The 57671-nt window shown below is 45.4% G+C and carries 60 protein-coding genes and 1 rRNA gene; 47 read left to right on the top strand and 14 right to left on the bottom strand.

Translation table 11 applies throughout. The features are described from left to right. Nucleotides 1-80: 80 nt before the first annotated feature. Nucleotides 81-635, bottom strand: a complete 555-nt coding sequence (locus tag C400_RS0103300) for a MarR family winged helix-turn-helix transcriptional regulator (protein WP_017425968.1) — start codon at nt 633-635, stop codon at nt 81-83. A 359-nt stretch (nt 636-994) separates the two neighbouring features. On the opposite strand from C400_RS0103300, the gene C400_RS0103290 reads away from it, so the two are divergent. From C400_RS0103290 to C400_RS0103275, 4 genes are all read left to right on the top strand, one after another. Further along, a complete protein-coding gene (locus C400_RS0103290; RefSeq protein WP_017425967.1) occupies nt 995-2341 on the top strand; it encodes a cytochrome ubiquinol oxidase subunit I in 1347 nt (448 codons plus the stop codon). Continuing rightward, nucleotides 2338-3369 (top strand): cytochrome d ubiquinol oxidase subunit II, encoded by a 1032-nt coding sequence (locus C400_RS0103285; protein WP_017425966.1) that lies wholly within the window; start codon nt 2338-2340, stop codon nt 3367-3369. Before C400_RS0103290 ends, C400_RS0103285 begins: the two co-directional genes overlap by 4 nt. A gap of 6 nt (nt 3370-3375) precedes the next feature. Continuing rightward, nucleotides 3376-3486 (top strand): cytochrome bd oxidase small subunit CydS, encoded by a 111-nt coding sequence (cydS, locus tag C400_RS28625; protein WP_014278118.1) that lies wholly within the window; start codon nt 3376-3378, stop codon nt 3484-3486. Between the two features lie 210 nt (nt 3487-3696). Beyond that, nucleotides 3697-4707, top strand: coding sequence for an MBL fold metallo-hydrolase (locus tag C400_RS0103275; RefSeq protein WP_017425965.1), 1011 nt, complete (start codon nt 3697-3699; stop codon nt 4705-4707). A gap of 92 nt (nt 4708-4799) precedes the next feature. Here C400_RS0103275 and isdG read toward each other — a convergent pair whose 3' ends face one another. The 4 genes from isdG to C400_RS0103255 are packed head-to-tail and all read right to left on the bottom strand — an operon-like array spanning nt 4800 to nt 7925. Continuing rightward, the gene (gene isdG, locus C400_RS0103270; protein WP_016820299.1) at nt 4800-5150 is read right to left on the bottom strand and encodes a heme oxygenase; all 351 of its coding nucleotides are present in this window, start codon (nt 5148-5150) and stop codon (nt 4800-4802) included. A gap of 1 nt (nt 5151) precedes the next feature. After that, entirely contained in the window at nt 5152-5943 is a 792-nt protein-coding gene (locus C400_RS0103265; protein WP_017425964.1) for an ABC transporter ATP-binding protein, read from the bottom strand. Continuing rightward, nucleotides 5940-6938 (bottom strand): FecCD family ABC transporter permease, encoded by a 999-nt coding sequence (locus C400_RS0103260; RefSeq protein ID WP_017425963.1) that lies wholly within the window; start codon nt 6936-6938, stop codon nt 5940-5942. The genes C400_RS0103265 and C400_RS0103260 overlap by 4 nt, the downstream gene beginning before the upstream one ends. Before the next feature lie 9 nt (nt 6939-6947). Beyond that, a complete protein-coding gene (locus C400_RS0103255) occupies nt 6948-7925 on the bottom strand; it encodes an ABC transporter substrate-binding protein (RefSeq protein ID WP_017425962.1) in 978 nt (325 codons plus the stop codon). Nucleotides 7926-8324: 399 nt separating this feature from the next. Between C400_RS0103255 and isdC the strand changes: the two genes are divergently transcribed. The 8 genes from isdC to C400_RS0103215 all read left to right on the top strand — a co-directional run bounded on the left by isdC (nt 8325) and on the right by C400_RS0103215 (nt 19157). Continuing rightward, the gene (isdC, locus tag C400_RS0103250; protein WP_017425961.1) at nt 8325-8840 is read left to right on the top strand and encodes a heme uptake protein IsdC; all 516 of its coding nucleotides are present in this window, start codon (nt 8325-8327) and stop codon (nt 8838-8840) included. Nucleotides 8841-8912: 72 nt separating this feature from the next. Continuing rightward, the gene (locus C400_RS0103245) at nt 8913-9380 is read left to right on the top strand and encodes an NEAT domain-containing protein (RefSeq protein WP_017425960.1); all 468 of its coding nucleotides are present in this window, start codon (nt 8913-8915) and stop codon (nt 9378-9380) included. A 31-nt stretch (nt 9381-9411) separates the two neighbouring features. Then, nucleotides 9412-9909, top strand: coding sequence for an NEAT domain-containing protein (locus C400_RS0103240; RefSeq protein ID WP_016820293.1), 498 nt, complete (start codon nt 9412-9414; stop codon nt 9907-9909). 99 nt (nt 9910-10008) lie between these two features. Then, the gene (locus tag C400_RS0103235) at nt 10009-14376 is read left to right on the top strand and encodes an NEAT domain-containing protein (protein WP_017425959.1); all 4368 of its coding nucleotides are present in this window, start codon (nt 10009-10011) and stop codon (nt 14374-14376) included. Nucleotides 14377-14533: 157 nt separating this feature from the next. After that, complete coding sequence (gene isdE / locus C400_RS0103230; RefSeq protein WP_017425958.1) at nt 14534-15493, top strand: heme ABC transporter substrate-binding protein IsdE; 960 nt, start codon at nt 14534-14536, stop codon at nt 15491-15493. Between the two features lie 14 nt (nt 15494-15507). After that, nucleotides 15508-16491 (top strand): FecCD family ABC transporter permease, encoded by a 984-nt coding sequence (locus C400_RS0103225; protein WP_017425957.1) that lies wholly within the window; start codon nt 15508-15510, stop codon nt 16489-16491. Continuing rightward, the gene (locus tag C400_RS0103220) at nt 16481-17314 is read left to right on the top strand and encodes an ABC transporter ATP-binding protein (RefSeq protein ID WP_017425956.1); all 834 of its coding nucleotides are present in this window, start codon (nt 16481-16483) and stop codon (nt 17312-17314) included. The genes C400_RS0103225 and C400_RS0103220 overlap by 11 nt, the downstream gene beginning before the upstream one ends. Before the next feature lie 214 nt (nt 17315-17528). Beyond that, nucleotides 17529-19157, top strand: a complete 1629-nt coding sequence (locus C400_RS0103215; protein WP_017425955.1) for an ABC-F family ATP-binding cassette domain-containing protein — start codon at nt 17529-17531, stop codon at nt 19155-19157. A 181-nt stretch (nt 19158-19338) separates the two neighbouring features. Here C400_RS0103215 and C400_RS0103210 read toward each other — a convergent pair whose 3' ends face one another. After that, on the bottom strand, nt 19339-19524 hold the full coding sequence (locus tag C400_RS0103210) for a hypothetical protein (protein WP_016820288.1): 186 nt from the start codon (nt 19522-19524) through the stop codon (nt 19339-19341). A 509-nt stretch (nt 19525-20033) separates the two neighbouring features. Here C400_RS0103210 and C400_RS0103205 point away from each other — a divergent pair. Then, nucleotides 20034-20903 (top strand): cation diffusion facilitator family transporter, encoded by an 870-nt coding sequence (locus C400_RS0103205; RefSeq protein ID WP_017425954.1) that lies wholly within the window; start codon nt 20034-20036, stop codon nt 20901-20903. Nucleotides 20904-21091: 188 nt separating this feature from the next. Next, nucleotides 21092-22282 carry a C40 family peptidase gene (locus C400_RS0103200; RefSeq protein ID WP_017425953.1) on the top strand — a complete coding sequence of 397 codons (1191 nt, stop codon included), beginning with the start codon at nt 21092-21094 and terminating at the stop codon, nt 22280-22282. Nucleotides 22283-22411: 129 nt separating this feature from the next. On the opposite strand, the gene C400_RS26550 is transcribed toward C400_RS0103200, so the two are convergent. Continuing rightward, nucleotides 22412-22579: a DUF1328 domain-containing protein gene (locus C400_RS26550; protein WP_013373051.1), complete on the bottom strand. Its 168-nt coding sequence runs from the start codon at nt 22577-22579 to the stop codon at nt 22412-22414. Between the two features lie 261 nt (nt 22580-22840). Between C400_RS26550 and C400_RS0103190 the strand changes: the two genes are divergently transcribed. The 11 genes from C400_RS0103190 to C400_RS0103140 all read left to right on the top strand — a co-directional run bounded on the left by C400_RS0103190 (nt 22841) and on the right by C400_RS0103140 (nt 34884). After that, nucleotides 22841-23362 (top strand): DUF948 domain-containing protein, encoded by a 522-nt coding sequence (locus C400_RS0103190; protein WP_016820285.1) that lies wholly within the window; start codon nt 22841-22843, stop codon nt 23360-23362. A 50-nt stretch (nt 23363-23412) separates the two neighbouring features. Further along, complete coding sequence (locus C400_RS0103185) at nt 23413-23931, top strand: hypothetical protein (RefSeq protein WP_016820284.1); 519 nt, start codon at nt 23413-23415, stop codon at nt 23929-23931. 97 nt (nt 23932-24028) lie between these two features. Beyond that, nucleotides 24029-24370 carry a general stress protein gene (locus C400_RS0103180; protein ID WP_013373048.1) on the top strand — a complete coding sequence of 114 codons (342 nt, stop codon included), beginning with the start codon at nt 24029-24031 and terminating at the stop codon, nt 24368-24370. Between the two features lie 234 nt (nt 24371-24604). Beyond that, on the top strand, nt 24605-25786 hold the full coding sequence (locus tag C400_RS0103175; protein ID WP_016820282.1) for a PP2C family protein-serine/threonine phosphatase: 1182 nt from the start codon (nt 24605-24607) through the stop codon (nt 25784-25786). Next, nucleotides 25770-29486, top strand: coding sequence for a response regulator (locus C400_RS0103170; RefSeq protein ID WP_017425951.1), 3717 nt, complete (start codon nt 25770-25772; stop codon nt 29484-29486). The genes C400_RS0103175 and C400_RS0103170 overlap by 17 nt, the downstream gene beginning before the upstream one ends. An 80-nt stretch (nt 29487-29566) precedes the next feature. Continuing rightward, nucleotides 29567-30436 carry a CheR family methyltransferase gene (locus C400_RS0103165; protein ID WP_017425950.1) on the top strand — a complete coding sequence of 290 codons (870 nt, stop codon included), beginning with the start codon at nt 29567-29569 and terminating at the stop codon, nt 30434-30436. A 19-nt stretch (nt 30437-30455) separates the two neighbouring features. Further along, nucleotides 30456-32126, top strand: coding sequence for a response regulator (locus C400_RS0103160; protein ID WP_017425949.1), 1671 nt, complete (start codon nt 30456-30458; stop codon nt 32124-32126). A 100-nt stretch (nt 32127-32226) separates the two neighbouring features. Continuing rightward, complete coding sequence (locus tag C400_RS0103155; RefSeq protein ID WP_013373043.1) at nt 32227-32565, top strand: STAS domain-containing protein; 339 nt, start codon at nt 32227-32229, stop codon at nt 32563-32565. A gap of 18 nt (nt 32566-32583) precedes the next feature. After that, on the top strand, nt 32584-33036 hold the full coding sequence (rsbW, locus tag C400_RS0103150; protein ID WP_016820278.1) for an anti-sigma B factor RsbW: 453 nt from the start codon (nt 32584-32586) through the stop codon (nt 33034-33036). Next, on the top strand, nt 33033-33806 hold the full coding sequence (locus tag C400_RS0103145) for a sigma-70 family RNA polymerase sigma factor (RefSeq protein WP_013373041.1): 774 nt from the start codon (nt 33033-33035) through the stop codon (nt 33804-33806). Before rsbW ends, C400_RS0103145 begins: the two co-directional genes overlap by 4 nt. A gap of 118 nt (nt 33807-33924) precedes the next feature. Further along, complete coding sequence (locus C400_RS0103140; protein WP_016820277.1) at nt 33925-34884, top strand: magnesium transporter CorA family protein; 960 nt, start codon at nt 33925-33927, stop codon at nt 34882-34884. 114 nt (nt 34885-34998) lie between these two features. Here C400_RS0103140 and C400_RS0103135 read toward each other — a convergent pair whose 3' ends face one another. From C400_RS0103135 to C400_RS0103120, 4 genes are all read right to left on the bottom strand, one after another. Then, entirely contained in the window at nt 34999-35469 is a 471-nt protein-coding gene (locus C400_RS0103135; RefSeq protein WP_017425948.1) for a DUF5665 domain-containing protein, read from the bottom strand. 95 nt (nt 35470-35564) lie between these two features. Next, on the bottom strand, nt 35565-35966 hold the full coding sequence (locus C400_RS0103130; RefSeq protein WP_016820275.1) for a YtxH domain-containing protein: 402 nt from the start codon (nt 35964-35966) through the stop codon (nt 35565-35567). A 42-nt stretch (nt 35967-36008) separates the two neighbouring features. Then, nucleotides 36009-36266: a GlsB/YeaQ/YmgE family stress response membrane protein gene (locus tag C400_RS0103125; protein ID WP_016820274.1), complete on the bottom strand. Its 258-nt coding sequence runs from the start codon at nt 36264-36266 to the stop codon at nt 36009-36011. Nucleotides 36267-36406: 140 nt separating this feature from the next. Beyond that, the gene (locus tag C400_RS0103120; protein ID WP_017425947.1) at nt 36407-37120 is read right to left on the bottom strand and encodes a phosphatase PAP2 family protein; all 714 of its coding nucleotides are present in this window, start codon (nt 37118-37120) and stop codon (nt 36407-36409) included. 230 nt (nt 37121-37350) lie between these two features. On the opposite strand from C400_RS0103120, the gene C400_RS27315 reads away from it, so the two are divergent. Then, entirely contained in the window at nt 37351-37773 is a 423-nt protein-coding gene (locus C400_RS27315; RefSeq protein WP_232795303.1) for a pirin family protein, read from the top strand. A gap of 17 nt (nt 37774-37790) precedes the next feature. Beyond that, entirely contained in the window at nt 37791-38069 is a 279-nt protein-coding gene (locus C400_RS27310; RefSeq protein WP_232795302.1) for a pirin family protein, read from the top strand. Nucleotides 38070-38227: 158 nt separating this feature from the next. On the opposite strand, the gene C400_RS0103110 is transcribed toward C400_RS27310, so the two are convergent. Next, nucleotides 38228-38455 carry a DUF1128 domain-containing protein gene (locus tag C400_RS0103110; RefSeq protein WP_013373034.1) on the bottom strand — a complete coding sequence of 76 codons (228 nt, stop codon included), beginning with the start codon at nt 38453-38455 and terminating at the stop codon, nt 38228-38230. Between the two features lie 120 nt (nt 38456-38575). On the opposite strand from C400_RS0103110, the gene yyaC reads away from it, so the two are divergent. Together yyaC and C400_RS0103100 are read left to right on the top strand one after the other, a co-directional pair. Next, nucleotides 38576-39166, top strand: coding sequence for a spore protease YyaC (gene yyaC / locus C400_RS0103105; RefSeq protein ID WP_026065353.1), 591 nt, complete (start codon nt 38576-38578; stop codon nt 39164-39166). A gap of 88 nt (nt 39167-39254) precedes the next feature. Then, entirely contained in the window at nt 39255-40049 is a 795-nt protein-coding gene (locus tag C400_RS0103100) for an alpha/beta fold hydrolase (RefSeq protein ID WP_017425945.1), read from the top strand. Nucleotides 40050-40149: 100 nt separating this feature from the next. On the opposite strand, the gene C400_RS0103095 is transcribed toward C400_RS0103100, so the two are convergent. Next, nucleotides 40150-40716 (bottom strand): pyridoxamine 5'-phosphate oxidase family protein, encoded by a 567-nt coding sequence (locus C400_RS0103095; protein ID WP_016820269.1) that lies wholly within the window; start codon nt 40714-40716, stop codon nt 40150-40152. A gap of 396 nt (nt 40717-41112) precedes the next feature. Here C400_RS0103095 and C400_RS0103090 point away from each other — a divergent pair, with 396 nt between their 5' ends. Together C400_RS0103090 and C400_RS0103085 are read left to right on the top strand one after the other, a co-directional pair. Next, the gene (locus C400_RS0103090; protein WP_016820268.1) at nt 41113-41769 is read left to right on the top strand and encodes a DUF6483 family protein; all 657 of its coding nucleotides are present in this window, start codon (nt 41113-41115) and stop codon (nt 41767-41769) included. After that, entirely contained in the window at nt 41756-42970 is a 1215-nt protein-coding gene (locus C400_RS0103085; RefSeq protein WP_017425944.1) for a class I SAM-dependent methyltransferase, read from the top strand. Before C400_RS0103090 ends, C400_RS0103085 begins: the two co-directional genes overlap by 14 nt. Before the next feature lie 80 nt (nt 42971-43050). Here the strand turns inward: C400_RS0103085 and C400_RS0103080 are convergent, their stop codons facing one another. Then, entirely contained in the window at nt 43051-43374 is a 324-nt protein-coding gene (locus C400_RS0103080; protein WP_017425943.1) for a hypothetical protein, read from the bottom strand. Between the two features lie 145 nt (nt 43375-43519). Here C400_RS0103080 and C400_RS0103075 point away from each other — a divergent pair, with 145 nt between their 5' ends. From C400_RS0103075 to C400_RS0103000, 16 genes are all read left to right on the top strand, one after another. Beyond that, a complete protein-coding gene (locus C400_RS0103075) occupies nt 43520-44134 on the top strand; it encodes a DedA family protein (RefSeq protein WP_013373027.1) in 615 nt (204 codons plus the stop codon). 1 nt (nt 44135) lies between these two features. Further along, nucleotides 44136-44705 carry a thioredoxin family protein gene (locus tag C400_RS0103070; protein WP_017425942.1) on the top strand — a complete coding sequence of 190 codons (570 nt, stop codon included), beginning with the start codon at nt 44136-44138 and terminating at the stop codon, nt 44703-44705. A 3-nt stretch (nt 44706-44708) separates the two neighbouring features. Then, nucleotides 44709-45338 carry an MBL fold metallo-hydrolase gene (locus C400_RS0103065; RefSeq protein WP_016820263.1) on the top strand — a complete coding sequence of 210 codons (630 nt, stop codon included), beginning with the start codon at nt 44709-44711 and terminating at the stop codon, nt 45336-45338. Between the two features lie 244 nt (nt 45339-45582). Next, on the top strand, nt 45583-45792 hold the full coding sequence (locus C400_RS0103060; RefSeq protein WP_016820262.1) for a hypothetical protein: 210 nt from the start codon (nt 45583-45585) through the stop codon (nt 45790-45792). 81 nt (nt 45793-45873) lie between these two features. Then, nucleotides 45874-46260: a hypothetical protein gene (locus C400_RS0103055; protein ID WP_016324719.1), complete on the top strand. Its 387-nt coding sequence runs from the start codon at nt 45874-45876 to the stop codon at nt 46258-46260. 294 nt (nt 46261-46554) lie between these two features. After that, complete coding sequence (gene gatC, locus C400_RS0103050; protein ID WP_016820261.1) at nt 46555-46842, top strand: Asp-tRNA(Asn)/Glu-tRNA(Gln) amidotransferase subunit GatC; 288 nt, start codon at nt 46555-46557, stop codon at nt 46840-46842. Nucleotides 46843-46869: 27 nt separating this feature from the next. After that, entirely contained in the window at nt 46870-48327 is a 1458-nt protein-coding gene (gene gatA / locus C400_RS0103045; protein WP_017425941.1) for an Asp-tRNA(Asn)/Glu-tRNA(Gln) amidotransferase subunit GatA, read from the top strand. A 26-nt stretch (nt 48328-48353) separates the two neighbouring features. Next, entirely contained in the window at nt 48354-49799 is a 1446-nt protein-coding gene (gene gatB, locus C400_RS0103040) for an Asp-tRNA(Asn)/Glu-tRNA(Gln) amidotransferase subunit GatB (RefSeq protein ID WP_016820259.1), read from the top strand. Nucleotides 49800-49933: 134 nt separating this feature from the next. Next, nucleotides 49934-50395 carry a GNAT family N-acetyltransferase gene (locus tag C400_RS0103035; protein WP_017425940.1) on the top strand — a complete coding sequence of 154 codons (462 nt, stop codon included), beginning with the start codon at nt 49934-49936 and terminating at the stop codon, nt 50393-50395. Nucleotides 50396-50454: 59 nt separating this feature from the next. Next, complete coding sequence (locus tag C400_RS0103030) at nt 50455-51168, top strand: MgtC/SapB family protein (RefSeq protein ID WP_016820257.1); 714 nt, start codon at nt 50455-50457, stop codon at nt 51166-51168. An 83-nt stretch (nt 51169-51251) separates the two neighbouring features. Further along, nucleotides 51252-51896, top strand: a complete 645-nt coding sequence (locus C400_RS0103025; protein WP_026065352.1) for a hypothetical protein — start codon at nt 51252-51254, stop codon at nt 51894-51896. Nucleotides 51897-51903: 7 nt separating this feature from the next. Next, nucleotides 51904-53307: a DUF4097 family beta strand repeat-containing protein gene (locus C400_RS0103020; protein ID WP_017425938.1), complete on the top strand. Its 1404-nt coding sequence runs from the start codon at nt 51904-51906 to the stop codon at nt 53305-53307. A 108-nt stretch (nt 53308-53415) separates the two neighbouring features. Then, nucleotides 53416-53847: a peroxide-responsive transcriptional repressor PerR gene (gene perR / locus C400_RS0103015; RefSeq protein WP_017425937.1), complete on the top strand. Its 432-nt coding sequence runs from the start codon at nt 53416-53418 to the stop codon at nt 53845-53847. A gap of 187 nt (nt 53848-54034) precedes the next feature. Beyond that, nucleotides 54035-55753, top strand: coding sequence for a glycosyl hydrolase family 18 protein (locus tag C400_RS0103010; protein ID WP_017425936.1), 1719 nt, complete (start codon nt 54035-54037; stop codon nt 55751-55753). A gap of 56 nt (nt 55754-55809) precedes the next feature. Continuing rightward, nucleotides 55810-56745, top strand: coding sequence for a nucleotidyltransferase-like protein (locus C400_RS0103005; protein ID WP_017425935.1), 936 nt, complete (start codon nt 55810-55812; stop codon nt 56743-56745). Nucleotides 56746-57243: 498 nt separating this feature from the next. Beyond that, nucleotides 57244-57671: ribosomal RNA gene (locus tag C400_RS0103000) — 16S ribosomal RNA — on the top strand; the annotation flags it as partial.

The following is a 57671-nucleotide window of genomic DNA, read 5'->3' as shown; positions in this document are numbered from 1 at the left end:
ACTCCTTCATCATCAAATAAGTAATTTGAAATACAAACAATTAAATATATTAGATAACCTAATTATATGTTCAAAAAAAATTACCTGCCCACCCCCAGTTTGTCTTCCATATGATGATGGATTTTTTCTATAATCCGTGAAAAAACGATCTGTTCCTCGGGCTCCAAAATACTCGCTAGGGAAGCACAGGAAGACCAAAATACAGGGAGCACTTGCTGTACAAGGTGAGAACCCGCTTCTGTAATGCGTACATGAATTTTGCGCCGGTCTGTAGAACTATGTTCTCTGATAATCCAGCCTCGTTGCTCTGTCCAATCCAGGAGGGATGTTACAGATGCACGTCGGATGCCTAGACGGTCAGCAATCATAGAGGGGCTCATCTGAGCCTGGGATTGGTGCAATGTCAATAGCAACAATAAATCTAGCTTACTCTCTGTCAGGCCGTAAGCAGCTAGATCCAAATCTACCGCGTCGAGCACATTATCACCTGTCCATAGCAAGAAGAGACCAATACGGGCAAGTCGCCGGTCTGTTTCTGCAAGGGCAGTTTGATCCATTAACTTTAGATAAGGTTCTGGGCCCAGACGAGGAAGAGATTGCTGGATGAAGTCCCGCTTACTTTGTTTTGGCGGCATAAGTTCACTCTTTTCATATAATTAGGTTATCTAACTATTTATCAATATAACGTATTGTCATGAATAAAACAATATCTAGAAAGAAATACTGCTACATTCAATACAGAAGCAGGGTTAAAAATCAGCTGAATGAACCAAACTGTAAATAGGTTACCAAAATGCGCCAAAAGATAAGTGAAGGAGGCGTTCCTATGTTCCGCAAGCAGGAAAGAACGCTCATTATTGTATGTATAGTAATTGCGGCCATTATGCTATATGCCGTAATTAAAAGCATAGCTCGCTTGACTCCCTAGTTGGTAATCATGAGTGAATTCGAAGTTTTCCCTATTAAAAATGTGAAATGAAGGAGTGAAACCCATTTGTCTTCACTGGACCCTGTATTGCTAAGCCGGATGCTGACCGGAATTACCCTGTTTGTTCATATCGTATTTGCATCCATCGGCGTTGGCGTACCCTTAATGATTGCACTTGCAGAATGGCGCGGGCTGCGAACTGGTGATCCGCATTATACACTGCTGGCACGGCGGTGGGCTCGGGGATTTGTCATTACTGTCGCCGTGGGCGTCGTGACAGGCACCTCCATTGGTCTACAGCTCAGTTTGCTGTGGCCTACCTTTATGCGGGTGGCCGGACAAGCGATTGCGCTGCCCCTGTTTTTAGAGACGTTTGCTTTCTTTATCGAAGCAATATTCCTAGGCATCTATTTGTATACCTGGGATCGGTTTAAAAGTAAATATTTTCACTTGATGCTGCTCATCCCGGTAGCGATTGCCTCGTCTGCCTCAGCGGTTTTTATTACGACTGTGAACTCGTTCATGAACCAACCTCAAGGCTTTACACTCAAAAATGGAGTCATGACCAATATTCATCCCATCGAGGCTATGCTAAACCCGGCCACGCCGACCAAAGTGTCCCATGTACTGGCTTCCTCGTATACATTGAGCGCAGGGGTGCTGATGGGGCTGGCTGCTTACAGCATGCTGCGGGGGCGTAATCACCCTTATTTTAAAAAGGCGCTGAAGCTGACGGCCACCTGTACCATTGTATTTGCCATCAGCACAGTGCTGATTGGAGACGCATCTGGCAAATTTCTGGCCAAATATCAGCCGGAGAAGCTGGCTGCCGCCGAATGGCATTTTGATACAATGACGCACGCCCCCTTTGTATATGGCGGCTTTATGGACGAAAACGGTGAAATCAAATATGCCCTGAAAGTGCCTTATGCACTTAGTATCCTGGCAGGTAATTTGCCTAGTACGGAGGTTAAGGGGTTAAATGACTATCCGGTGGAGGAGCGTCCGCCGCTGTCTATTCATTATATGTTTGACCTCAAGATCACCACAGGAGTGCTGATTCTCGTCATCCCACTGCTGTATCTGATCCGTATGCGTTTGCCAGGTCGCAAACCCTACCCCAAATGGCTGCTGCTAGCGCTCATTCTGGTCGGACCGATGGCGATGGTAGCTATTGAGCTGGGCTGGATGTTTGCAGAGGTCGGCAGACAGCCGTGGATTTTACGCGGATATATGAAGGTGTCCGAAGCAGCAACCACTTCTACAAGTGTTGGGTGGATGCTAGTGTTGTTTGTTATTTTGTATCTGGTGTTGTGCTTCTCGGCCATCAAGGTACTCAGCAAGCTATTCCGTAATAAGGATGCCGTGGAAGAGATAAGACAGCTGGGCCTGGAAGGGGCTGAAGGCAAGTGAGCTATGAAATTGTAGGTATCGCTATATTGTGGACCTTCCTGTTTGGATATTTGCTTGTGGCGTCCATTGATTTTGGTGCAGGCTTTTTCAGCTTTTACAGCGTGCTGACAGGCCACCAGAATAAAATCCACAATATCATTCAACGATATCTGTCTCCGGTATGGGAGGTAACGAACGTATTTCTCATCTTTTTTGTGGTGGGATTAAACGGGTTCTTCCCGGATGCGGCTTATTACTATGGTACGGCGTTACTCGTTCCCGGCAGTATTGCGATTGTGCTGCTCGCGATCCGGGGAGTATATTATGCTTACAATACGTATGGGCATTCGGGTAAAAATAATATCGTCTACATGGCATTGTACGGTGCGACTGGGCTGCTGATTCCCGCGGCACTGTCGACGGTCCTCGCTATTTCAGAAGGCGGCATTATTATAGAGAACAGCACAGGTGTTCATCTGCAATGGGGCCAGCTATTAAGCAACCCTTACACGTGGGCAGTTATTATTCTGGCGCTGGTGAGTGTATTGTATATATCGGCGATGTTTTTGTCCTTTTATGCCAAAAGGGCAGGGGACAAGGTCGCTTTTGAAATCGTACGAGGGTACGCGTTACTCTGGAGTGCTCCTACGATTTTGGCGAGTTTGTTCGCATTTTTCCAGATTAACAAACAAAATCCAGACCATTTTGCCAATATGCTTAGTATGGCCTGGATGTTTGTCGCATCCTTCATATGCTTTGTGGGAGCAGTGTATCTGGTCTGGCAGCGGCGGCATTTGGGTATCTCCTTCATCCTGGTGATGCTGCAATTTGCATTTGCCTGGTATGGCTATGGCCGCTCACATCTTCCGTATGTTCTGTATCCCTACATTAATGTATATAACAGCTTTACGAATTCTACGATGGCGTATGCATTGATTACGGCGTTTGTTGCGGGTCTGCTGGTGCTGATTCCTTCGCTGATCCTGATATTGAGATTGTTTCTGTTCGATGCAAAGTATGTACGAGGACAAGCGGGAAAGAAGGGGTGAGTTAGAGTGGTTGCTTTCGAGCATTTTACGATCATGTATGAGTCGCCGATCATTATCGTGGTGGCGATTGTGTTTTTGTTTATTTATTCGGCACGCTTTAAAAATCCACAGGACTGACAATAACATGTGGAGCAGGCCTTCTGATAGATCCGGGAGGTCTGTTTTTGCTGTATTATCGCAGAATTTCCTTTACAGATGTGATTGAATTATACTTTACATAGTTCAGGATGTTGCATCATTTCATGATCACATTTGAGTGACAATATATAGTTAAATTGAACCGTTGTGTTTTTTGGAGAACGGGTCTGTCAGGGAGGGGGCTGCATCATGCCTAAAGTGCGTTTTAACAATATGGATCATGTAAATACCGATAAAACCATCAAGCAATTCAGACAATGGCGGCAGGAGCGACGCAGCAAAATAAAGGATTACACGTTCGTTGTGCCCAACCATCTCCCGGAGCTGGAGTTTTTGCATCATAATCGGGAAATGGCGACGGCGACCTGGGTGGGCCATTCAACCTTTTTCATTCAGTACCTTGGGCTGAATATGGTCACCGATCCGGTGTGGGCAGAGCGTATGGCTTTTGATAAAAGATTGGCTCCGCCCGGCATTCGCATTCAGGATGTGCCACCGCTGGATATCATTCTGCTGTCACATTCGCATTATGATCATTTACATTTGGCATCGTTGCGGAAGTTATATCGTGCAGATACATTGATACTCGTCCCCTCGGGGTTAAAGTCGAAAATGATCCGCAAAGGCTTTCGCAACTGCCATGAGCTGCAATGGTGGGAGCATTTTACGGTAGGTGGAGTGCGGATTACATTTGTTCCGGCACAGCACTGGACACGGCGTACGCCGTTTGATACCAATACTTCACATTGGGGTGGATACGTTCTGCAAAGTGAGCAGCAGGTGATCGGTTCTGCCACGTCTGTTGCAGGGTCAGATGCTCACGCAGAATCAGACTCAGCGGAGGCACCTACGTTGTATTTTGTGGGAGACACCGGATATTTCCGTGGGTTTAAGGAGATTGGCGAGCGCTTTGCTATTGATCTGACCTTTATGCCGATTGGTGCGTATGAACCGGAATGGTTCATGACCTCACAGCATGTGACACCGGAGGAGGCGTTGCAGGGCTTTGTGGATTGCGGCGCAGATCAGATGATCCCGATGCACTATGGAGCCTTTAAGCTGGCGGACGATACGCCGAGAGAGGCGCTGGATCGTCTTGAAGTGGAGCGAGAGCGCTTGGGGATTGCAAAGGAACGCATCCATGTACTGGGGCACGGAGAGACGCTGAAAATTGGGCGCCGTTGCTCAACTAGAATCTGAAGGGTTCAGTAACGTATATAAAATAAGCGACTCGGTGGACAATGAATTTGCCTGCCGAGCCGCTTTTTCTAGTTTTAGGCTACCGTCCAGAATTAAACGGCTTCGATATCACTCGCCAAAGAGGAATCATTGTTCGAGATGGGATGACGAACGATTTTAACCTCATAAAATGTAATTTTGTTTTCAATAATATAGTCTGGAATTTGACGGTGGTTGTGGGATTCGCGGAACGCTTCACTTTTCGTCCAGCCTTGGAAGTTCTCTTTTTCCTGCCAGCGTGTGCTAATCGTTACTTCCTCATAATCCTTCGTGTTTTCCGTCAGCAGCACTTCCAGACCGAGGAAGCCTTCCATTTTTTCAACCTGTCCTTCTTTGTTAAATCTTTCGATGAGCAGGTGGGCATTGCCCGGTGTAATTTTAGATGTATTTGTAACGATAACCATATTAAATTCCTCCTGAATGATGTGGTATGGTCGGTATAATAACCGGATAGCCATCCTCAAATTTGATGGTAGCGTTCATTTCATAAATGTCGCGAAGAAAAGCAGACGTCAAAATCTGACGGGGTTCGCCAGCGACGGCGATTCGTCCCTTTTTAAGCGCAATCATATGATGACAATAGGCCGCAGCTTGCTGCAAATCATGCAGTACCATAACAATCGTCAAGCCGGACTCGTGATTGATACGCCGCAGCATATCCATAACTTCAAATTGATGGGCGATATCCAGAAAAGTGGTTGGTTCATCGAGTAAAAGAATACCCGTTTGTTGGGCCAAGGCCATTGCAATTCGCGCTTTTTGTTGTTCACCTCCCGATAGAGTATGGAACATCCGATCTGCATAGGGCTTGATGCCTGTGATTCCCATGACATGGTCGATAATATGCTGGTCTTGCCTGGTAGGACTTGTCCTCAAACCCTTGGTATGAGGGGATCTTCCGTAAGCGACCAGCTCACGGACTGTTAATAACGGCAGCATGTCCTTCATTTGCGGCAGCATGGTAATCGTCTGGGCAAAATCACGCCGTTTATATTCCTCTACGGGCCTGCCCAGTACGGAAACCTTGCCCTGATCCTGCTTGAGCAGCCGGGTCAAAATCCGCAAAAGCGTAGACTTGCCTGAGCCGTTGGGACCGACAATGGCAGTGAGTTGTCCGGCGGGCAAGGTAATGTTCACATCGTCCAGCTGGAAATATCCGCGTTGTAAGGAAAGATGCTCACCCTGAATGGCTGTCATCCGAAGTTCCCCCGTTTCTTGAGTAGGATTAAGAAGAACGGTGCCCCAATGACGGCCAGCAAAATACCGACAGGCAGTTCAATCGGATCAAACCAAGAGCGTGCCACTGTATCCGCTAGGACAACCAGTGTCCCACCGCCCACAATGGAAAGGGGGAGGAGGAAACGATAATCTTCCCCGATGAGTAGCCTTATAACATGGGGAACGACCAGTCCTACGAACCCGATCAGCCCGGCTACACTGACCGCTGTGCCAGCGAGCAGGGCAGAGAGCAAGATAATGAGCATCCGTTGAAGCTCTACCCGCTGGCCCAGCAACTGTGCTGAATCGTCGCCCAGCAGCAGCAAATTCGCAGGCTTAATCGCAAACAAAGAGGCGATTAAGCCAATGATAGCGTAAGGAGCCATGAACTCCAGATGATGCCAGCTGCGTCCATTTAACCCGCCAGATAGCCAAGGAAGTACAGCCTGTACGCGGTCGCTGTACATGACCATTACTCCGTTGGTGAGCGCGCCCAGCAACGCGTTGATTGCAACACCAGCCAGTACAATTTTGACAGGGGAAGCCCCTCGGTCCCAAGCCAGCAGGTAAATGACGATCGCACTCAGAAAGGCTCCCAAAAAGGCCGTTACCGGAAGAAGGTAACTAAGCTGTGGAAGCATCACCATCGTAAAGACGGCTGCAAGTCCACCTCCAGCCGATACCCCAATAATGCCTGGGTCAGCCAATGGATTTTTCATGACACCTTGAAGAAGTGCTCCTGAAGCTGCGAGACAAGCGCCTACCAGTAAACCCACCAACACTCTGGGTAGTCGGAGATCCATTAGGATCGTGCGATATGTGGATTCATCATGATGTAGCAAAACCTGATTGATTTCTTGAAGTGGAATCGACACCGAACCGTAGGCCAGACCGTACACAGAGACAGCTAGCAGTAAGATCGGAAGGGTAATCCAGGCGATGGTGCGTCTTCTGGTGCGCTGTAGTTTGTTCATCGTCATCGCCTATTTCGCCGGATACAGCTTTTGGTGCATCAAATCCAGCGCTTTAGTGACCCGTGTCCCCGGATTCGTCCCGAACAAATCTGAAGGTAAAACTTCGACCTGATTGTTTTGGACTGCCCGGATTCCGTTCCAAGCTGCATTTTCCTGCATTTCCTTTATAAATGCGGCTTTAACCTCTTCCGTATTACCATGGGTCATGATGAAAATGTAATCAGGGTCAGCTTGTACGATGCGTTCTGTGTTCAACTGCGCATATTGCGGGAAATTTTGCAGGCCCGGAAAATCAGCGGCGATATTGGAGCCACCTGCAACTTCCAAAATATTTCCGCCTAGAGAATTCGGCAGCGCCGCCATGTACGTGGCCGGGGCTCCGTAAACCAGCAACACCTTCGGTTTGGAGGTAGAGGCTGTTTCTTTTTGCAGCTTGACTACCTGTTGGTCAATTTGTTGGTTCAGCTTTACGGCCCCGGCCTGCTTTTGCAGTAATTGTCCGAACAGCGTAATTTGTGACTGGATATCCTGAACTGAATTGGCCCCAGTCAGCAGTAGTTGTGAACCGACTCCTTCAATAGCTGGAATGTCTTTTTCATTCATAGGATAATTGCCTAGCACGACATCCGGTTTGAGCATCGTGATTTTCTCCAGATCCACTTCATGGGTGGAGCCTATTTGCTGAACGTTTTCAGCAGCAGGTACGACGGAAGGTCCATTGGAGTTGGGTCTGCCCACGGCTGTCCCGCCTAATGCGTAAATAATATCCAGATCGACATTGCTGAGCGCAACGATATGTTGAGGGACCTTTTGAAACGCCAACGTCCGTTTTGAAAAGTCAGTAACTTGAATCGTCGCGCCGCTTGTCGTGCTTGAGGCGGTAGATACGGAAGCGCTGGCTGGTTTGTGATCTGCGGAGGTACCATTACTACATCCGGTAACTGCCAATAAAAGCGCTGCGGACGACCACAACACATAAGATTTCATGTTATTCCTCCTGCAATTTTCAAGTTAAACAATAATGATAATCATTTTCATTTATGTATAAGAGAATGATAATGAATATCACTGAGTATTGTCAATTGAAAAAAGCAATTTTTTAAATAAATTTTGAACTAAAAACAAAAGAGAGTCATTCGAATTATAGAAGAAGGAACTACAAATTTTTATTAAAAAATAGCATATATCAAGGGATTACGTACACACAAATACATATTGACATTTTCGAAAAGTGTAAGATATATTGGTGATGGGTTTACTTGATTTTGCGAAATTATGGAATAGAGAGGTGGGGAGACAAGCTCGAAAAGAGCTATTTTTTTTAAATTATCAATTGAGAATGATAATCAATTAGTTATATTCTCGTGGGGAGGGACTGCTGTCAAAATGAAGAAGGGGTATTCTGCAATTATTGCTGTGTTTCTGCTGGTGAGTGTGCTGAGCTTTTGGCCAACTTCGTCATCTGTAGGAGCCGCTGCGGCTTCTCCGAAATTGGCGGATGGTACATACACGCTCAAATACAATATTCTCAAGGCAGAAAATGATTCGGTGTCCATGGCAAATGATTATTTTGAAAAACCAGCTAAGTTGTATGTAAAAAAAGGTCAAATGACCATGCAAATTAAGCTGAATCATAGCGAATGGACAACCGGGTTTAAAGTGGATTACAAAGGTAAAATCATTGATACCAAGGTCATCCAAAAGGATGCCAAAGCCGATACTCGCACCGTGCAATTTCCCATTGCGAGTGTCAACAGCCCGTTGATCTCTAAAATCCATGTTACTGTCCCTGCTTACAATTACGATCATGACTATACGATCCGCTTCGCTTTTGATTCCAAAAGCATCAAAAAAGTTGCAGCCGTCCAGTCAGCGAAATCAGCCAAATCTTCCAAAAAGTAAATTGAAGCCATCTTTATCGTTCATAAAATCAACATAAATTCAAGCATAAAAAATTGAGGAGTGTGTGTAGATATGAATATGGTAATGAATCGCTTTGAGCAATTTTCTTTCAAGAAGGCATTCGTAGCACTGATCATGACAGCACTTGTTTTTGCACTGATGGCTCCACTTTCTGCTAAAGCAGCAGCAGCCGACGGCACGTATAACGTAGATTATACCGTTCTGAAGGATCAAACCAATGAAACTTCTCGATTGGACAGCTATCTGACGAAGCCTGCTCAGGTTACGGTAGCTAATGGCAAAAATGTCGTTCGTCTGACTGTGAAAAGCAGCAATCTGATTACGGCGTTCAAAGTAGAGCAAAATGGCGTATTGCAAGATGCGACTGTAGTAAGCACAAATACGGCGAACAACACTCGTGTCGTGGAATTCGAAGTGGCTGACCTGAATGCCAAAGTAAATGCTTACGCTGAAATTACCATCCCAGTGATTGGCTACACAGGCAAGTATGATGTACAACTGCAATTCGACGAAATCTAATCCAAAATAAAACGTAAAAGGAGATTAAAACATGAACATGATTATGAATCGTATGGAGAAATTGTCTCTAAAAAAAGTAATGCTCACTGTATTGATGGCTGCGCTTGTTTTTGTGGTACTAGCCCCATTCTCAGCTAATCAAGCGAACGCGGCTTTGCCTAATGGAACGTATCAATTGCCTTATACCGTTTATAAAGATGGAACCACTGAGCCTTCTTACATGGATACCAATGGTTATGTAAAAAAACCAGCCACACTGATTGTTACAAATGGTCAATACAAAGTGCGAGTAGCTATTACTAAAAGTGCTTGGGTTACTGAATTCAAAACGCAACAAAACGGCCAGTATGTGAACGCGACTGTGGTAAGTACATCGGGTGATACAAGAATAGTAGAGTTTCCTGTAAGTAATTTTGCTCAAAAATTGAACGTTAAGTTGCATGTAAGTGTACCAAAAGAATACACTGGCGGCATTCCTTACGATCACGACTATGTTGTTCAATTCCAATTCGACGACAGTGATATCTAAGGGTTTCTTTTTGAGATAATGATTTTGAACTGAATGCTCATTTGGAGCTTAGTTCCAAAGCTCCAAATGAGTATATTTTAAGTAGGGGGATACATCACCTTGAAAAGCCGATTGAACAAATATATTACGACATTCGCTGCTATTCTAATGTTGTTTTCTTTATTTTCACCATACGCAGGAGCAACACCCGAGGATGAATCCACTTCGTCAAATTTGCCTGACTCAAGCACTACAGTGACTAGTGCTACGTATGCTACTTATGAGTATCCGGTAGAACTGCCCGGTCCATATGTTGAGCCTACGAATGCTATAACAACAACTGAAGCGACTTATGCAGATGGAGAATACCTGATTGATTATAAGCCTTTGCGCAAGACAGTCAGTGGAAGCACCAAGGATTCGAGTTTTAAAACAAATTATACCTACCCTGGAGATTTGATTATTAAAGATGGAAAATACCATTTTTCATTTAAATTTGCAGAGGCTCAAGGGCTTTCGAAATTTCTAGTTGAACAAAACGGGGAAACGGTTCCCGCCAAAATAGAAGTAGATTCCGGAAAAGCTTCGGGAACGGTAAGCTTCGATGTTTATGATTTTCATCAAAATGTAAATACGGAGTTTGGATTTAACAGCAGTTCTCCATGGTATGTAGATACCGATCCGGAGCGTTCAGTGAAGGAATGGATTGAGTTTGATCCTTCCAGTTTGAGACTTAAAAACTCAACCGAGAATCCAACGGTTCCACCAGTGACACCGCCGGTAACGCCTCCTGGCACAGGAGAAAAATTAACTGATTTGGACTTTACCCTCTTGAAAGATGGAACAGAGGAAAAGTCCATGATGGATGGGTATACGGAGAAGCCAGGCTCGCTAATTGAGCGTGGAGGCAAACAATATGCCCAGTTTACGTTAAAGAATAGTAAGCAAATTGATGGCTTTAAGGTAGAGCAAAATGGAGTGTTAACTGACACCTCTATTGTAAGTGAAGACCAGAAAGCGAATACACGAGTTATCGAGTTTGAAGTAAAAGAACTACCAGCCAAGCTGAATGCATGGGTGAGCATCAACTGGCCTGAGTTGGGCTACGTGCATACTTATAATGTAGATCTGCAGTTGGCTTCTGTACCTGTACCAACAACTTTGGCGGATGGAACGTACTCTATTAACTTTGATACTTTGCATGCAACCAAAGATCAGCCATCGGCCATGGCCCAATATCTGTTGTCTCCGGCGACTTTGACGGTATTGAAGGGACAAAAAGAAGTTTCCTTCACCATTAAAGACAGCACTACCGTAACTGAATTCAAAACAGAGCAAAACGGGACATTAACGGATGCAGATATTGTAAGTGAGGACAAGACAGCCAACACGCGTGTTGTGAAATTCAAGGTAGCTGATTTGGACGCAATTTTGAATGCACAGGTCCATGTGAGCACGACTTATCCAGGTGGGGTTTATGAGATGGACCATAAACTTCGTCTTCAGTTCGATAAAAATAGTATCACAGAAAATGGAAGCTCTCCAGAAACGACATCCAATCTGGACTTCACTCTTTTGAAGGATGGAACGAATGAAGTTTCTATGATGGATGGGTATACAGAGAAACCAGGCACCTTGATTGAACGTAATGGCAAGAAGTATGTTCGTTTTACCTTGAAAAAGAGTGAGCAGATTGATGGTTTTAAGGTAGAACAAAACGGAGTATTAACTAATGTTGCTACAGTAAGTGAAGACAAAACTGCGAATACACGAGTTATTGAATTCGAGGTTAAAGAAATACCTGCTAAGTTAAGCGCATGGGTAAGTATCAACTGGCCTGAACTGGGCTACGTGCATACCTATAATGTAGATCTTCAATTGGCTTCTGCACCTACATCACCTAGCTTGGCAGATGGAACGTATGCTATTAACTTTAATACCCTGCATGCAACCAAAGATCAGCCATCCGCAATGGCGCAATATCTGTTGTCTCCAGCGACTTTAACGGTAGCAAAAGGACAAAAGGAAGTTTCCTTTACCATTAAAGACAGCACTACCGTAACAGAGTTCAAGACAGAACAAAACGGGACATTAACGGATGCAGACATTGTAAGCGAGGACAAGACAGCCAATACGCGTGTTGTGAAATTCAAAGTAGCCGATTTGGACGCGATTTTGAATGCACAGGTCCATGTAAGCACGACCTACCCAGGTGGGGTTTATGAGATGGATCATAAACTTCGACTTCAATTTGATAAAAACAGCATTACGAATACTCCAACCCCGGTTGATCCTGGGACGCCAGGCACACCAGGCACGCCCGGAAAGAATTTAGCTGATGGAACGTATTCGATCAATTTCGATGCGCTGCACGCAACCAAAGATCAAAAATCGGCCATGGCGCAATATTTATTATCTCCGGCCACGCTGACGGTATCAAAAGGCAAGTATGAAGCCTCCTTTACCATCAAAGACAGCACCACCGTGACAGAGTTTAAAACAGAACAAAACGGAACGTTGGCAGATGCAGATATCGTAAGTGAGGACAAGAATGCTAATACACGTGTTGTGAAATTCAAAGTAGCCGATTTGGACGCTATTCTGAATGCACAGGTCCATGTGAGCACCACCTATCCAGGTGGGGTTTATGAGATGGATCATAAGCTTCGTCTTCAATTTGACCGCAGCAGCATTACTGCTAAAGGACCGGATAACGGAACCACAACCCCAGTTGAAAATGGCAGATACAGCATTGATTTCTCCGTACTCAAAAACGGAAGCAATGAAATATCTGTGATGGATGGGTATATGCAAAAGCCAGCTACACTGTTAAAACAGTCTGGTAAAAATATCATTCAAATTAAAATGGACAAGAGCAGCTGGATTAAAACGTTTAAAGTAAATGGTTCTGAAGCTCAGGTGGTTGAACAGTCCACCTCTGCAGATACAAGAACAGTACAATTTGAAGTGCCTAATCTTTCAGATAAAGTTACAGTGAATACGCATGTCATCGTACCTGGATTGGATTTGGGTGGCATCCCTTACGACCACGTATATGATGTGCAGTTCCAATTCGAGCCTGCTACCATTCGCAGCTTTGTGGAGCCTACTTCTTCAGGGGCAGCTGATCCTATCGTTAAATTGGATTTCGACAAGCTTGCCAATGGTAAATATGCATTGAAATTCAGCATTGTGCTGCCAGATGGTGTCACAGGATCTGATTCTCCGGCTCAACGCTTCATCACTAATGAACCAGCGCAATTGGTCGTGGAAGGCGACAAACGGTTTGTAGGTCTGAAGCTGCAAAACAGTAATGAAGTTAAGGCGCTGCGCATTTGGGATAACGCAAGTGGAGGTTATCAGGATGCAGAAGTGACCCGGGAAGATGCAGCAAGTAATACGAAGGACGTTCGTTTCAGTGTGAGTGACTTTAAGAACAACGTAAAAGGTCAACTGGTTGTCTACGAAGCTCCTAAAGTGGCAAGTAGCGCGCCGATGGTTTTCAAGGCGGAGGATCGAGTAGAAAAGGTATATGATTTTGAATTTAAATTCGATACCAGTAATGTATCTTATCACAACGAAACCAAAGCAGACAAAGTAGAACAGGGGAAAAATAACTTAGCCGATGGAGAGTACACTGCGAACTTCCGTGTGCTTGCGAACGGAACGGACAAGGATTCTTTGGTGGCTCCATTTGTACAGAGTCTGGCGAAGTTGATTGTGAAAAATGGTAAGGTCAAGGCCCATGTAACCGTAACAGACAATCAGGCTTTGAAATTATTCCAAACGGACTTTGAGGGCCGTTATGCTAATCCAACGATTGTGGCTTCCGACACAAAAGGGGATACACACACAATTGCCTTCGAAGTACCTGATCTGGATAAAAAGCTGAGTGTGTACACACAGGTATATCTGCCTGAGAAGTACATTTTTAATGAGAAATTCGGCGGACAGATTCAATTTGACCGTGCGTCACTTAAAGGTGAGGGAGTTAATGCAGCAACAACTGCAACCGCTACTGAACCGACAGCAGCTTCTACGGACAAAGCAGCAGAAACGACCACACCGGTAGCTGAAGCAAAACCAGCAGTTGAGCAACCAGTTCAAACGGCTTCCGAGAAGCAATACACGATCAATTACAACGTATTTAAAGACAAAACAAATGAAGCGTCCGTTATGGATGGTTATCTCGATAAACCAGCCACATTGATTGAAAAGGGAGACAAGCGTTATATCCAAGTCTCTTTGAAAAACAGCTCTTGGATGCCAACCCTACAAGTGGAGCAAAACGGTACCCTAAAAGATGTGGAAGTGATCTCGACATCCGGTGATACACGTATCGTCCAATTTGAGGTAGGGGACTTGTCCCAGAAAATCAGTGCTTACACACACGTCATTGTGCCTGGTTTGGTCCTTGGCGGAGTACCATATGATCACTGGTATACGGTTCAGTTCCAATTTGATGAAGCAAGCCTAAAGGTGAAATAACCTCAGGTTATGACATCAATAAAGCCTGAATAACAGCAAAGCTTGTATGCGAGCAAGTCTTGGTGCCCCGGCATCAAGACTTGTCAGCATTTACATACCCGAGAAATTGGGACCCACGCTGTTGCTCTATATTTTGAATTGAGGTGATTGGATTTTCATGAAACAGTATGCAGCTTTGGCTCAAAGGAAAACGTTTGGTTTCTATATGTTAATAGGCATCATGATCTTGTTGCTGGCCGGATGTTCCGGGGGAGCACAGGCTGGACAGAACCATAGCGATGGTTCGACTTCAACGGCAGCATCAGATGCAAGCGGAAAGTCGTCTGATGATAAAACAGCAACTCCACGTATTGTGGCGACTACAGTAGCCATTTCTGAAATTACAGATGCGCTGGGCTTGGATTTGGCTGGCAAGCCAACAAGCACCAAAGTATTGCCTGATCGTTACAAGGATGTTTCTGATGTGGGAAATCCGATGAGTCCTGATATGGAAAAAGTAATGTCCTTGAAACCTACAGATGTGCTTTCGGTGACCACACTCAAATATGATTTGGAGCCTAAGTTTAAGGACCTAAACATTAATGCTGAGTTTTTGAATTTTGAAAGCCTTGCGAATATGCAAAAGGAAATTCAAAAGCTGGGAGACCGATTTGATAAAGCTGAAAAGGCGAAAGAGATTAATGGGGCCTTGGATGCCAAAGTTACTGAGATTCAGCAAAAAATTAAAGGCAAGAAGTCTCCTAAAGTACTAATTCTACTGGGTGTTCCGGGAAGCTATCTGGTGGCTACCGAACATTCCTATATTGGGGATCTGGTTAAAATTGCAGGCGGGACAAATGTGGTTCAAGGTGAGAAGGTGGAGTTCATAGCCCACAATACCGAAGCCTTGCAGCAATCCAATCCTGATATCATTTTGCGTGCTGCACACGGGATGCCGGATGAGGTTGTAAAAATGTTCGATGAAGAGTTCAAAACTAACGATATCTGGAAGCATTTCAACGCTGTGAAAAAGGGGCATGTTTATGATTTGCCTGAACCGTTGTTTGGCACCACTGGGAATTTAGCGGCAAGCTCTGCGCTGGATGAGCTGATGAAAATGCTGTATCCTTCGAATTAAAGGAAGCTGATGACATGTCCAAAAAGTTATGGAGCCTTATTGTTGTAATTGTCTTACTTGTCGGTGTCATGCTGTACTCAGCGATGACAGGCAGCCTCAAGGTGAATTTGAGTCAGTTGGTGGCCGGATTGTGGACAGGAACAGATGATCAGGTGAATGTGGTCAAGGATCTTAGACTACCGAGAATTATCGTAGCTGTGATGGCGGGTGCAGCCCTTGCAGTGGCGGGCGTTTTGCTGCAAGCCGTCATGAAAAACCCGCTGGCAGATTCCGGGGTGATCGGCATTTCTTCGGGAGCGGCCTTGGTCTCGCTGATGGCGGTGACCCTCTTTCCCGCGTTTTATTTCTGGATGCCGTTCTTTTCATTTATCGGCGGTGCGTTGGCCTGCCTAATGGTCTACGGATTTTCATGGAAATCTGGCTTGCATCCCATTCGACTTATTCTGATTGGGGTGGCAGTAAACGCCATCTTTTCCGGCCTAGGTCAGTCGTTTAACTATCGGGGCAGTTATGCGGTCACCAGCATTAACCAGGTCACCACCTCAACCTTGTCTATGAAAAAATGGGTAGATGTCGAGGTGATTGTGACTTATGGCGGAATTGGTTTAATTTTGGCCATGCTCGTCTTCTCTTGGTGTAATTTCTTGTCCCTTCAAGATAAAACGGCTAAAAATTTGGGCCTTAACGTGACACGTGCACGACTTTTAATTTCTGTGATAGCAGTGCTGCTTGCAGCAACGGCTACAGCTATCGCAGGAGTGATTGCTTTTATCGGCCTGCTCGTTCCGCATTGTGCCCGCTACCTGGTTGGCTCGGATCATAAGTGGCTGATTCCGTTTTCTGCCTTATGCGGCGGTTTGCTGCTGTTGCTTGCGGATACGCTGGGGCGAACGGTGCTTGCTCCCAATGAAATTCCGGCCTCTATTATTATGGCAGTCATTGGCGGACCATTCCTGATATTCCTGATCAGAAAGGCGGATCGCACCTATGGACATTAAAGATATAACCTTCTCCTATGATCGAAAAACAGATCGTCTACATGCGATCAATGCTGTTATTGAACGGGGACGAATTACTACGATTATTGGGCCCAATGGATGCGGCAAATCGACACTGCTCAATGTGATGTCCAACAATGCCGTTCCTCGCAAGGGCCAGGTGGTTCTGGATGGCAAGGAGATAGCCCACTACAAGCCCAAGGAACTGGCCCGTCAATTGGCGGTAGTTCATCAGCAGAACGAAGCGCCCTCTGACCTGACAGTAGAAAAACTCGTCAGCTTCGGAAGACTGCCTCATAAGAGCATGTTCACATCCAGCCGGGACGAGGACGAGGAAGCAGTCGAATGGGCTATAGCCTGCACCAATCTGGAGGAACGCAGGACACATACACTGGATCAGCTCTCAGGAGGAGAACGGCAGCGTGTGTGGATTGCAATGGCCTTGGCACAGCGAACGCCGATTTTATTTTTAGATGAGCCGACCACCTATCTGGATATGTATTACCAGCTTGAGATTTTGGAGCTTATTCGGCAGCTCAATCAGGAGCACGGACTGACCATCGTGATGGTGCTGCATGATATTAATCAGGCTATTCGGTATAGTGATGTGATGATCGCTATGAAAGAAGGACGCATAATAGCGAATGGTTCGCCTATAGAGGTCGTTACATCCGAACTGATTCAGGCAGTCTATGGTGTGAAGGTAGTCATAAGACAGGACGAGGAGGCGGGCATGTATCTTATTCCGATAGGCGTCGGAGATTCCGAACATTTACACGCACAGAGAGAGTGTAAGGTATCTGTCCTTGAGTTATCTCATTGAATTTAAAACATAAAAATGGTTCTGATCCAGGTGTTTGTCAGGTGACAATCGTGAGGACAGAAGCATTTTTTTATTTTATTTATAAGATATTGGATGAGATTCAGGGGCAGTTCTGCTTAGACTACGGTTCGAATCCGATCTTTTGTGTGTTATACTATTGCCGTCGGTAATTTTGTGTTTAGCACTTTACTAATGATAAGGATGGTATGCTTATATGATCAGTACAAGCGGCGTAACGCTTCGTTATGGTAAACGCCCACTTTTTGAAGACGTAAATATCAAATTTACTCCTGGGAACTGCTACGGCCTGATTGGGGCGAATGGCGCGGGTAAGTCCACCTTTTTGAAAATTCTTTCCGGTGAAATCGAAGCCAATTCAGGTGAGGTTCACATGACACCGGGCGAACGGATGGCTGTCCTCAAGCAGAACCATTATGAATACGATGAATTTCCGGTTCTGGAAACCGTTATTATGGGTCATACGCGTCTGTATGAAATCATGAAGGAAAAGGATGCACTGTACGCTAAAGCGGAGTTTTCCGAAGCAGACGGTTTGCGTGCTGGTGAATTGGAAGGCGAATTTGCAGAGCTGAACGGTTGGGATGCCGAGCCGGATGCGGCTGCATTGTTGATCGGTCTGGGGATTCCGCGTGATCTTCATGACAAAAAAATGGCTGAAATGAGCGGCAATGACAAAGTGCGCATTCTGTTGGCACAAGCGTTGTTTGGTCGTCCGAATAATTTGCTGCTTGATGAGCCTACCAACCATTTGGATCTCGAATCCATTCAGTGGCTGGAGAACTTCCTGATGGACTATGAAGGCACTGTCATTGTTGTATCCCATGATCGTCACTTCCTGAACAAGGTATGTACGCATATTGCGGATATTGATTTTGGTAAAATCCAGATGTATGTCGGAAACTATGACTTCTGGTACGAGTCCAGCCAGCTTGCACTTACACTGGCTCGCGATGCGAACAAGAAAAAGGAAGAAAAAATCAAAGAACTGCAAGCCTTTATTCAGCGCTTTTCTGCGAATGCTTCCAAGTCCAAACAAGCAACTTCGCGTAAAAAGCAACTGGATAAAATTACGCTGGACGACATCCGTCCATCGAACCGTAAATATCCGTTCATTAACTTCAAGCCTGAGCGTGAAGCGGGCAAACAATTGCTGACTGTAGATAGTCTCAGTAAAACCGTGGAAGGTGAGCAAGTACTGAACGAGTTCAGTCTGGTCGTGAACAAAGGCGATAAAATTGCGTTTGTAGGTCCGAACGGTCTCCCTAAAACAACGCTCTTCCAGATCTTGATGAACGAACTGGAAGCGGATAATGGTGAATTTTCCTGGGGGATTACAACGAGCCAAGCGTATTTCCCGAAAGATAACTCCACTTATTTTGAAGGTGTGGATCTGAATCTGGTGGACTGGTTGCGTCAATATTCCAAGGATCAGGATGAAACGTTCCTGCGCGGCTTCTTGGGACGTATGCTTTTCTCAGGCGAAGAAGCGCTTAAGAAAGCAAGTGTGCTGTCCGGGGGAGAAAAGGTTCGCTGTATGCTGGCAAAAATGATGCTGAACGGTGCTAACGTACTGCTTCTGGAAGAACCGACCAACCACTTGGACTTGGAATCTATCACAGCGCTGAACAATGGTCTGATCGATTTTGACGGGACTATTTTGTTCACTTCTCATGACCATCAGTTCATTCAAACCATCGCGAATCGCATCGTGGAAATTACACCAAACGGCGTAATCGACCGTACGATGAGCTATGATGAATACTTGGAAAATGAAGAAATCGCTCAATTGCGTGAACGCATGTATCCGGTAGAAATCGGCTAACATCCGAACCGCTAATTTCAGCAAATAGATAAACGAAAGAGGAGCTCCATCAGGCCATTGCCTTGGCCGGGAGACTCCTCTTTTTTCGTTTTGTGCCATGACCCTTAGCTTACTTGGTTCCGAGAGTGAGTCAAGATAGATCCCGCCTGATCTCGGTACCCTATAAAGTCTATGGAGTGGCTTATGATCCGCCTGTACGACGGCGTTGGTTGTTCGGCTTCTTCGTATTTTGGCTTTTCAGTGTTTTGGTGGAACCGCCTTGAAAGCCGCCCTGCTGTGAAGCGCCGGACTGCTGTTTTTTTTGTGCCAGCTTTTCGCGAATAGCATCTGCGAGATTAATTTTACGTGGTTCCTTAGCATCGCTCATGAATAAATTCCTCCTGTTGCCGCCAGATTCATGTCAATCATGCTGGATTGAAGAAAAACGCGGCTGTGTCCTCATTTTATACGTTTTTAAAAGAAGGGACAAGGGCAACAATGATAACACATCGCTGGAGTGAGGCAAGAGGAGATATGTCTGTTTTTTGCATGAAGGAAAAATTGTTTTGTGTAACCTACAGGGATGGGGCCTGGCAATACTTTTTCATTGTTCCTACAGCGATGTAGAGTGGAAAGACTGTTTCTCTAGACCCACACAAAGTTCGTCTGTTATCCTAAAAATAACAGTTCTCCACAGGCGAATTGTTATTTTTAGGGCAGCTATGCTGCTTGTTTGAGGGGTAGTGTAAGGGCAGCTATGCTGCTTGTTTGAGGGGTAGTGTAAGGGCAGTTGTGCTGCTTGTTTGAGGGGTAGTGTAAGGGCAGCTGTGCTGCTATTTTTATTTCTGGGCAGATCTTTACGCTGCGAACTATCTATTTGAAGGAGTGTCCTCCGTTGTGGTAAATGTCTATGATGAAATACGAAAAGGTGAGCGAGGGGCGTGGGTAAGCATTGCTGCTTATCTTTTGCTGTCCGCTTTTAAGCTGATTAGCGGATATATATTTGCCTCTAGCGCGTTGCTGGCCGATGGATTCAACAATGTCACCGATATTGTGGTGTCGGTTGCTGTATTAATTGGTCTGAGAATTTCGCAAAAACCACCAGATTCCGACCATGCCTATGGACATTTTCGGGCCGAAACGATTGCGGCGCTGCTGGCGTCCTTTATTATGGCTGTCGTTGGTTTGCAGGTGCTGATTGATGGAATCGGAAGCATTTTCAAGGGAGGAAAGCAAATACCGGATATTACCTCTGCGGGTGTGGCTGTGATTTGCGCAGTGATTATGTTCGGGGTGTACCTGTACAATAACAGGCTCGCTCGGCAAATCAACAACAAGGCGTTGCTGGCTGCGGCCAAGGATAATCTATCAGATGCACTCGTCAGTGTTGGAGCAGCAGTGGGCATTATCGGCGCACAGTTCGGGCTGCCGTGGTTAGATACTGTGGCGGCGATCGTGGTAGGGTTCATTATTTGTAAAACGGCGTGGGAGATTTTTAGGGATTCCACACATAGCTTGACTGATGGATTTGATGAGCAAGAACTGTCCGACTTACGGAGTACGATTGCTCTTATACCTGGAGTAGAAGGAATTCGAGACGTTAAGGCACGGGTACACGGTAACCACGCACTGGTGGATGTGGTCATTGAGGTGAATCCGCAACTCAGTCTGATCGAAGGACATCGGATTAGCGACCGGATTGAGGAACGTCTACAAGAGGTTCATAATACGATGCACGTTCATGTCCATGTAGAACCTAAATTATAGATTAATTATTAAATAATTAGTATAAAAAGTGACTTTAGACCTATACCTAAAATGGTGTACACGCTATCTTTTGTGACGTTTGGATTATATCTCTCTTCCTGCTGCTTTTACTATAATGAAGGCATGTCCGGCTATATTCGTCGGAATTATGCTCTTCAAATTCGTAAAAACAGCCAGGAGGTGCAACATTGAGAAGACGCGTGATGGGAATGCTCATGACGTCAGCCGCGCTGTTGGCAGCAATTCATGTGGCGCCGGGTCAGGTTGACGCAGCGGCATCGACTACAGCATCCACAGGACAGAAGGCGGTTATCCAGGCGGCTGTAAAGCTTAGATCTGGCCCTTCCACTACGGGCGATGTAGTCAGCTTTATGAAGCAGGGAGAGGCCGTAACGGTATTGGAGAAAACAAACAACTATTGGTATAAGGTCAAGACTTCTGATGGAGTAACCGGCTACACAAGCAGCTCTGACAAGTACATAAAAGTTGGCGCTACCAGCGTCGCTGCTGCTGTCACCCCGTCCGCCAGCCGTAAAACGGAAGCCTCAGAGTCAGCTAAAACTGTTTCAGCTTCAGTTAAAAATGTTTCAACTAAAGAGGCTCCGGCTTCAGTGAATAGTTCTGCCGGTCAAACGAAAGCTACGATTCAAACGTCCGTTCGTTTGCGGGCGGAGGCATCCACTTCTTCCGAGGTTCTGGGCTATATGAATACAGGGGATGTCGTTACGATTACCGATTCCAGTAACGCGTATTGGTTTAAGATCACCACTGCTGATGGTACAGTAGGCTATGTCAGCTCATCTCCACAATATATTCGTATTGGTGAGGGGGTTGTTGTGCAGCAGCCTGTGGCATCTTCGGCTGCACCCGCTTCAGATACTACTGCTCTACCTGCGGTAGCGTCTCCTGCTTCGACGGTTAGCTTGCTTTCTGGTGATGCAGCGGCCTCAATCGAACAGGTTATTGACACAGGTATGACTTACCTTGGAACACCTTATGAATATGGTTCTGATCGCAACAGTACGGCTACTTTTGATTGCTCGGCATTTACTCGCCAAATTTTCCGTCAGGCTGTAGGGATCCAGCTCCCGGCAGATTCTCGTTCACAGGGTGAGTGGATCAAGCAGAACAGTCAGCCGAATACAGATATGACTACACTGAAGCGTGGCGATCTGCTCTTTTTTACAAATTATAATGCATCTTCCGGGGCGTACACGTCCTTGGATAATTCCTCCCAAACGATTACGCATGTAGCTGTATACTTGGGAGACAACAAGCTTCTCCATACGTTTTCTGTAGCGGCCGGTGGTGTAAAAGTTACGGATTTCAGCAAGCCTTGGCAGGATCGTTTCCTGTTTGGGGGCAGCGTGATCCAATAAAAACGCCGTTCACTGTTAAAAGCTGCATCAAAAAAGGATGTTCCACATCTCTGTTGACCAGGGTGGGAACATCCTTTTTTGATAAGCATATGATACATATCACGTTTGGGTGTAGCTATCATCCAACGTCTATGAAGCTCGTTTTCTTCCGGTAAAAAGTGAAATAACGAATAAGACCAAAAATAGCACAAATAACATTTTGGCTATTGTAGCTGCTACGGAGACGACGATACCAAAAAAACCTAAAATCCCGGCGATCACAGCAAAAACTAAGAATAAAGCCGACCATTTCAGCATGTTCTGTATCCTCCTTTGATTGTATATAATGTGGCATACTCGCGCCCCGATAGAGCGTGGTAGCAGATGACGGTGACTTCTACAGATTAAGTGTGGCTGTGCCATCATTATACGTTGTTTTAAACGGTGCGAGGGCCCGTGAATCATAACCTTTGGAGCACAAGAAGATACCAGTCTGGACGTTGTTTCGTGTCCGAATGTAGAGGGTAACTATGCAGTAATCATAAACATCATCGTGAAAGACGAAAGAGAGGTTACGCTATGTTAACACAGGTAAGCATTTTTATTATTGCTATCGCATTTGCCGTACTCGTTATTTACCTTATTAAGACATTGAAAGCAGCTCAAGGTTCTCTAGATAAGGTAACTCAAACCTTGCAGGAAGTACAAAAGACAGTCGATGAACTAAGTTATGAAGTAAAACAAACGGTTCGACATGCAAATGACATCACCGCAGACGTTGATCATAAATTGAAGCAAGTGGAACCTGTGATGGAGTCGGTTAAAAACCTGGGGGAGGTACTCAGCGAAGTGACGCTGGCCGCCAAGCAGGCTTCAACAGCGTTAATGACACGCCTTCAGAAGTCACGTAGCACTGCGAGCAGCACTTCCGGAACGGAGAAGGCGATCAAGTCAACGGGATCGAACAGACCTTTGACTGCAACAGAGCGGACGGTTCAGAGCTACAATGCCACTTATGGGGAACCTGCGGGCAAGCCGGCTAAGAACTGGCTGGGTTATGTAGACATCGCTGCTGGGGTGTGGCAGAAAATGCGTCAGTAGTATAGTGCTGAACCGTAAACTATAGGAAATTCATTGAAAGGGTGAGAATTATGATGAAGACATTATTACTAGCCGCTGGTTTGCTCACTCCCTTTTCCGGACAGGATACGGTTCAGCAAACCGTCTCCCCGCAGACAGCGGGGCATATGGTAAGGGCTGTTCAGACGATAACTGATCCACATGCTGTGCCAACTGATTTTCATACCTTAAATGGCATATCTCTGGATGATACTCGTGCGGATGTATTGAAAAAACTGGGCAAGCCACTTCGAATTAAGAAGGATAAGCTGCTGCTTTCTACAGAATATCAATACCCGGATGTCACCGTAGGTATGCGTGAGGACGTCGTCTCCTATGTGCATGTAGATCCTGCTGCCGGTCGAATCAAAGTGAATGATAAGTGGCTGCCACTGCAACGGAAAACGCTGGATCAGGAGCTAGGCGGCTCGCAATTTACGGCAGAAGACGGAGAGGTGTATGTGCGCGGGCAGCGGGCGATCAAAGTATTTACGGATAAGACGTCTGACAAGCCAAAGTATGTTGAGTTTTTTGATGAAACGGAGTGGTAATCGATTTTTTTCGAGGCGTGACATCATATGGAAGTTTCAAATGGATGAATGAAGTGTAATAGTCAGAGAAGTCAATCCTTAAAGGAGCGTGAGAAACATGAATCAGACCAATCATAAATCTTATGCCAAGGTGGTAGAGAACGGTGTACAAGCCGTTGAAGCTGTGAATGAGTTGCGTAACACGGGCTATCGTTATGAGGATGTGTTCGTGCTCGCTCATGATCAGGATCGGACGGATCGTATCGCAGATACGGTAGCTGCCAAGGAAATCGGGATTAAAGAAGAGGGCGTTTTTGACTCCTTAGCGAATTTGTTCCGTTCTCGTGGCGATGAGCTTCGTGCTAAAATCACTTCCTTAGGTTTTACCGATACGGAAGCAGATTTTTATGAAAAAGAATTGGATCAGGGTAAAGTGCTGGTTATTGCGAAAAAAGCGTGATTTTCCAGCTCATCATAGGATTAAGCAAACTTAGATTTGAAAAAGAGGATGTTGGCCGCAGCCCAAGTGTTTCGCGTGTCCTCCAAAAACATAGATAAGGAATGGGGTTTTAGCCTCATTCCTTATCTATGTTTTTGGAATGCCTGCTTACGGAAACGCTATTTCTAATTAACAAGGGTGTTGCCCCATAAGCAGGTATAGTATAATACATGGGTTACAGATAAGGAGAGAGCAATGAGAATTCTAATTGTTGATGATAATCCAACGAATGTCATTATTATTCGTGAAATACTAAAAAAAGAAAATTATCGCGATGTGATCTCTGCCAGCTCGGCCGCAGAAATGCTGGAACATTTGGGAATCGGCGACCGTACCATTAGTCTTCGCCCCCGTCCTTCGGATATTGATTTGGTGCTGCTCGATATGATGATGCCTGAAATGGATGGCATTGAAGCTTGCAGTATTGTACAGGAATATGAACATTTAAAAGATATTCCGATTATTATGGTCACCGCTGTAGGCGATTCTAAAAAATTGGCCGAAGCTCTGGATGTGGGAGCCGTTGATTATGTCACAAAGCCGATCAACAAGGTAGAGCTAATGGCGCGAATTCGATCTGCCTTGCGTCTTAAACAGGAAAAAGACTGGCATAAGGACCGGGATCAGCGAATTCAGGATGAATTGAAACTGGCTGCGATGGTGCAGCAGGCGGTGCTGAGTCCTGCCATTCAGGACCCTATGCTGCAAGCGAATGCACTGTACCAGCCTTCCTTTGAACTGGCGGGAGATTTATATTCATGGTATCCGCTAGGAGAAGGGAGATATGCCATCATTTTGCTCGATATGATGGGCCATGGCATTTCTTCTTCTTTGTTTTGCATGTTCATTGCGTCTGTACTCAAGGATACGGTGACCACGTATGTGGAGCCGGAGAAGGTCATACAAGAGCTGAATCGTCGTTTTAATCAACTAGACCTGGGCAAGCAGCTGGTACAGTATTATTTTACGGCGATTTATATGGTGATTGATACTCGTTCACGGCGAATTGACTATGTAAATGCAGGGCATCCTCCCGGCTTGCTGTTCAATCAGGACGGTAGCATAACCAAATTAGACCGTGCGTGTAGTCCGGTCGGATTGTTTGATAAAATTGATGCAGAGATGCACACGATTTATTACGAAGGAACTGGGCATATCGCTTTGTATACAGATGGCTTGCTGGAGACGGTAGAAGGTGAATATGAGGAACAATTGGAGTATCTGACTGCCTGTCTGCGCAAGTATGAGGAATGGAATGAAGAAGCGATGCTGGATGCGTTTTTTCGTAACGAGGGGCCGCAGGATCGCGATGATGATAAGTGCCTGATCTGGATTTCATTGAAAGAGGGAGAGAGCTTGCATGAAAATCAGAAATAAACTGCTGATTGGCTTTGGATCGCTTATGGCGATCCTCCTTGTGCTGACGCTAATCAGCTATGACCGGATGGGGAGCTTGAATGAACAGCTGAACCAGGTTTACCAAGAACGATATGTGAAGGTCCGCAAAACAACGGCTATACGCGGACAGGTGAACGATATGGCTAAAGTCATGGCCAATCTGATCTTGAATCCAGGCTCCTCTGTCAGCGAGGCCAAGCGCGAGATGGATGATATTTCTGCTACTGGAACAAAAGTGCTGGCTAGTCTGCAAACGGATTCCGGTACGAGTGAAGAGCAACAGCAGATTGACCGGGTGGCTGTCGCCTGGAAAGATTATCTAAACTATGAAGAGAGACTCGTTTCCTTATTGGAGCAAGATCGTATTGAGGAAGCTAATGCTTTCCGTAATAGCACGGGTCTGCCTGCTCAAGAGGAGGCAATGGACAGCATTAATACCCTAGCTGTTTTCCAAGACCGGGAAATTGATAACGATATGAAGCAGGCCAATCAGGCTTATGAGGAATCTGTGCAGATTACCACAATCCTGATGGCGGCCGGTCTGATGATGGGCTTACTGGTTATTTTGTGGGTGCTTCCTAGCATTGCCAAAGGTCTAAATACCGTTAACCTCATGATGAACGGTTTTGGCAAGGGAAAGTACAGGGCTATCAGCCGGATGAGTGTGGCCTCCAAAGATGAAATCGGAGAGGTTGCTCGTGTGTTTCAACAATTGGCTGGAGACCTGGATGAAAAAAGGAAATTCGAGCATTCCGTCCTTCAAACGCAGAAGGACCAAACTTGGCTTAATGCCAATACTGCTCGATTGACTGAGCTGTTTCGCGGTGTGAATTCACTGGAGCAGGTTGCTCAGATGTTCATTAGTGAGTTTACACCCATTTTGGGGGGCAGCTATGGAGCCATCTACCTGCAAGGAAAAGAGGTAGAAGACAATCGATTCAAGTTATACGGCTCCTATGCAAAGGTGACTGGCGAAGGCTCGATCAGAGACGCTATCCAGGTGGGCGAAGGTTTGCTTGGACAGTGTGTTCTGGATCGTAAGCCAATCTTGATCACAGAGGCACCTGAAGGATACTTGTCCATTGGCTCCGCCTTAGGAGAAAGTAAGCCAGTTGGAATTATGATTTTCCCTATTATGTTCGATGATGAATGCATTGGTGCCGTGGAAATAGCGTCACTGGACCGCTTCAGTGATCTGGAAACGAAGCTGTTTGCTCAGTTAGTGGAGAGTTTGGGAATCATTTTGAACAATATCAAGGGACGGATGCGGGTTGAGCAACTGTTGCGCGAATCACAAGCACTTACCGAGGAATTGCAATGCCAGTCCGAAGAGTTGCAAACTCAGCAAGAAGAGCTCAAGCGTTCTAACGAGAATTTGGAGCAGCAAACAGAGGAGCTTAAGCGTTCCGAGGAATTATTACAGCGTCAACAGGAAGAATTGGAGCATTTTAATACTGAACTGATTGCTAAAACGAGAGCACTGGAAGAACAGGTTCGAGAAGTGGAAGAAAAGAACGATGAGATCGAACGTGCACGAGCCCAGTTGGAGCAACAGGCGATGCAGCTTGGGATCACAAGCAAATACAAATCCGAGTTTTTGGCCAATATGTCGCATGAATTGCGTACTCCGCTAAATAGCTTGCTTATTCTTTCTCAGCTGCTGTCTGAGAACAAGGAAGGCAATCTCAAGCCCAAACAAGTTGAATATGCACAAACCATTTATATGTCGGGCGCGGATTTGTTGAAAATGATTGATGAAATTCTGGATTTATCCAAAGTGGATGCTGGAAAAATGGATATTAACCATGAAACGGTCCATTTGAAGGAACTGGAGCTGTTTGTAGAACAGAATTTTGCTCCAGTCGCAGCCAAACGAGAGCTTCAACTGCATACCGAAATCGAAGAGAATTTGCCAGATGCTATTATAAGTGACGGTTATCGTCTCAAACAAATTTTACGTAACTTACTGTCCAATGCGTTCAAGTTCACCACGGAAGGTTCTATAAGTTTCAAGGTATCTCGGGCAAATGGAGAGCAGCTTCCGGGTATGCTAAATCCACGAAAATCCTATCTGGCTCTATCTGTACGTGATACGGGCATCGGGATTGCTTCGGATAAGACAGATCTGATCTTCGAAGCCTTCCAGCAGGTAGACGGTACGACTAGCCGAAAATACGGGGGAACAGGGCTAGGGCTGTCGATCAGTCGTGAGCTTTCCAAATTGTTGGGCGGTGCCATTACGGTGGAATCCGAGCAGGGGCAGGGCAGTTGCTTCACACTGTATTTGCCGGAACAAACGCCTACGGAAAAGAATATGGATTCTCATTCGAGAGAGGCGCTTGACAGTACAGATGTACTTCCGGATTATGAGGGTGTCGCTGCTTCAGCGGAAGCAGATCTTCCAATGATTATGCCTGCTGAACGCTTACCTGTGTATCAGATGCCTGTGAAGAGCGGAGTAGAGGACATACATCCGGGTGATGACCGAAACGAGATTACCCCGCAGGATAAAGTGCTGCTGATTATTGAGGATGATATTAATTTTGCGAATATTTTGTACGACATGGCCCGTAGTCGTGGCTTTAAGGCGTTGATTGCTCTCAAAGGAGACGATGGGCTGAACATGGCTCATTCTTATTTGCCAGACGCTATTATATTAGATATTCAGTTACCTGTGATGGATGGCTGGTCCATTTTGGGCGAGCTGAAAGGAAACTCATCGACACGTCATATTCCAGTACATGTGATTTCGGTCATTGATGATGTGAAGCAGGGCTTGATGATGGGCGCGATTGCCTATCTCAAAAAGCCTTCTTCAAAGGAAAGTCTGGATAAGGCATTTTCACATATAAAATCTTATACGGACCAAATGGTAAAACGCCTCCTTGTGGTCGAGGATGACGATAACCAGCGCAAGTCCATTATTGAGCTCATTGACCATGATGATGTGGCCATTACGGCGGTATCGACAGGTAAAGAAGCACTAAACGAGCTGGCCACCCAGCGGTATGACTGCATGGTACTGGATCTGATGCTGAGTGACATGACAGGCTTTGAATTGCTCGACCGCATTCGGGAAAATGAGCAGCTCACCGATCTGCCGATCATTATTTATACAGGCAAAGATCTGGATAGTAAGGAAGAAACACAACTTCGAAAATATGCAGAGTCCATTATTATTAAGGATGTCAAATCGCCGGAACGACTTTTGGATGAGACTACGTTGTTCCTGCATCGGGTGGAGGCAAATCTTCCTGAGGACAAACGTAAAATTTTGCAGAAGCTTTATAACAAGGAAGAGCTGTTTGAAGGCAAAAAAATATTGTTGGTAGACGATGATATTCGTAATGTATTTGCTCTGTCCAGTGTGCTGGAAAGCTATCGTATGGAGGTTACCTTTGCAGAAAATGGAAGGGAAGCTCTGGAAATGCTCGAACAGACGCCTGATTTTGATCTGGTGCTGATGGATATGATGATGCCGGAAATGGATGGATATGAAGCAATGCGACGGATTCGATTAATGCCGCAATTCGAGAAGTTGCCTATTATTGCCCTGACAGCCAAGGCGATGAAGGATGATCGTTCCAAGTGTATTGAGGCAGGCGCTTCCGATTATGTAAAAAAACCGATTCAAACCGAACAGCTTTTATCATTAATGCGGGTGTGGTTGTATTCGTAATCCAAAAAAATGGGTAATATAAATTGACACTTGATTGAGAGCGGTACAGGCAAAACCTATTTAGGAATTGGAGAGAGATTATGACATCGAAGGATATGGCGGATAATGCTGCTAATGAAGTGAAATCGAATGACAATGAGCGGGAAATGATTGAGATTGAGCTGTTGCTGGAAGGTATACATCGGCTGTACGGCTACGATTTTCGCAACTACGCTCTGCCATCGATCAAGCGGCGTATTTATTATCATGCGCAGTCCGAGAACGTAAGCACGATATCAGGACTTCAGGAGAAGGTGCTGCATGATCGCAGCGCCTTTGATAGACTGGTACAGAGTCTTTCCATTCCGGTGACCGAGATGTTTCGCGACCCGGAGCTGTTTTTAATTTTCAGGCAAAAAATCATTCCTATTTTACGGACGTATCCGTATATCCGAATATGGCATGCAGGTTGCTCCACAGGTGAGGAAGTGTATTCTATGGCAATCATGCTGCATGAGGAAGGCTTATATGACAAGGCCCGTATTTATGCGACGGATATGAATAACCTGTCTTTACAACAAGCGAAGGAAGGCGTATATGGGATTGACCGAATGAAGCTGTATACCAAAAATTATTTGGAATCTGGGGGCACACAATCGTTCTCTGAATATTATACAGCCAAGTATGATTCGGTAATGTTTCATCCCTTTTTACGAAAAAATATCATTTTTGCTGAGCACAATTTAGCGACAGACCGGTCATTTAACGAGTTCAATGTTATTTTTTGCCGGAATGTTATGATTTATTTTAACGATGAACTTCGCAACCATGTACATGGGTTGTTTTATGATAGCTTGAGTCATTTTGGTGTGTTGGTGCTTGGGGCCAAGGAATCCATACATTTCACCGATTATAGTGATTCCTACGAGCCGCTGGACCGGGTAGAGAAAATATACCGGAAGATTAAATAGAGATGCTTAGGAGGATTCCATGGGGCTTCATGAACCGATTCATATATTGCTGGTAGATGATAGACCTGAGAACCTGCTCGCTCTTGAGGCAGTGCTGGAGAGTGAACAATATAATCTGGTAAAGGCCACATCTGGGGAAGAAGCGTTGCGATGTCTGTTAAAAGATGAATTTGCACTCGTAGTCCTTGATGTGCAAATGCCGGGTATGGATGGAATTGAGACCGCAAAGTTAATCAAGGCCAGAGAGAAGACGAAGGATATTCCGATTATCTTTATTTCAGCTAACAGCAAGGAAGCGGAGCATTTGTTTGCCGGATATTCAGCGGGCGGTATTGATTATATGGTGAAGCCGTTCATCCCTCAAATTCTCAAGTCCAAAATTGAAGGCTTCGTACAAATGTATCTGACAAACAAGCGTTTGAAAACACAGTCCATGCTGCTGCACCAGAAGACGCAGGAGCTGGAAAAGATGAACAGCGAACTGATAGCCGCCAAGGAGGCGGCAGAGATTGCTGCCAATGCCAAAACCGAATTTTTGGCAATGATGAGCCATGAGATTCGCACACCTATGAACGGTGTCATTGGTATGATTGATCTGCTGATGGAGACAGAGCTGCAAAACGATCAACAGGAATATGCCGATATCATCCGCCGCAGTGCAGACGCGCTGGTCGCGGTCATTAATGATATTCTGGACTTTACCAAGCTGGAGTCAGGCAAGATGGAGGTTGAGGAATATCCATTTGATTTGGTTTCCTGTATCAAGGAAGTTTTCAGCCTGTTTACGGTAGAGGTGAACCGCAAGAATTTGGAACTGGTTTATTTTCTCGATGAACAGCTGCCTCCCGTGTTATATGGTGATATGGGAAGGTTGCGCCAAGTACTGATTAACTTGGTTTCCAATGCTGTCAAATTTACAGACCAAGGCGGGGTATATGTCTTCGCATCGGTTAAAGAGCGTAGCGACAATGGGCTTACGGTTGAGTTTTCTGTAAAGGATACAGGGATTGGTATTGATCCTGCCAAGGTTGGAAGGCTATTTCACCCTTTTTCCCAACTGGATTCTTCAATGACACGCAAATATGGTGGAACAGGTCTAGGACTCGCTATTTGCAAAACCTTAGTGAATATGATGGGCGGAGATATCCGTGTGGATACGAGTGGAGAACAGGGTGTGGCGTTTCATTTTACAATGAAGCTTGGCTTTGCCAAGGAAAATGAACTGGAGGGGGAGTCCAGCCATGATTGGGAAATCCCACAACAGGAGCCCCCAACCCGTAGACCTGTACTGGTTGTGGATGACCATCCCATCAACCAGAAGCTGATGGTCAATATACTGGATAAGCTTGGTTTGGCTTCAGACGTGGCAGCAGATGGGCAACAGGCGCTTGATATGGTCACTGCGAATCAGGATTACGACTATATCTTTATGGACTTGCAGATGCCTGTAATGGACGGCCTGGAGTGTACGGGTAGAGTACGTGAACAGTTGGCGGGGAGATCTCAACCTGCGATTATCGCTATGACGGCTAACGTCATGGAGGGAATTCAGCCCCGATGTATTGAGGCTGGAATGAACGATTACATTAGTAAGCCCGTTAAAATCAGCAGTGTAAAACAGGCGTTGCTCCGGCATTCTCCAGATCATTTTCCAATGCAGCCAGGTAAAGACCGAATCAATGAAGCCTAGCTGGTGTTATTTGACAGGTGTATAAAAAGTTATAACGTGATTCAAACGCTCGTATATTGGGTTAGTATGTAGGGAAATCTTTTTTTGGGAGAGTAGGCCTATGAATACAAATAAAAATGAGAAGTTCAATGCGATCACAGAAACAGCTGATGGTGTAAATACCGTGTATCTGAGTGGAGAATTAGACCTTTCGGTAGCACCTGATTTCCGTCTGGTCATGGAGCCTTTAGTGGGGGAATCCAGCCAGGATTTGATTGTTAACTTGAGAGACCTTAAATACATTGACAGCACAGGCATTGGTATTTTGCTATCCATTTTAAAAGCAAGGCATGGGATGGAGTCCCGGTTTACGGTTCAAGAGGTACCGCCTCAGATTCAAAAACTGTTTGATATGACCGGTATTGCCAAATTCTTTGCCCCCCAGGAGAATTCCCAATAGGAAAGGAAAGAAAAAGAAATGAATGCTCAAATTCAAAAAGTAGTTCTTAATTTGCCGGCCACAGCTGACTTTGTTGATATTGTAAGATTAAATTTATATGGTATTGCCGCTAAAATGGGATTCTCTTATGAGGATATCGAAGACATGAAAGTGGCTGTATCGGAAGCCTGTAATAACTCTGTCCTTTATGCATATGGTCATGAGGGAGGAGTCGTGGAAGTAACATTCGAATTTGACGAAGCTTCGTTGTCCATTCGTGTCAAAGATGAAGGGGAGAGCTTTGAACGTGTGGAGGACCCGTCTCGTATCGCATCCTTGCATGACAAGGAGTTAAATGATGCGCAAATCGGCGGATTAGGCTTTTATCTCATGCAGGCGCTTATGGACGATGTTCAAATCTTGAATGAGACAGGAAAAGGTACCGAAGTGGTGTTGGTAAAGCGTCTGACCAGAAGTGAGGAAAGAGTATGAATGAAAAGGTAACTCCCCCGGAGTCGATGGATGAAGCCGTTGGTCTAATCTGGGAGTACCAGCAAACCAAAGATAACGAAATTGCTACCGTGCTGATCCGCAAGTATGAGCCTATGGTCAAGATGGCTGCCGGGAAGATATCCCGTAACCGCCCGGACTTATACGAGGATTTATATCAGACCGGTCAGATGGCTTTGATACGTCTGCTCCAGCAATACGATATCAGCTTGGGTATCCCATTTGAGCCGTACGCTATGAAAAGTATGCTGGGACATATGAAGAATTATTTACGCGATAAATCCTGGTACATACAGGTCCCTCGCCGTATCAAGGAAAAGGGAGCGCTTGTTCAACATGCGATTGATGAGCTGACCGTCAAATTAGAACGCTCACCCAATGTGAACGAGATTGCGGAGTATTTGGACCTTACCGTTGAGGAAACGATCGAGGTGCTTGCAGGTCGCGAATGCTACCACTATGTTTCACTGGACTCGCCATTATCCCAGGAAGAGAGTGCAGCTACGTTAGGTGAGCTTATTAGCTCAGATGCTAACGATTTTGACACGGTGGAAAAACGGATGGATCTTCAGCAGGCCTTAAGCCAACTGAAAGAGCAGGAACAGAAAGTGCTTCTTCTGGCATTTCAGGATGGTCAATCTCAACGTGCGATTGCGCAGACGTTGGGCGTATCGCAGATGAGCGTTTCCCGTATTCAGAAGCGGGCAACAGAAAAGTTGAAGCAGATTATGTCTAATTCCTCTATTTCATGACAAGATCGCTGAATTCATGGCTTATAATATTTGACGTCCCATCGTAAGGACACGTTATTCCAATTAGGGAAGCGTGTCCTTTTTATAAAGCGGAAAAAACAAAGAAAGGATGGAATCCATGACAGCATTTGAACAGATTTCTACCTTTCGTGGAGGATGGGAATGGTGGGACATCTGTGCTGCGGACTGGCAGGATTCGGTCATACAGCACTTGAAGGAGAAGCTCCCAGAGGCCGCAGAGTGGCTGGATAAGGTAGAGGACATTCCATCCAGCTTTATTTCTGTACGCTTTCCAGATGGCAATCAACCATTGATGTGCGGATCGTTGATCTACTCCGTTCAAGAGGAGATCGACAGTCAGCGCAATTGCAACAAGTTTTATTTTCTAGTTCTAAACCAGAAGCTAGTGACCTTAAATTTGGACCAAAATACCCGTGAAATTATGCATACCCCAGAACGCCAAACCATGCTGCAACAGTGTGAGGATGCGGCTGATGGCATGTTCGTATTGGCGAGAGCTGTGCTTCATTATTTTCATACGGGAATGGATAAGTTTGAGATCAACCTGAGAAGACTGGAAGAGGACATGGAGAAAAGGAACGCACGTACGCTGATGGATTCTATATTGAATGCGCGTTTCGAGCTGTTGTATTGGAGCAATATGTTCATTCCTTTTTCAGAGCTGGTCACGGCTTCCCGCGAAGCCTATCTGGATAAGCTGGAGGAAAATCGCTTTTTTAAGCAGTTACTGTACCGTGTGACTCGGATGGAGGGACTATTCCGCCATTATGAGAAGGAAATCGACACACTAATCTCCATTGATGACGCCATTTCCGCATTTAGGGGCAATGAGATTACGAAGACACTCACGATCGTGACCGCTGTATTTACGCCGGCCACTGTAGTAGGCGCTATCTGGGGCATGAACTTTGAAAATCTGCCTTGGATCAAAACAGGCTGGGGTTTTACCTTCGTGATTATGGCTACTCTGTTAAGTATGGCGGGGATGTACGGCTGGCTGATGATGAAGGGATGGACAGGAGATTTATTAAAAACAAACAAGCGTAACAAATTGTAGCGGCTGCTTACGGCAGTTACAATGTGCATTCAAAAAACGATCCATCACAACCGGGAGCATTTTAGGAGCTCATTACCGGTTCGATGGATCGTTTTTATATGAAATAGAAGACAATCACTTAGTACCTTGGCTCATTTTGATATATCCTAACAACTCGGCGATAAAATCTCCGATGACTGGAAGATTTAACTGCACCAGGAAGCTAAGCAACCAAGCGAGTAAGGCGAGTACGACCACTGTACCCAGTGTAAGGCCAAGACCCCTTGAAATCCCAGCCGTCAGATTACTAATAATTCTTCTTTTCGTACTGGAGTAGTTCTCTATAATATCTTTGAATTCTGCTTTTTCTAATGTATCTGCGATTTGATCTAGACGTTTGTTAAGCCGCTTGACCTCATGGCGTAGCTCAAAAGGATGTTCATCCACATCAAAATCTCTTTCATGATCATGCTTTTTAACATGAGTAGGTGAGGTCTGCTTGGATGAAACCTTGTCTGGTTGATCTTGTGTCTGTAGGGGGTGAAAGGTTCTCTTGTTGTTCCGAGCAAGATCATCTCCATAGGAGCTTGGTTTGTTCATTGTCATCCCAGCCTTTCTATCATTTAAAAACAGCCAGCTTCTTGCATGCTGGCTGTTCAGTGTTTGGAGCTCATTTTGGTTGTAATCGGAATGTATTCGTATTAGGAATTTGCATTTAATTGCTTCTGAGTGTCCTTGGCTGCCTGAGCAGTTGCATCCATAACTTCTTTATCTGCTTTAGCCGCTTCATTAGCAACATCAGCAGAGGCTTTAGTTACGCTGGATACGATGTTGTCTTTGCTCTCGGCTACCGTTTTGGCTACATCTGCTGTTTTGGTAGAAACGGTTTTGGCCAAATCCGTCGCTTTACTGCTGACTACGGATGCAACATCCTTGGTTTTATCAGAGACAACAGTCATTTTTTCGGACAGATCGCTACGCAAATCACGGCCTGGCTTTGGAGCGAACAGCAGGGCTGCCGCAGCACCAATCAAACCTCCAATGAATAAACCCTTTGCAAAACCTGAAGTGCTTGCCATATTCTGATTGTCAATGTTACTCATGATATATCACTCCTTTTATAGAATAAAAAATATATATAAATGTTAGGTAGCCCTTCTTAATAGCCTGGACACAAGTCCGAGCAAGAACACGAACAATGCGGTTCCAAGTATGGCTGGAATGACTGCAAAATCTCCGATGACTGGACCCCAGTCTCCTAGAATCATGGCACCGAGCCAAGCTCCTACAAAGCCAGCAATCATAGAGCCTGCAATGCCGCCAGGCATTTCATGACCAGCCAGTGCATCGCCAATCAATCCGATAATAATAGCCATTACAATACTTAGGACAATTCCCCACACAAGGATCGCCTCCTTTATCCTGAGTTCACACAACGATAATGTTTTTGATGAATGCTGAGCTTTCGTTATTTCTTTGCCTTGCTTACTTCGTATATAAACGTTGTGACCCTGAGTGAAACAAAAAAGCTATCTTAAAGCGCTTATGGTCGGGGAGGAAATGAAGGGAAGGAACGCCACAGACGCGCTCGCCAATAGACCACGGGAACGGTAAATACCAGCCAGATCATACCTGCAATATAGCCACCTACAATGTCGGTAGGAAAATGAACTCCTAAATATACACGGCTGAGGCCAATCAAGAGAACGAGTAATGCACCAAGAACACACGGAAGGAAGAATGTACGCTTATGAACCTTTCGTTCTATAGCCCAAATGGCAAATATCATTCCGTAAAATCCCATGGAAATCATCGCATGACCGCTGGGAAAACTGTAACCTCCTGCTTCCACCAAATGTTGAAGAGACGGGCGCTCCCGTTGTAAAAATTCTTTTATGATCGTATTTAGCACCCACATCGCCGTAAAGCTGCTTAGGATGGCAAAGGAATACGCTTTTGAGCGGAGATAGACCCAGCACAAGATTGCGGTACCGATTGCTATCAGTAATGATATGCGGAATGAGCCTAACGATGTAATGAATATAGCGACGGGTAGCAGTTGGTAATGAGCAGCAGCTGTGTCTGGAAAAACAATATCCTGAATACGCTCATCCCAATATAGAAAAGGAGCTGTACCAATCCATCTTATTGAATAGGCAATGAGAAGTAAGACGGCGATCATGATCATAGATGCAGACAGACTGCGACGCAAAAAGCTTGGTAAGAATCGGAATCGTTGAGGTTCATGGGATAGCATATGTAGTAAATCGCCTCCTTATGGCTGTGATAGATTCATTTTGTGTACTATTAACTTAACGAATAATGAACGGGAGAGCAAAACCAGACAGAGACAATAGGCTGATTGACGCATATAAGTGCGGGGTAAAGGGATCGTATTACAGCGTTTGTAATGCCAGGGCCGGAAGTGGATTAGGAATCACGAAGTAAGGGCTGCTTTACGGAACTGGAATCCATGGAGGTGTTAAGATGATTAAAATAGTGACATCAGCAGAGAGACATACCTCAAATAAGGGATGGATTCATAGTGAATTTAGCTTTTCGTTTGCAGATTATGAAGATCCGAGCAATGCCCATTTTGGATGTATGCTAGCCCATAATGATAATGAGCTTAAACCGCAGCAAGGGTTCAAAAGACATCCGCATCATGATTTGGAAATCGTCACCTATGTAATTGAAGGCCTTCTGCATCATAGCGACAGCTTGGGTCACGAACAGGATCTGAAAAGCGGCTCGATTCAGGTTATGAGTGCAGGCACTGGGATTGAACATGAGGAGCGAAATCCTGGGGATGAAAAACCGGTTCGTTTTTTGCAAATGTGGTTTCTACCGAGAGTCCTGGCCTTCAGCCTTCTTATCAGGTACAGAGATTCAAGCACAGTGAACGCCTAAATCGACTTCAGCCCGTAGTGTCTGGTTCAGAGGTGGAGGGAGCCCTATCGATTGCACAGGATATAAATCTGTATCTGAGCAGATTGGAAAAGGGACAGCAGCTTGAATATCCGCAGCAAGAGGAGCGCCGCACTCACATTTATATCATTAGCGGTCATGTTGAAGTTACGTGTCAGGATGGGGAATTTCAGTTAAAACCTGGCGATGCCGCGCGAATTCAGAATAACTGTACATTAAAGATACTAGCTACAGGGAATGAGGAAGTATCTGAACTGGTATTAGTAGATTTGCCTTGAAGCTTCCATGGGTAAAGGAAGAAGTGGATGAAAATACGTATATGCATCGAAAAAATAAAGCTCATATCCCTTGCGCGTCTGTTAAGACGACCGGAGATACGAGCTTTATTTGTGGTGACAAACTTAAAATAGCCAAGCTGTCTGTCCTACAAGCTGATTTACGAGGACTTACGCAATCTACCCAGTTCGGAGACAATGGCTTCAACCTCTGAAATGCTGAGGTTAGGCTTGCTGATCACCATATCGTAGACATCATGGATGTCCTCGTATTGCTCTAGCGAGAAAGCGGAAGCCTGCATAGCAGCACCACTCGCCATACGAAGCTTGGTTTTAATGCCCTCAATCATATACTCAATATTGGCATGAGACGGTACAGACAAATCCATCGTTAATGTTCCATCCTTTCATAACAGGGGAAGTTGCCTGTATTGTATCATGTTTTTGTTGTAGAATGTACTGATAGCCAGATTACCGATATACAACTGAATGAAGGAGGATGGACAAAGTTGTCTTTGTATAATCGAGCTTCTACATCTGGTCGCTCGCCCTTAGAACCTAATGTAGAGAAAACAGATCGCGACGGACTCGCACCGTTTTTTCGAGAAATTCAACATCAGCATGCTATAGATAAGTTGACTTTTGTATGTATCGGTACAGATCGCTCGTCGGGTGACTCACTCGGGCCACTGGTAGGCACCATGCTCAAGGAGCAAGGCTTTCCGCATGTGATTGGCACCATGACGGAGCCTTGTGATGCGGATCATCTGGTTTCATACTTGGAGCGTATTCCCCAAGATCATCATGTGATCGCCATAGATGCTTGTCTTGGACAGCATGGCTCAACGGGAATGTTCCTTGTTGCCCGTGAACCGCTAACCCCTGCGCGATCGGTCGGGCTGTCTCTGCCGTCCGTCGGGCATTATAGCGTGGCCGCGATTGTGAATGAGCGCAGTCCCAAACCCTACTGGACACTCCAGATGACGTCGCTTCATCTGGTCATGACGATGGCTGCATATATTGCAGATGCAGCGGCTTGTGAATTTGGTTTAAAAACAGCTTCGCAAGATTTTCCAGCGGGCTACCGTTTCAGATATTGATGGTCTGCTTAATAATATACATCAGCATGTTCTACTCACTAATATATTCAGAACCAATAGATTATATACAGAGAAGGAAGGGTTCCACATGGAAAAGGTATTATGCGAAGGAACGACGATCTGCTATGCCGAACAAGGAAAAGGAGATCCGATCATTCTGTTGCACGGATTTTGCGGAAGCTCCTCCTATTGGGATGAGGTTGTTCCCTTGCTATCCCCAAGCTATCGTTGTATTGTTCCAGACTTGCGTGGACACGGACGCAGCGATGCTCCACTCGGAGCCTATACGATTGATCAAATGGCAGACGATGTGCTTAAACTTCAGGAACAATTGGACATTCCTCAGGCTGCATGGTTTGGTCACTCCCTAGGAGGCTACTTAGCCCTTTCCGCGGCCCAGAGACATGCAGAGCGTCTTACGGCCTTTGGATTGATTCATTCGACGGCTTATGCAGATACGGACGAAGGTAAAGAAAAGCGGAACAAGGCTGTATCCACCATTCAAACGGAAGGAATTACAACCTTTGTAGATGGGCTCGTACCGGGGTTGTTTGCTCCTGAACATGTGGAGTCGATGCCAAACCAACTACTCAAAGTCAAAGAAATTGGCTACAAAACACCTCCACAAGGAGCCGTAGGAGCATCACTGGCTATGCGCGAGCGCCCGGACCGTCGGGATGTGCTGTCGGCTTCTGCATTGCCAGCTCTTTTAGTAGCAGGCGAGCAGGATCAGGCGGTTCCTCCAGCCCGGACGTTTACAACAGATCGGGCCGGAGTAACTCAGGTTACCCTACCGCAGTCTGGACATATGAGCTTGTTCGAAGCACCACAGTTATTAGCGAATGCCATCTTGTCATTTTTGGACCAGAACTTGAAAAAGTAGAGTAGGGTAAGTCTAAAAACCGGAACCTTCTGATGTGGTAACAGAAGAGATCCGGTTTTTTGCTGACTTGTTGCTTCATATCGGTTGATGTGTAAAATGCCTAAGTCATATTGTTTTTGTTCAAGGCAAACGCTGTCGGCAAACCGTCAATACTTTCTAAATTTTTTTCGTATGCATACTTTTTAAGTGCTTCTTCGCCCATCTGAATCGCTACGTCCTTCAGCTTTTCCCGTTCGCTCGTGTAAGTCATGAAGGGAACTGCAAAACCACATGAATGTTGCACCATATGAACATCTACAACAATGATTTGTCTTGCTCCAGGCAGTGGATTGAAGAGAGGATACAGCTCATTCCAACGCTTTGTGTTGGGCAACACGACTGTGCCAGTACCAAAGAGCCTTAATACACAGGGCTCGCCTTCAAATGCACAGAACATGATGGTTACCCGTCCGTTCTCTATAATGTGTGCGCTTGTCTCGTTGCCACTTCCCGACAAGTCGAGATAGGCTACCTTATGATCTGACAATATACGAAAAGAATTATATCCCTTGGGGGAAATATTCACATGCCCCGTCTCAGATACAGGTGCTGATCCTACAAAGAAAATATGCTGTCGCTGTATGAACTCCTTATATTCCGGTAGTATCGAACTAAATTGTTTTCCCATACTTCAACATCCTTCCCGTAATTAGTTCGCAATTTTGTTTCTTACGAAAATAAATATTATATTTTATTTTTGCGATTTAATGCATTACAATGATTATTTTTGTTTCTCATGAAACAAAAATAACATGAGGCTAACGGAGAATCAATATCAAATTTTCGAATACTTGTATTTGAAGTTGATCACATGACCGGCTACAAAACATTGTGCTACCCAAATGTTACGTGTCATACGTGATTTTCTGAGTGCCGGATCATTGATGCTATAAATGATTTGTAATTGTACTAAATAGGATTACGCCATGATGGCGGCATTTGGCTTTTAGACAAGGATGTCTTACAATCAGAAGGGACAGGGTTGCTGGTTCTCTAGGCATCAGGATGAAAGGAAGGGAACGGCTTGCTTAGAAAAGATTATTTGCTTAGTATGATGGAAGAATTGACATCAGCAGTAGCATCAGTGCTCGGTCTGAGGCGTGAAAATAAACACGTCGAAGCGCTAAAACAGCTAGATGACCTACTCAACAAGCAGTTTCGCCTTCGTTCAGATTTGCTCAGACGATTGCCGCCAGAACAAATTATTGAGCTTTTCCGAATGGGCCCTGGGATGGAAGCGGATGAGCTTCAGCAAGTGGCTCGCATTCTGGAAGAAGAAGCTGTTATATACATGGAGACCAGCAGAATAGACGAGGGCATACGAATTTTAATGAAATCTCTTCATTTATATTTGTACAGCGATCTGAATGGCGCGAATCGTGATCTACAGGTCCTGCCTGAACGAATAGCGTGTATCGTACAACTGGTTCATGAATATGAGCTTTCTCCTGAAACCAGCAAGCTACTGGCTGTTCATTATGAGCGGGAAAACAGACTGGACCAAGCCGCCGATGTCTGGTTTGGATTGGCATGGGAGCAGCCAGAGCTGGGATCGGAAGCAGAGGCATTTTACAGTCAGTTACTGGATAAGACCGATGCAGAGCTAGAGCGGGGTGGAATTTCACGCCGGGAAATCATCGAGGGTTTGTCCGAGATCACCCAATTACATGAAAGAAAGTGAGATGTACCTTTTGGATTCACTGCGCGAACTTGTATACCAATTGACCACGGGAGGCTCCCTCATAACAGCAACGCTGAGTCAGCTGCGCAAACGTGAGGATGCTTCTTTTACTAAAGTGCAAATCAAACCTGTGGAATTGAAAAACAAACTGCATTACCAGTTTGCCTTTCATTACAGCAACAAAGTCATTCATGAAAATCTGACCCCTGATGAAGCTAATGAGCGCATGACTGCCTTGTTTGAGGACACATTCCGCCAAGGACTTCTATGTGCCAAGGATGCAGACTATCAGGTGCTGATCAGTAAAAAATATAAAGTATCCATTCTGACAAAGTCACCGAGCAAAAGTAAAGCCGATCTGTCTCATAATCGCAAAAAGCAATATGTGCTTGAGGAAGGAGAACGTATTCCTTTCCTGATTGAGCTGGGGATTATGAATGAGGACGGTAAGGTACTGGCCCGCAAATACGATAAATTCCGTCAAATCAACCGTTTTCTCGAAATGGTGCAGGATGTATTGCCCAGCCTTCCGGTAGGCCTCCCATTGACGATTGTGGATTTTGGCTGCGGCAAATCGTATTTGACCTTTGCCTTGTATCACTATTTGGCAGTACAGCAAAAACGACCTTTGCAGATTGTCGGTTTGGACTTAAAGGCAGATGTTATTGAAACCTGTAATGTTCTGGCGCAAAAGCTGCAATATCGACAGTTGGAGTTTCTGGTCGGAGATATCGCAGACTACAATGAACTGGAGCAGGTGGATATGGTCGTTACCTTGCATGCATGCGATACAGCAACAGATGCAGCGCTGGAAAAGGCTGTCCGCTGGGGAGCGTCTGTCATTTTATCAGTTCCGTGCTGCCAGCATGAGCTGTTTAGCCAACTGGAAAACCCGGTCTTGGAGCCTTTGCTCTCCCATGGCATTTTAAAGGAGCGTTTTTCTGCACTGGCAACGGATGGAATCCGGGCCAAGCTGCTGGATATGATGGGGTATCGGACACAGCTCTTGGAATTTATTGACATGGAGCACACACCTAAAAATATTCTGATTCGTGCTGTCAAAGGCCAAGCGGGAGAACGGTCCGTTCTGTGGCGTGAGTACACAGCATTTCGGGATTTTATACATGCTGATCCTTATTTGGAACGTGCTTGTGCGGATTTGCTTCCAGAAGGAGCGGGGCAGAAGCAGACACACAGCTAAGAATATAGTGAAAGTGGAGCCACTGCGGGGTGGCTCCACTTTTTTGTAGATTACAGTTCATGGTTGCTGTACGCAAACCTCTACCCGCCATAGGCACTTCTAAAAGCGGTGCACAAAACATCGCGATCCACCTTCCACAATGCCGCGAGCTCCTCGCTGACATCTTCGTCCCACCAGTCGCACAGTAGTTTGCGATTGCTATGGTTTTCCGCAATCCAGATGAGGTGGCCGACGACCTTGCGGCAATATAGCTCCTCGCCCTGCTTGACCAGATCAGGAGCAATGTGAACAGGCAGACGTTTGCAGGTTCGGTACAGCTCTTTGCAGCATGCGCGGCGGATCCCGCGAGCCGTGGGCAAACGGGATTGTGAATTGTCATGTTTGGGGAATTTGCCGGGAGGCATATTGTACCCCCTCCTCTCTCTCACAACTTATGCGGGCAGAGGAGCCGGGGTCACTGACCTCCCTATTTGAGCGAAGTGGCGGCGTGTTCTGCCGCTGTGATACACTAATGAAAATAGAGAAACAGGCAGGGAGTGGGAAGAAAAAATGGACCATATATCTAGTATCATTAATTATTTGTTTGAGATCATTCGTAGTCTTGGGTATTTTGGTATTATGCTAGGCTTGATGGTGGAGGTCATTCCAAGTGAAATTGTCCTCGCTTACGGCGGCTTTTTAGTGTCCTCAGGTCATATTAATTTTTTTGGCGCAGTCGTGTTCGGAACGATTGGCGGGGTGCTGGCCCAACTGTTCATTTACTGGATTGGACGCTATGGTGGCAGACCCGTATTAGATAAGTATGGGAAATACATACTCATTAAAAAAAGCCATGTCGACCACGCTGAAGCCTGGTTCAATAAATATGGCACGGGGGTCATTTTTACAGCTCGCTTTATCCCTGTTGTTCGTCACGCGATCTCAATCCCTGCCGGGTTGGCTCGAATGAACGTATGGCGCTTTATTATTTTGACGACGCTGGCGATTATACCTTGGTCTGTTTTGTTTATATATTTAGGTATGCTGCTGGGAGACAAGTGGGAGCAAATTGACGAAGTGGCAGCACCTTACATCAAACCCATTTTGCTAGTTGCTCTTGCGCTCTTGATCATTTATTTTGTTATCAAATGGATTGTAGCCAAAAACAAAAAAGGAAGTGTATAACATGAGCCGTACTAACGTATCGCAATATTTCGGCAAGGGCTTGAGTCCTGAACAATTTATGGAGGGCATGGAAAAGAACAAAGAAGCCTTCCGCTCCGGATACGATCAGTTTGTGTGGAGCAGCGAAGAGGATCGGGAGTTTTTTGAAAGCCTGAACCATCGTGATGATCTGCGTGTGCTTATATTGGCTGCCGACTGGTGTGGGGATGTCGTACGCAATGTGCCAGTTGTGTTCCGCGCGCTGGAGAATAGCGGTATTCCAACTGAAGTATTAATTTTGGAAAATCATCAGGCGCTGATGGACGACTTCCTGACGATGGGCGGACGTGCTGTGCCGATTGTGATTTTTGCGGATACTGGGGGCCACGTACTGGGTCACTGGGGACCACGTCCTGCACATGTCCAACAAATTATGATCGAATTCAAACGTGAAAATCCAGATCGGGAAGCCGATGATTATCAAGAAAAAATCGCAGTTGCTCGCAAAGAAATGGCTGCAAAATATGGGGAGGGAACCGAGGTTCATCCTGTGATTGTTCAGGAATTACGCGAGCTGATCTCGGGATTTTAACTTATGACCTTATCCATTCGCAGCTTTAATCTGGGTCCACTTCAAACGAATGCTTATTTGCTTCAAGGGGATGATCCACAGCGCGCTGTTATTATTGATCCAGGAATGAATCCGGGTCCTTTGCTGAGAGCAATTGAATCCCTGACCATTGAAGCTATCCTGCTGACCCATGCCCATTTTGACCATATTGGAGGAGTGGAGGAGATTCGCAATGCGAAAGGATGCCCGGTGTATCTGCACGCCTTGGAGCAAGACTGGCTCACATCTCCTAAGCTGAATGGCTCCCTGATGTGGCCAGAGGCTTCTCCACCGATCTCGACAGGACCTGCCGAATATGATTTGGCGGAAGGTCAGCAATTAAATCTAATCGGGCACACGTTCAAGGTGTTCCATACACCGGGGCATTCACCCGGAAGTGTTAGCTTCTTGTGTGGCAAAGATCTTTTCTCCGGGGATGTGCTATTCCGTCAGGGTGTCGGACGTACCGACCTGCCGGGGGGGCGGGAACGGGATTTGTACGATTCCATTCAGAATAAATTGTTTCCGCTTGGAGATGACGTTACGGTCTATTGTGGTCACGGACCCAAAACATCCATTGGTTATGAGAAAGCCAACAATCCGTATATCCGGTAAATTTGATAAACGTTAATTAATTGAGGCAAAATCAAAGAAGTGACAGGTTTTGCCTCAATTCGACAACAAAATATAAATTATGTATAGACAAAGGTTTTTATTTTTGTTAACATAAATTTATTGAAGTTACATACTAAACTCGCGAAGCACGCAAGCTGTGGATGAATCCCGGTTTGCGTTCTTTTTTTTGCCCATTAAGAGGATAAAGAGGCATGAAGCCGTCAGATCACAAGGGGGAGCAAGAATGAAAAGAAAACATATATATGAGGTACACCGTGAGAAAGAAGGTAGTTTCCGTCTTCCCAAAATAGTAGATATTGAAGATGTTGTGGTAGGTTCCGAACCGAAGATCATAACTTGGAAAAAGGTGAAACGGCAGGGCGGAACCCTTACGCAAAACTGGCATATACGGCTTAATGAGCATAGATTTGGACGTGGAGACGGTCGATTATGAAGATACATAGATGATATAGACAAGCTACCTTTTTTTTTAGTAGACTTAGCAGATAAGTTCAGACAAACGGGGGGGCTAACGATGCATCATTTAGGAGCTAGAATTATGATCGTCGCGGATGCTTTTGAGCAGAATCTTCCTGTGGGCGAACATGGTTATATCATTGCTTACGACCGTAATGCGGACAATGCTTTTGACTATGTCATTCGCGTACCGAAGGTGAATCGCAATTTTTTCGTACCATCCGGGGACATTGAGCTGGAAGAAAGTATTCTCAAGCTGGAAGCTGAGCGGATTGAGCGTGAAGCGCTGATAGATTACGCCCTTGCTACTCATAATGAGAAGCTGTTCAGACATGTGATGAACGGTGGTCATGATTCAGTAGAGACTGAGGAAGAAGAAACCGCGGCAGAATTGTTGTCACAGGCTGATTTTATTAAACAAGTTAATTTGCGTGCTTGGATATAGGAATCGGCTGTTGCCGACTCTTTTTAACAATATATAATGGGCACGATTTCAGCTGCTATAGTTTTCTTGAAAGAGCACCGAGAGGTGCTTTTTTTTATATTCTTTTAGTAACATTTACCTCATTGATGTACAGTCTGCTTCTGTACCGCGTCAAAGATTGAATTGTATAGGGTTCTATCCTATAATTAAAAACGTTATTTCAAAGTTCGGTGTAACATTTTTGATACCAGGATTTTGCAAAATCCGATTCCAGTCGCTTATTGGATTTTTATATATACATGAGGAGGGTTTTGAATGAACATTTCCAAGGAAGATGTCCGTCACGTAGCCAGGCTGTCCCGATTGAATTTGACCGAGACTGAGGAAGAAACCATGACAGGGCAATTAAACGCCATTCTCCATTATGCGGAGAAGCTGAATGAGCTGGATACGGAGCAGGTAAAACCGACCACTCATGTGCTGCACGTCAGCAATGTCATGCGAGACGACGAAGTTCGCGAAAGTTTGACGCATGAGCAAGTGATGCGTAATGCACCTGAAGAAGAAGATGGACAGTTTAAAGTTCCTGCTGTTCTGGAATAGATTTCACATTTGAAAGGAGGATGCAAATTGAGCTTGTTTAATAACACATTGCCGGAAATACATAACAAGCTGCATCAAAAGGAAATTTCCGTGAGTGATCTAGTGGGGCACGCTCTGGAGACAATTGATGCGCGGGAAGAGAAGATCAGGGCCTATATTACTGTCGACGAGGAACGGGCTCGGGCATCCGCACGTCAGCTGGATGATCAGCTGGTTTCGGGAGAGGAACGAGGGTTGTTGTTTGGTCTGCCGGTCGGTATTAAGGATAATATCGTGACGGAAGGGCTGCGCACAACATGTGGCAGTCAGTTTTTGAAAAATTTTGATCCTGTTTACGATGCCACAGTTGTCGGTAAGTTACGCGCAGCGCAAACGGTGACACTTGGTAAAATGAACATGGACGAATTCGCCATGGGTGGTTCTAACGAGAACTCCAGCTTTTTCCCTGCACGTAATCCTTGGGATTTACAACGTGTTCCCGGCGGTTCCAGTGGCGGCTCGGCTGCAGCTGTTGCGGCAGGTGAAGCTTATTTCACGCTCGGTTCCGATACAGGTGGCTCCATTCGCCAGCCCGCTTCTTATTGCGGCGTAGTTGGCTTAAAACCAACCTATGGTCTGGTATCCCGTTTTGGACTGGTGGCTTTTGCTTCATCTTTAGACCAAATCGGACCAATTACAAAAAATGTTCAGGATTCAGCCTATGTCCTGCAAGCCATTGCAGGTTATGACCAGAAGGACTCCACTTCTGCGAAGGTAGACATTCCTGATTATTTGAACGCTTTAACCGGAGATGTGAAGGGACTTCGTATCGCTGTGCCTAAAGAGTATCTTGGTGAAGGCGTAGATCCACAGGTCAAGGAAAAGGTGCTTGATGCACTGAAAACACTGGAAGGATTGGGCGCTGTATGGGAAGAGGTATCTCTTCCGCACACGGAATATGCAGTTGCAACGTACTACCTACTGGCTTCATCTGAAGCATCGTCCAATCTGGCCCGCTTTGACGGCGTGCGCTATGGTGTACGCGCTGACAATCCGGATAACCTGCTCGATCTGTACCATCAGTCCCGTACGCAAGGGTTTGGTCCTGAGGTGAAGCGTCGGATTATGCTCGGTACCTATGCACTCAGCTCCGGGTACTACGATGCTTATTATTTGAAAGCTCAAAAAGTGCGCACACTGATCAAACAGGATTTTGATCGTATATTTGAACAATATGATGTGATTATCGGGCCTACTGCACCGACTACCGCGTTCAAAATCGGTTCCCAAGTAGACGACCCATTGACAATGTATTTGAACGATATTTTGACGATTCCAGTGAGTTTGGCTGGCGTGCCGGCGATCAGTATTCCTTGTGGTTTTGCAGATGGAATGCCAGTCGGACTACAAATTATCGGGAAAGCCTTTGACGAGTCTTCTGTACTGCGCGTAGCGCATGCATTCGAACAAAATACTGAATTTCACAAGCAGCGTCCGCAGCTGTAATTTGCCAAAAAGGAGGGAACCTATTCATGTCTACAACTACATCGAAGTATGAGACGGTCATTGGACTTGAAGTCCATGTGGAATTGCATACGAAGTCCAAAATATTTTGTGGATGCTCGACATCCTTCGGAGCACCGCCAAACTCTCATACATGTCCGGTCTGTCTAGGACATCCGGGGGTATTGCCGGTATTGAATCGTCAAGCCGTTGATTATGCGATGAAAGCGGCGATGGCGCTCAATTGCACCATCGCTGATGTCAGCAAATTTGACCGCAAAAACTATTTCTACCCCGATTCACCGAAGGCTTACCAAATTTCGCAATATGACCAACCGATCGGTGAGCATGGCTGGATTGATATTGAAGTGAACGGTGAAACCAAGCGTATCGGCATTACGCGGTTGCATCTGGAAGAGGACGCTGGGAAATTAACCCACGTTGATGGTGGCTATGCGTCTTTGGTTGATTTTAACCGGGTCGGCACACCGTTGGTTGAAATCGTTTCGGAGCCGGATATATCTTCGCCGGAAGAAGCCAAGGCTTATCTGGAAAAAATACGTGCCATTATGCAGTATTGTGACGTATCCGATGTGAAGATGGAGGAAGGCTCGCTTCGTTGCGATGCGAATATCAGTCTTCGTCCGCATGGACAAAAAGAGCTGGGAACCAAAGCGGAACTGAAAAACATGAACTCCTTCCGTGGCGTACAGCGCGGACTGGAATATGAGCAGTTCCGGCAAGAACAGACGCTGGACGAAGGTGGAACGATCGTACAGGAAACACGTCGCTGGGATGAGGCACAGGGTAAAACACTGTCCATGCGTGGTAAGGAGCAGGCGCACGACTATCGTTATTTCCCAGACCCGGATCTCGTTACACTGCATATTGATGAGGAGTGGAAAGAGCGTATCCGTGCTTCGATTCCTGAATTACCCGACCAGCGTAAAGCACGTTACACTTCGGAATATGGATTACCTGAGTATGATGCACAGGTAATTACGTCCTCCAAGCCATTGGCTGATTTGTTCGAGGATAGTCTTCAGTACACCAAGGATGCCAAAGCCGTATCCAACTGGATTATGGGGGATTTACTCGGCTATTTGAACAGTGCCAATGTAGAATTGTCGCAGGTTAAATTGACAGGTCGGGGCTTGGGTGAAATGATCGGACTACTGGAGAAGGGGACGATCAATAGTAAAATTGCCAAAACGGTCTTCAAGGAAATGCTGGAAAGTGATAAACTGCCACAGCAAATTGTTGAAGAAAAAGGGCTTGTGCAAATCAGTGATGAAGGTGCAATTCTGACAATTGTCGAACAAGTTGTAGCAGCCAACCCGCAATCGGTCGAGGATTACAAAGCTGGCAAGCAAAAGGCCATCGGCTTCTTGGTCGGTCAAGTGATGAAGGAGAGCAAGGGCAAAGCTAACCCTGGCCTCGCTAATAAGTTGCTGACAGAAGTGTTGAACCGTTAATGGCATAGTTATGACAGGGGCTTGTCTTTTAGGGACAGGCCCCTTTTGCATAGGTGCAAAGACACGAATGGGGCATCAAACACGTATTAGAAGCGTGATGACATATGATGAGTTTCCTTAGGAGGGCAAACAGCATGGTTACCCTATGTTCATTGGAAGATGATAATATTGTCAGTCAGATATGGCGTCTTCAGCATGTCGCTTATAGACTGGAAGCTGAACTGATTGGATTTGATGAGATTCCTCCACTGATGGATACATTGGAGACGCTGAGAAGCTGCGGGGAGTCTTTTTATGGGTGGCTGGAGGATGATGAACTGCTAGGAGCACTAGCTGTGCAGTCTGAGTCATCTGGTTCGCTTACCCTTACACGTATGATGGTTCATCCAGATCATTTTCGCAAAGGGATTGCGGACTCCTTAATGAAGCATGTTTTGAATGAATATCGGAATGTCCCCCTGTTTATCGTCACCACTGGAACTTTAAACACTCCTGCGGTGACGCTTTATCGAAAACATGGTTTTCGCCCCGTTTCCGCGGCAGAAGTGGCCCCAGGCGTGGAATTAACCACCTACCATTTGCATAACGTGGAATAATACTCACAAACCGCGTGCCCGGACAGGGAAGCACGACATAACCGGGAGGAGAGACTCGAATGAATAATCCGTGGATTATAGATGATTCACATATCATTTTACGGCTATTACTGTCCATGCTTCTCGGTGGATTCATTGGCTTTGAGCGAGAACGTTCCAATCATGCTGCTGGTTTGCGGACTCACATTATGGTCAGTCTTGGATCGGCGCTGATTATGCTACTCTCCATTTACGGCTTTGCTGATTTTATTAAAGAAGCTAATGTGCGTATAGATCCAGCTCGTTTGGCTACGGCGGTGATTACTGGCGTAGGCTTTTTGGGCGCAGGTACGATTATGTTCACAGGTAAATCCATTACTGGACTCACAACGGCGGCTTCCATTTGGGTCGTAGCTGCCATTGGCCTTGGGGTCGGAGCAGGCTTCTATTTACCCTCTATAGCGGCAACTGTGCTCGTATTTTTAAATTTATGGGTGTTCAACAAATTAGAACTTCGGTATATGCGTGGACGCAAGCCTCATCTTATTACACTGTACGGATTGTCCTCCCACGGATTGCTCGATCAAATTTCGACTTATTTAGAGCAGGAAAAAGTGGAAATACGTAAAATCATGATTAAAGAACATGAAAATGTTCCATTTCATGAATTGCACCCGGATCGTCAGAGTATGGAGGTTTCCCTGGAGGTGCTGGCCCGACATGACTTTAATCCGGTGCGTATTGCAGCTGATTTACGACAATGGGAAGATATAGCTGCCGTCTCCGTTGAGTGATCACAACCCTTTTTTTTACAGTTACTATCAAATCTGATTGGGGTACTATGTAACCATCAAAGTATTTTACAGCGGAGCTACGTATGGAATTCAAAGGGGAGGATAGCATGAACTCGGAACAACCGTTACCGTCGGGAGAGTCCGGACAGGCTGAACAGCCACATGGACAGAAACAGCGGGAACGTCTGCAATACGCTAAATTTCGCAAAGTAATTGCCATTATCATGGCAGCACTGATACCTGGAATGGGACATCTTTTTTTAGGACTATTTATTAGGGGGCTTACATTTATTGTATTGCTCCTGCTAGATATTTTTGCGATGCTGTATGTTTCCTCCGATGGATTGAGGATTAACATCCCATTACTAATTTTGCTTGGCTTGTTCATACCCGTTTTATATTTTTATAATGTATATGATGTCTTACAGTCAGCGGATTACATGGTTCGTTATCGGCGCAAGCCAGATCAATATGCACGAATGGATGCTAGAGGTCAGCAAAGTAGTCCATTTTATGCGTGGGAAAGAGGCTTTGCTTTTGCTGTGCTATTGGTGGCAGGCGGTGGACTTATGATTCTGTTCCGCATGAAACCGCGCTGGTTAAGCATTTTCTTCGAAGATTATGGGTTCCTGACGCTGGCCATTATATTAATGATAATCGGTTTATTCCTTTTTCTAAGGGAAGCCTTTCTATCCTTTAAACGTAAAAAGTTGAAAGAAAGAGGGTGAAGCAGGCGTGCACCGCAAAATAAGAGTCGGCCGCTACACCTCTTCGCTTCTGTTGATGGCTGTAGGCATTTTGCTGATTGTAGATGTGCTTCAGAACACGGAATATATGCTCCAGCTCCTTGTGTGGTGGCCTGTAATCTTTGTGCTTTGGGGTCTGGAGTATCTGATTTTTTTTGGCGTGTATTATCGCAAAGAGGGCAAGCCTGACAACGGACGACGTTTCAGACCTGACTTGAAGGGGATTCTGTCCGCTTTGGTAGTGGCTGCTTCGGTTTTTATCGTGACCCAGCAAAACCATTATATGTACCTGTGGAACCGGGTTAGTCTCAATCTGACATCGGCTTCTATGGATTTTAGCCAGGCTAAAGAGAATCGGTATGATATGGGTGGTATGCTGATACCTGTAACTATGCAGACATCCGATTTAGTAGTTGATTCAGTGAATGGGGATATAACACTAATCAGAAGGCCGGTGTCCAATATTGAGGTACGCGGGACTCTATGGGTGGATCAAGCGCCTGCTGCCGAAGCGGACAAGATTGCTCAAGCTTCTTCACTGACTTCTACCGATGGCAAGACCATCCAGATTCGTCCGGAGGTACAGTCATACGGAGCATCAAGTAAACGTCAGCCTCGAATGAACATGTTGATCACCGTGCCAGAGGATCGGCGCTTCAATATGCAGATTAGAACCTCCAACGGGAATATTACCTTGAATGGAGTAGACGCTATCGACAGCATCCGGCTTGAGAGTGGTAATGGGAATCTCACAGTTAATGACGCTATCGGCAATGTCAAAGGAGGCACCCTGAACGGTCAGATTAGATTGCATCGGATTTCCGGAGATGTGGATGTACGCACGAACCGTGGCGATATGCAGGCAGGGGATATTGAAGGGGCCTTGTCACTCCACACTATGGTAGGTGACATTCAGGTCGCTCGTTCGGAAGGGGATATTACCGTTGATACTCAAAATGGTGACATGAATGTGCTGAATTCTACAGCCAAGCTGAATGCAAATTCGCTTAATGGCGCTATCAAAGTGCATAGCGAGCAGGTAGGTGGAGATTGGAAAATATACAGTGCTGTCGGTGATATCGTATTGGATCTTCCATCGAATGGAGATTTTCAGTTAGAGGGTTCAAGCAGTTATGGTAATCTTCAGTCTGATTTTCCATTTAAGATAGACAGTAAAAGCATTTCAGGTCAAAACGGGGATGGCAAATATGTGATTAACGTAGAGGGTAACAGCAATTTAACCATTAAAAAGTTACTGATGCCGTCGTTACCCGACTTGGATGAATCCGGAGGATCGACTGCACCCGATGCAACTGGAAGTTCTCCAGATGAACCTGAAGTTCCTGCGACCGATACTTCTGTAGGAACATCCGGCGACAATACGGCGCGTTGACAAGATTCTTGAGTAGACCGTACAATGTGAGTAGCTTTAGAAGTGAATTGTAAATAGATGCGTGGTAATTGATAGGATTGCAAGTAAGGGATAAGGCGGTGGACATATATGGCAGCACGCGTCCAGCATGCTTTGGAACTTCTGAAGAAGACAGGTGTACGCATAACACCCCAGCGCCATGCCATATTAAACTATTTAATGGAATCTATGGGGCATCCGACTGCAGATGAAATATATCGTGCGCTTGAGTCCAAGTTTCCAAGTATGAGTGTGGCTACAGTTTATAATAACTTAAAGATGTTTATAGAAGCGGGTATGGTACATGAGTTGACCTATGGAGATAACGCCAGTCGATATGATGCCAATATTTCGGAGCACTATCACATCATTTGTGAAACATGCGGAAAGATTGAAGATTTCAGTTACCCGTATTTGGCAGATGTGGAACGCCATGCTGCGTTAGAAACAGGCTTCGAGGTGCATGGACATCGTATGGAGTTACACGGAGTATGCAAAGCTTGTAGTAACAAACAATTGTAGCGAAACAAGGGATAAAAGTTTTTAGTGCGGTATGTATATATTGTAATGGATTGGAAACGTGAGGAATTCCCCATAAGTGGGGATTTACCGCGTTTTTTTTGTTTAAATCACTTTGTTTTTTGTCTCAGGTAATCTGTTAAAGTTACAAAATACAGAAATCAAAATTTCTTACAATGGAGGTTCAATATTGGCCAGAAATCATTCCAGACGCCGCCGTAAACGTTCTCGATTCAAAGGAGCGGCAAGCCTGCTATTATTCGCAGCGATTATATGCGCAATTACTGTCGTATGGTATGGTAATCCTCTTCACGAGAAACCCGATTGGCAGGGGAGTGTCCGACCTATTTTTATGAAGGGCAAGTTGACCGGATATGAAACTCAAAGCTCCGGCAAGAACATGCTGATGCCGCTTAAATTGATACAAGGTCAAATTGACCCTACCATTCGTTATGAGGATGACAGCCAAACCGTCATTATGGCAACGAGACAAAGCTTGCTCCATATGAATGTTGCAAAGACACAAGGCGAACTGAATGGTAAAACATATGCACTTAGCGCCGCCCCTCAGATAATCAGTGGAGAGGTGTATATCCCCATTGAGGCTGTACGTGAAGTATATGGTATATCCATCCACGAAGACCCTGTAACAGGGGCTGTCATTCTGATGAAAGCCGGAGAGAAAGTCAGGCTAGGTAGTGTAGAAAAGAAAGATGGGCAACAGGATGCTAGAATTGCTTTACGCAAAGAAGCCTCTAGTCTATCTTTTATTTTGGCAGATGTATCACAGCAGACAAAAGTACGCATCTGGTCTCAACAGGGCGATTGGTATTTTGTGCAGTTAGACAATGGTTATGCAGGATACATGAAGTCAGACTGTATCTCTGAAGGAGAAGAACTTGTGATACCTTCGGTTAAGGACGATTTGTCAATCTCGGAGAAGCATTGGCAGGGTAAACCTGTGAATCTCGCTTGGGAAGCCGTCTATAATCGTAAGCCTGATCCTTCCAAATTTGACCCTATGCCTGGAGTAAATGTGGTGAGCCCTACATGGTTCAGCGTCGTTGATCATGAGGGTACTGTAGAAAGCAAGGCGGACCCGGCATATGTCAGCTGGGCGCATCGTAAGGGCATGGAGGTATGGGGCTTGTTGAGCAACAGCTTTAACCCCGAAATAACAACAGAGGCACTATCTACCTTTGAACGTCGAAAATCGATTGTAGATCAGATGATCTCACTTGCCCAAGAAAATGATCTGGATGGTATTAATATTGACTTTGAAAATGTCCATACGAAGGATGGCCCCAATGTCACCCAATTTTTGCGGGAACTTAAACCGATGGCCCGGGAACATGATTTGATACTGTCCATTGATGTTACGCCTAAATCTCAAAGTGAGATGTGGTCTGTTTTCTTGGATCGAAAGGCATTGGGTGCTATAACAGATTATCTCATGGTAATGGCGTATGATGAGCATTGGGCGGCTAGTCCAAAAGCTGGTTCCGTCGCCTCATTACCATGGACAGAAGCATCAATTCAGCGGATTATTCAGGAAGACGAAGTGCCGCCTCAAAAAGTGGTTTTAGGTATTCCGTTATATACCCGCGTTTGGTCCGAGACTCCCAAAGAAGGGAAGATTAAGGTCACCTCCAAATCAATTGGTATGGAGTCAGCAGCAGATATCGTAGCCCAATTTAAGTTGAAGCCCAAATATAGAGCTTCTGAAGGTCAGAATTATGTCGAATATACCGAAGACGGTGTTGTCAAAAAGATTTGGCTAGAGGATCAGATATCCCTGAAGGCAAGAGTAGAACTTGCCAAATCACTGAACCTGGGCGGAATTGGTGTGTGGAGTCGGAGCTTTGCAGATGAAGACGCTTGGATAACACTGAAAGAAATAATTAAATAAGATAAAAAATTATACAATTGAAGAAGGAAGTTTCTTATTTATGTAGAAATGATCACATGTATCCAAATATCCAATTTAGCGGTTATAGCCGCCTTGCAGGTATGGAGGGTGAAGTGCAGCTAACCAAATTAAACCTGATGCATGATGAATTGTTGCAGGAAGATTCAATAGGTGTTATTTCGTACAGAAAGCCGGGAGAATATTTTCACGGTTCGATGTTGTATGACTTTGATGAACTCATTCTAATTATTGGAGAAGGCCGGGAGCCAGTTCGATCTATACAACACTTATTTATTAATGGATTAAAATGCCAAGTGTTGTACACAACGCTTAGTTGTCTGAAGGGTTGGATTATCGCAGGTGAACAAGCCAACATTATAGATTATGTGCTAGAAGGTCGTATGGTCTGGGAACGGGATGACAGGGTACGTCTTTTAAGACAGGAAATTATTGAATTTAACGATCCACTGCGGGAGCAGAAGCGATTTCATGAGTTCTCCCGCTTTCTGGTCAATTACGTTCAGGGTAAGAAAGCAGTGCGAGAAGGGCGGATCATTGACGCTTATCAAAGTGTTCTGAAGGCACTGGATCATTGGGCTTCTATTGAACTCATTGAACGTGGGATTTATCCAAAGGTTCACTTATGGGTTCAGATGCAGCCGCTGGATCGAACAATTGAGAAGCTGTATAACGAGCTCACATTAAGTACGGAGACTCTGGAGCAACGGGTTGAACTGGTACTACTTGCTTGTGAATTTTCAGTCATGTCAAAAATGGAGGAGTGCTCCTCTCCGCTATTCCGTATATTAGGTAGCAGACGGGAACCTTGGTCTATAGATGAACTTATGAATCATCCTGAGCTCAAGAATCTACAATTAGATCTTACCGTCGTGCTCCGTAAACTGGTTTATCGTTCACTTATTAGAGAATCAGCCGTCGGGGAATTTAGGGATCGCGGACAAAATCGTGAACTGCGCTACTCCCTTCTTTGATGAGTGGAGGTTATTTTATCAGGAAGAAAGGTCGATAAATGATCTTTTCTTCCTTTTTTCTTATGTGATTAGAATTTAAAGGAGATTAAAAAATATAAATGATTATTTTAGCTTGACGAGTATGTAAAATATGTGCTAAGTTATAACTCGCCCCATTAAGCAACACGAATAATTTAGAACTGTCTAAAGCAGGATAAAGGGTGTTGCATCAAGCAAGGAAATAAACTTTTAAAAAAAATGCTTGACGAAAAATGAGGTTATATGTTACATTATTTAAGTCGCCGCTGAGACGCGGTGGTGAAACAAAGTGAGAGAAAATAAAGTTTGATCTTTGAAAACTGAACAACGAGTGAGTACGGATTTTATTTATAAAATCCAATGCTGAAATTTTGGTACATGCCATCTGGCTGTATGAAATGGAAGCGAAAAAGAGATATTTTATCTCGTCAGTTTCAAAATGAGCTAATCGCTCTTTCTATAACCAGCTTCGGTTGGTCTTTAATGGAGAGTTTGATCCTGGCTCAGGACGAACGCTGGCGGCGTGCCTAATACATGCAAGTCGAGCGGGGTTAGTTAGAAGCTTGCTTCTAATTAACCTAGCGGCGGACGGGTGAGTAACACGTAGGCAACCTGCCCACAAGACAGGGATAACTACCGGAAACGGTAGCTAATACCCGATGCATCCTTTTCCTGCATGGGGGAAGGAGGAAAGGCGGAGCAATCTGTCACTTGTGGATGGGCCTGCGGCGCATTAGCTAGTTGGTGGGGTAAAGGCCTACCAAGGCGACGATGCGTAGCGACCTGAGAGGGTGATCGGCCACACTGGGACTGAGACACGGCCCAGACTCCTACGGGAGGCAGCAGTAGGGAATCTTCCGCAATGGGCGAAAGCCTGACGGAGCAACGCCGCGTGAGTGATGAAGGTT

The sequence above is a fragment of the Paenibacillus sp. ICGEB2008 genome, from assembly GCF_000307675.1.
In the GTDB taxonomy this organism is placed as follows: Bacteria; Bacillota; Bacilli; order Paenibacillales; family Paenibacillaceae; genus Paenibacillus; species Paenibacillus polymyxa.
The sequence above is the reverse complement of the archived record's forward strand: the minus strand, read 5'-3'. Positions and strand labels throughout refer to the sequence as shown.

Coding starts and splice junctions, on each gene's coding strand:
- C400_RS0103300 (WP_017425968.1), bottom strand. CDS start 635: ATGCCGCCAAAACAAAGTAAGCGGGACTTCATCCAGCAATCTCTTCCT.
- C400_RS0103275 (WP_017425965.1), top strand. CDS start 3,697: ATGCCTAAAGTGCGTTTTAACAATATGGATCATGTAAATACCGATAAA.
- isdG (WP_016820299.1), bottom strand. CDS start 5,150: ATGGTTATCGTTACAAATACATCTAAAATTACACCGGGCAATGCCCAC.
- C400_RS0103265 (WP_017425964.1), bottom strand. CDS start 5,943: ATGACAGCCATTCAGGGTGAGCATCTTTCCTTACAACGCGGATATTTC.
- C400_RS0103260 (WP_017425963.1), bottom strand. CDS start 6,938: ATGAACAAACTACAGCGCACCAGAAGACGCACCATCGCCTGGATTACC.
- C400_RS0103255 (WP_017425962.1), bottom strand. CDS start 7,925: ATGAAATCTTATGTGTTGTGGTCGTCCGCAGCGCTTTTATTGGCAGTT.
- isdC (WP_017425961.1), top strand. CDS start 8,325: ATGAAGAAGGGGTATTCTGCAATTATTGCTGTGTTTCTGCTGGTGAGT.
- C400_RS0103245 (WP_017425960.1), top strand. CDS start 8,913: ATGAATATGGTAATGAATCGCTTTGAGCAATTTTCTTTCAAGAAGGCA.
- C400_RS0103240 (WP_016820293.1), top strand. CDS start 9,412: ATGAACATGATTATGAATCGTATGGAGAAATTGTCTCTAAAAAAAGTA.
- isdE (WP_017425958.1), top strand. CDS start 14,534: ATGAAACAGTATGCAGCTTTGGCTCAAAGGAAAACGTTTGGTTTCTAT.
- C400_RS0103225 (WP_017425957.1), top strand. CDS start 15,508: ATGTCCAAAAAGTTATGGAGCCTTATTGTTGTAATTGTCTTACTTGTC.
- C400_RS0103220 (WP_017425956.1), top strand. CDS start 16,481: ATGGACATTAAAGATATAACCTTCTCCTATGATCGAAAAACAGATCGT.
- C400_RS0103215 (WP_017425955.1), top strand. CDS start 17,529: ATGATCAGTACAAGCGGCGTAACGCTTCGTTATGGTAAACGCCCACTT.
- C400_RS0103210 (WP_016820288.1), bottom strand. CDS start 19,524: ATGAGCGATGCTAAGGAACCACGTAAAATTAATCTCGCAGATGCTATT.
- C400_RS26550 (WP_013373051.1), bottom strand. CDS start 22,579: ATGCTGAAATGGTCGGCTTTATTCTTAGTTTTTGCTGTGATCGCCGGG.
- C400_RS0103190 (WP_016820285.1), top strand. CDS start 22,841: ATGTTAACACAGGTAAGCATTTTTATTATTGCTATCGCATTTGCCGTA.
- C400_RS0103185 (WP_016820284.1), top strand. CDS start 23,413: ATGATGAAGACATTATTACTAGCCGCTGGTTTGCTCACTCCCTTTTCC.
- C400_RS0103180 (WP_013373048.1), top strand. CDS start 24,029: ATGAATCAGACCAATCATAAATCTTATGCCAAGGTGGTAGAGAACGGT.
- C400_RS0103175 (WP_016820282.1), top strand. CDS start 24,605: ATGAGAATTCTAATTGTTGATGATAATCCAACGAATGTCATTATTATT.
- C400_RS0103170 (WP_017425951.1), top strand. CDS start 25,770: ATGAAAATCAGAAATAAACTGCTGATTGGCTTTGGATCGCTTATGGCG.
- C400_RS0103165 (WP_017425950.1), top strand. CDS start 29,567: ATGACATCGAAGGATATGGCGGATAATGCTGCTAATGAAGTGAAATCG.
- C400_RS0103160 (WP_017425949.1), top strand. CDS start 30,456: ATGGGGCTTCATGAACCGATTCATATATTGCTGGTAGATGATAGACCT.
- C400_RS0103155 (WP_013373043.1), top strand. CDS start 32,227: ATGAATACAAATAAAAATGAGAAGTTCAATGCGATCACAGAAACAGCT.
- rsbW (WP_016820278.1), top strand. CDS start 32,584: ATGAATGCTCAAATTCAAAAAGTAGTTCTTAATTTGCCGGCCACAGCT.
- C400_RS0103145 (WP_013373041.1), top strand. CDS start 33,033: ATGAATGAAAAGGTAACTCCCCCGGAGTCGATGGATGAAGCCGTTGGT.
- C400_RS0103140 (WP_016820277.1), top strand. CDS start 33,925: ATGACAGCATTTGAACAGATTTCTACCTTTCGTGGAGGATGGGAATGG.
- C400_RS0103135 (WP_017425948.1), bottom strand. CDS start 35,469: ATGACAATGAACAAACCAAGCTCCTATGGAGATGATCTTGCTCGGAAC.
- C400_RS0103130 (WP_016820275.1), bottom strand. CDS start 35,966: ATGAGTAACATTGACAATCAGAATATGGCAAGCACTTCAGGTTTTGCA.
- C400_RS0103120 (WP_017425947.1), bottom strand. CDS start 37,120: ATGCTATCCCATGAACCTCAACGATTCCGATTCTTACCAAGCTTTTTG.
- C400_RS27315 (WP_232795303.1), top strand. CDS start 37,351: ATGATTAAAATAGTGACATCAGCAGAGAGACATACCTCAAATAAGGGA.
- C400_RS0103110 (WP_013373034.1), bottom strand. CDS start 38,455: ATGGATTTGTCTGTACCGTCTCATGCCAATATTGAGTATATGATTGAG.
- C400_RS0103100 (WP_017425945.1), top strand. CDS start 39,255: ATGGAAAAGGTATTATGCGAAGGAACGACGATCTGCTATGCCGAACAA.
- C400_RS0103095 (WP_016820269.1), bottom strand. CDS start 40,716: ATGGGAAAACAATTTAGTTCGATACTACCGGAATATAAGGAGTTCATA.
- C400_RS0103085 (WP_017425944.1), top strand. CDS start 41,756: ATGAAAGAAAGTGAGATGTACCTTTTGGATTCACTGCGCGAACTTGTA.
- C400_RS0103080 (WP_017425943.1), bottom strand. CDS start 43,374: ATGCCTCCCGGCAAATTCCCCAAACATGACAATTCACAATCCCGTTTG.
- C400_RS0103075 (WP_013373027.1), top strand. CDS start 43,520: ATGGACCATATATCTAGTATCATTAATTATTTGTTTGAGATCATTCGT.
- C400_RS0103070 (WP_017425942.1), top strand. CDS start 44,136: ATGAGCCGTACTAACGTATCGCAATATTTCGGCAAGGGCTTGAGTCCT.
- C400_RS0103065 (WP_016820263.1), top strand. CDS start 44,709: ATGACCTTATCCATTCGCAGCTTTAATCTGGGTCCACTTCAAACGAAT.
- C400_RS0103060 (WP_016820262.1), top strand. CDS start 45,583: ATGAAAAGAAAACATATATATGAGGTACACCGTGAGAAAGAAGGTAGT.
- C400_RS0103055 (WP_016324719.1), top strand. CDS start 45,874: ATGCATCATTTAGGAGCTAGAATTATGATCGTCGCGGATGCTTTTGAG.
- gatC (WP_016820261.1), top strand. CDS start 46,555: ATGAACATTTCCAAGGAAGATGTCCGTCACGTAGCCAGGCTGTCCCGA.
- gatB (WP_016820259.1), top strand. CDS start 48,354: ATGTCTACAACTACATCGAAGTATGAGACGGTCATTGGACTTGAAGTC.
- C400_RS0103035 (WP_017425940.1), top strand. CDS start 49,934: ATGGTTACCCTATGTTCATTGGAAGATGATAATATTGTCAGTCAGATA.
- C400_RS0103030 (WP_016820257.1), top strand. CDS start 50,455: ATGAATAATCCGTGGATTATAGATGATTCACATATCATTTTACGGCTA.
- C400_RS0103025 (WP_026065352.1), top strand. CDS start 51,252: ATGGAATTCAAAGGGGAGGATAGCATGAACTCGGAACAACCGTTACCG.
- perR (WP_017425937.1), top strand. CDS start 53,416: ATGGCAGCACGCGTCCAGCATGCTTTGGAACTTCTGAAGAAGACAGGT.
- C400_RS0103005 (WP_017425935.1), top strand. CDS start 55,810: ATGTATCCAAATATCCAATTTAGCGGTTATAGCCGCCTTGCAGGTATG.